Below are 46198 nucleotides of genomic sequence, written 5' to 3' on the forward strand. Positions count from 1 at the left end.
CCGGCAAGCGCTCCCGGTCCGGGGATCCACCCGACCGGCACCCGACCGACACGACCCTGTGGTGCAACTGCCCAGGAGAGGGATGGAGTCGCAGAGCGCGGCGATGTCAGTGGGGCCTTCTACGCTCCGCGCATGACGTTCTCGCTTCCCCAAAGCCTGCCGTCCGGGCGCGGCGTGCCCGCCGACTCACCGGTCCTGTGGTACGCCGACGAGATACGGTACGCCCCTCTGCTGGACATGTGGACCCGCGCCCAGCGGCAGCAGGACATCACCGGCCTCAGGCCGATCCTCTGCTACACGGACGACGACCACCCCCGCTCACTCGACCTCGCCGAGGTAACCGCCGTCGACCTCGAAACCGAACTCGAACAGGGATGGCGCGAGTATCGCCGGCGCCAACTCGCCCGGCTCGCGGCGCCGCCCGAACCGATGGACTGCCCCGAGGACGTCGAGCCCTGGGAGGACGACCCCGGCGCACCGTACGACCGCTGGCCCGGACTGGCCCCCGCCACCCTCCCCGCCTCGGGCGCCGACCCGGACGAGGCGGCCCGCTCGGCCCTCGCCCACCTCCTCCGCCACGGCTGGTACGACACGGCAGGAGCCTCTCTCGGCCTCGTCGCCGCCGCACGGAGCGCCGACATCCCCGCCGTCATCGGCTGGCGCGCGGAGGCGCCGCTCCCCCTGTTCTGCGCGCTGCTGCGCAGCTGGGAGGACCGTTTCGGGGCCCGCGTCCTCGCCGCGATCGGAGCGACGCTGCACGTCTCCGTCGCCTGCCCGCCCCGGACCCAGGAACAGGCCGACCTCGTCGCCCTCGAACACCTCCTGACCACCGCTGACAACATCGTCAACGACCCCCCGACACCCTTCCCCCGGTACGCGGCCTCCCTCATCGACGCCCCGGTGTGGAGCTTCTGGTGGGACTGAGCGGCGGGCCCCGGCGGTACCCGGTCGCGTGGCGGTTACACCGACCGCTAGCGTGCGGTCCATGAACGTCACCGATGAGAACGGCGGCGAGGAGCAGTCCTCCGTCGTGCAAGACATCCACCCCCGTTTCGCCGAGGCCTTGCGGGAGCTGGGTCTCGGCGAGGTGATCGGACGGGTCCGGCGCTTCCCCGACACGGCCCGCACCACCGCCGAGGCCGCCGCGGCGATCGGCTGCGAACCGAGCCAGATCTGCAAGTCGCTGTTCTTCGCCGCGGACGGGGTCCCGGTGCTGGTGCTGCTGGACGGCTCGGCACACGTCGGCATGGAGCTCGTACGGCGGGAGCTGGGCGCCGAGAAGCTCACCCGGGCCGGGGCACACCTGGTACGGGAGTCGACCGGGTACGGGCCCGGCGCCGTCCCGCCTTTCGGACACCTTACGAAGACCCGTGTCCTGGTGGACCGTTCGCTGCTCGGCCACGACACGGTGTGGACCTCGGCGGGCACCTCGCACTCCGTCTTCCCCATGGACCCGAAGACCCTGATCGCCCACTCGGGCGGCACGCTGGTGGACGTGCGCGATCCCATCGCGTGACACCGCTCGCCACCGCGGCCGTACCGCACCCTCGACGGCCGCCTCCCGGAGGCCCGTCAGCAACCCCAACTACCCCCAGTTGCACCGCTCGTCCGAACAGCTCCCGCCTCGGCATCACCCTGACGCCAAAGATCAAAACAACGAGTCAATAGCCCGCAAGCCCCAACTCTCGCTCCAGGCAATCGGATTGATGCGACGGTGTGCCACGCCGGGCCCTCGCCCGCGGTGCGTCCATACCGTATGCCGAATGGCAAAGCCTCCTTCTGTAGCGCCAGTTGACGTCCACGCCGGGCCCGCCTCCTCCGTAGGACACGTACGACCTCCGCGCTCCGGCCACTCGGCGCTACTGCTAGTGTTCATCCAGTCACGCTAGGCAACTAGCCATCATGTGTAAGCAATGCAGAACCGAGGGTTCCATGCGCAAGTTTCAGCAGATCGTGATCGCAGCAGCAGTGGCGGCCGGCGGCCTGTCCGCCGTCGGTGCCGGAACGGCTGTCGCCGACACCCATGGCAACGGACCGCGGACGGTGGACCTTTACCGCCCCTACCAGGAGTGCAGCCCGCAGACGGTGTCGGAGAACGACATCCCGATCGGAGTACTCGGCCTCGGCCAGACCCTGGACACCACCTGCGGCCAGCACAACCGCGCCTTCACCGGCTGAGGTCAGCGACGTCAACATCGCAACAGTCGGTACGGGATCCCTTCGGGTTAACCCGAAGGGATCGAATGCCGGCAGCCGACCGCCTCGATCTCGGCGCGAGCCGGCCAGCTGAAGGGCGAGGACCGCTCGGGCGAGGCCGGTGACCCCGGTCGTCGAGCAGCGGAGCTCGCGAAGAAGCGAGCCAGGACCCGCGGGCGGCGATGGCTCGTTCGACCAGCGCCCGGACCTCGCACGGGACCGGTCGACGACCTGCCGACCCGGCCGAGAGGGCGTCCCGTCGACCACGGCAAGGGGAGATGGACCGAGCCGCCCGCACCGTGGCAGCCCGTGTCCGACCGGCAGGTGATGCCGGCTTCGGCGAGAGCGTCGATGACGCCGTGCCCGCGTGCCGCCCCAGCGCCATGACGGCGTCGGCCAGGGCGGTGAAGCCCGGAGGAGACGGCCTTTCGGGTCGGCCACGCCCCGCACGTTCACCGTTACCAGCAGCTTCGTCCGCCTGTCAGGCCGACTGTCCAGCCGACGCGGAAAGTTGGAAAAGGCCCTGTATCGCAGACCACGCCCGCGGCGCGGCCGATCCCGAGGGAGCGGCGCCCGGGGCGCCCGTACTAAGGACACGCATCACATGTTCAACAGCAAAAGGATCGCGGCCCTCTCGGGGCTCATCGGCGGGCTCGCCGTGGCATCCATGGGCATCACGCACGCGCACGCCGCGGGAGACCCGGCACCTTGCACTCGGAGCCCCCAGGGGGACGTCATCTGCGTGCAGCACATCGAAGGCGGGAGCGCCGAGCACGGCGCCATTCCCCATCAGGAGACCTGCATGCCGGTGCAGGCCGTAACGGTGCCCACCGCCACGGGCAACGGCACGACACGACTCGGCCCTCAGGTGACCTGTTCACCTGCCACGTCCGGAGCGCCTCGACCGATCGACGGGGAGCGGGAACTGCCCGGCCTCGCCCCCTGAGAAGCACGACCGCCGAACCCCGCCCTACGGCCCAATTGGCGCTATACCCCATATGGGGCTCCTGCGCGACATAGGGTATAAATCCCCGATTGATTACACCCAGCGTGCTTACGTTTACGGCAAGTGGTCATTTCAGGCGGTATGCCTGATCAGGAAAGGGTCATCCATGCGTAAGTTTCAGCGCGCTGTGGTCGTAGCGGCAGCCATTGCGGGACTGTCCGCCCTCGGCGCCGGCATCAGCTTCGCCGACGGTAACGACGGCGTGCCCGTGCCGGTCGCCGCCGTCGCCACCTCGTCCGCCAGCGCCGTGGCCGTCGGGGGTGGCTACTACTCCCAGCCGCAGGACCAGGGCCAGGCGCTGGAGCAGAAGCAGGCACAGGAGCAGGCTCAGCCGCAGGAGCAGGTCCAGCCCCAGATCCAGCCGCAGGAGCAGGCTCAGCCGCAGGCGCAAGACCAGGCGCAGCCGCAGACGCAGGCTCAGCCGCAGGAGCAGGTCCAGCCCCAGGAGCAGGTCCAGCCGCAGGCTCAGCCGCAGGAGCAGGGTCAGCCGCAGGCCCAGCCTCAGGAGCAGGGTCAGCCGCAGGAGCAGGCTCAGCCGCAGGAGCAGGGTCAGCCGCAGGAGCAGGTCCAGCCGCAGGAGCAGGTCCAGCCGCAGGCCCAGCCCCAGGAGCAGGGTCAGCCGCAGGAGCAGGTCCAGCCGCAGGAGCAGGCTCAGCCGCAGACGCAGGCCCAGCCGCAGGCCCAGGTCCAGCCGCAAGCGCAGGACCAGGCCCAGCCGCAGGTTCAGCCGCAGACGCAGGACCAGGTCCAGCCGCAGGAGCAGGGTGGCGACGCCTAAGAGCCGGAGCTCCGAGTCAAGGCCCGCCACGGCCTCACTCAGCGTCGGGGATACGGACCGAGCGGTGCGCTGAGTGATATCCCGTGGCGCAGGTAGCCCGGACGCCGAGTTCGCGTCCGGGCTACAACCATCCCGCCCGCGGACAAAGATTCAATCCCTTGACTTTATCGGCGCGGGCAATTCCGGCCGATAAAGGATTGTCCGATTCTTCACCACAAAGGAATTCAACGCATGCTCTTTTCGCAGAGGACTGCGGCCGTCGCTGCATTCGCCGGAAGCCTCGCCGCCATCTGCCTCGGCGCTACACAGGCACAAGCTGTGGGAAACCCAGGCGCCTGCCCCGCCACCGAGCAGAAGGACGTCGTGTGCGTTCAGAAGAATGCGACGTACACCGACAAGGACGGCACGCACGTTGTCAAGCAGGACCAGCAGTGCTTGACGACAGACCGGCCGCACGTGGTCACGCAGCAGGACCAACTCCTGGGAAGCGCACCTGCGAAAGTGGGGCCGGTCGTGGAGTGCTCCAACACGGCCAAGCTGCCTGAGGGGTTCAAGAAGCCGCACTTCGGCATCTGAGCGCTCACGCGAAATGCTGGTCCGGGGAAGGGTTCCCGGACCAGCATTTCGTTTTCGAAGAGGCAGGTCTCCCACCCGAGGCAGACCGGAGTTCCCCGCCCCCGGCCGGCCCTGATGCCTCGTCGCCGCCGTGGAGCCGGGCAGGCGCGGGTGTGGTGCGACGGCCTCATGGCTACGGCCTTCGCGTTGATCCCGTGCTTCCGTGACGGAGCACAGGATCGGGCGAAGGCCGTAGCCATGTTCGGAACTCAGGCAAACCGCTGTGAGCTCTCAGCCGCCGAAGTGGTTGCTGCAGCCCGCGGTTGAGCCCAGCGACGTCTTCTGGGCCCCCGGGTTGCCCTCGCCGCCCAGCAGGTTGCCGCCCAGCCCGTTGCCGATGCCGACCTGACCGAGAATGTCGAGGTTCAGGTCGTGCGATTCACAGGTGCTGCTCTGCGAGACGCTGAAGCTGTCGCCCCCGCCCATGCCCTGATCTGCGTGGGCGACGCTGACGCCCAGAAGTCCGACGTTTCCGAGTACTGCCATCAGGACAGCGGCCGTGCGGAGCTTGCGCATGCCATCTCCAGAAGAAGTGGGTGAATGCGATCCGCGAGGGATCGCCTCTACGTGACGCGAAGGATTCAACGGCGCCAGAACGGAGTGCCCGGAGGGGTCCAGCACTACGCTGTGCCGCCTCGGCAGTGGTTCGGCGCACGCGAAAGGTCCCGGCACTTTGCCTGAGGCCCAGCGCCGGGACCGTTCATGGTTCGGCGTCTCTACGCCTGAGGGGACTTCAGAAGGCGCTGTTGTTACAGCCCATGGTGGAGCCGAGCGAGGTGGACTGGGCGCCCGGGTTGCCTTCGCCGTTGAGGGCGTTGCCCAGCAGGCCGTTCAGCACGCCGACCTGGCCAAGGACGTCGAGGTTCAGGTCGTGCGACTTGCAGTTGGAGCTCTGCGTGACGCTGAACTGGTCGCCGCCGCCCTCGCCGTGACCGCCGGCGTAGGCCGTACCGCCTACGAGCCCGATGCTGCCGATGGCAGCGACCAGGACCGCAACGTTGCGAAGCTTGCGCATTTCATCTCCGTGTGGGGGTGAGTTTTTGCGATCTGTGGGTAGATCGCGGTTACGGACAGAACAATAGCGACAAAAGCCTTGAATTGGACAACGACACGCTGGCTTTATGTCACCGAGGAAGCACCGGAAGGTGTTTCGCGGGGCGAGCCGAGTCCGGTTCGTCCGCCGCCCGTGCCCGGCATCGACGTGATCGTCCGTCAGTGCTGCTGCACGTTGGCGAAAGAATTCGTCTGGCTGTTGGCCTGGGTGCACTCGACGCCCCGGGTCTGGGATTCGGCGAGCAGGGCAACCGGGACGTTCGCATCGAGCAGGGTCTGCGGGCTGCACTCCTGGTACGGACGGAACAGGTTGGCCTGCCCCGCCGAAGCGCCCTGCTGCCGCTGCGGCGCTTCAGGAGAGATCCGCGGGCTGAGCTGCGGATTCAGCTGCGGGTTGACCTGCGGGGAAACCTGAGTGCCACGTGCCGGTGCCAGCTGTTGCGGAGCCGGCGAGCCATAGGTCCGCGCGGTCGCCTGAGCGGAAGACGCGGAGGCCGCCTGGGCGTCGGGCTGCGAAACCGGGTGCGGTGCGACGCCGTTGGGGGCGGAGGGGGTGGCGGCGGAGCTTGGACCGGCGCCGACGCCGGCCAGGCCGCCGGCTGTTGCGGCGACGAGCGCGATCTTGTGAAGCATACGCATGAGTTTCCTCGGCTCTTCAATTGACCTGTGCACGGAAGCTGATGTGCCGATGCGGCAGCGCGGTCTTCGCTGCTCCGTTCGGCCGCGATGGGCCATCCCTATCGCCCCGTGGGGAACGAAAAAAACACGGACCCGAAACGGGTGCGGGGGTGTGCTCACCCATTCGGTGCGGCGCGCGAGCCGTGACGCCCGGGTCGGCAGACTGCAAATGGGTGACGGCCAGGCGAGTGCCGTGACCACGGCGCCGAAACCTCGTTCCTCGGAGGAGAGGGCAGCGACCGTAAACCATTGACAGGTAGAGGACCCGCTGCCAGCTCCGATACGAAGTCCGCGTGCTCCTCGAGATAACCGTAGCCTCCGGCGCGATGCGAGTGACGCACCAACTGCACGCGTGACCGCATTGAATGCAATGGACTCACATCTCAGGTAACGAAGGGCCGAGGGTTTCATGCGGAAGCTTCACAAGGCCGCGCTCGTCGTCGCAGCGGCCAGCGGTTTGGCCGGCATCGGCGCCAGCGGCAGCTATGCCAACTCACCGGAGGGGCGCCTCGGTTCCACCCCGGCATCGGTTCCGGATCAGCCGCCCGCTCCGGCCGCGGCTCCCCAACCGGCCCCACAGGCCGCCCCGTCAGGAGCACAGCAGACCGGATACGCCTCGGCCTCGGCCTCATCACAGGGAACAGCCCAGGCCTCCAGCTCGTCGAACCCGCAACAGGCCGCTCCCGCACAGTTCGCGCAGGCCGCACCCGCACAGCCGGCGCAGGCCGCCCCGTCGCAGGTCGTGCCACAGGTCATGCCTCAGGTCATGCCTCAGGTCGCCCCGCAGGTAGCGGTACCCCCGGTGCTCGACTCACAGGCCCCGATGATGGTCGCCCCCCAGGTGAACCCACAGCTGAACCCTCAGGTGAACCCGCTCGTCGACCCGACGGTCACGCCCACGAGCGCACCGGAACTGGCTCCGGTCGCCCTCGGGCAGATCGCGGCCCCTCCCGTCGGACAACTGGGACTTCCCCGACTCGGCTGACAGCCCGCCCCCGCACATCCGCAGTCCTGACTCAACGGGTCAGATCCCCGCACTTCCTCCAAGGAGCTTCAAATGCGCAAGCTGCACAAGGTAGTTCTTCTGAGCGCCCTCCTCGGCAGTGTCGGCGCCTTGGGTGCCAACACCGCTTCCGCATACGGCGACCCGGGCCACGACAACGACGGCATCGACATCACGCAGGGCGTCGAGTGCCGCTCGCACGACATGAACATCGAGGTGCTCGGCAGCGTCGGCGCCCTCACCGGCGTGGCCGGCAACCTGCTGAACGGAGAAGGAGCCGCGGGCGCGCAGAAGAGCCATCTCGGTTCCGACATGGGTTGCAACAGCCGGGCGCTCTGACCGACCTCCCACTCGCGCCCTCCGTTCCGTCGGCGCGGTGCCACTGCTTCCACGCGTGGCGCGAGGTCTTTTACCTGCATACCTTTTCGATCTGGCCTGCACCGTCTCCGCATCGGGTTGCACGAAGGCGGCGTGAACGCATGAAGCGTTCACGCCGCCTTCGTTTTGCTTCGGCCCGCCGCCGAGAGCCCGCCGTGAGCGAGGGGGAATTCCTACGGCTCGCGCGCCGGGGTTTCCTGCTTCATCGGCAACTGCCCAACCGGAGAGGTCCGTTGAGGTCTGAACGCAGGCCGCTGAGCGGGGCAAGGGCATACCCGCAGCCCGGACCGGAGGACGTGCGCTGCCCGGACCGGTCCTGGATCTCGATGCCAGGGCGCGGAGGGCGGACGGGCACCGGCGGCCCGCCTGGGCCCCACCAAACACGTTCGATGGGGCTGTACAGGCATCCGGGCCGGGTCAGCGACCTGGGCGGAAACGGCGGTACAGGACCGCACCCGCGAGGAGGGAGACGGCGGCGCCGGCGAGGGTCGGCACAGCCAGATCCGCTCCCGTGTGGGCCAGCGTCGCCGTGTCCGGGGTGTCCGGAACGGTCTCATGCCGGGGGGCCGGGACGCGCGACACCGGAGGCGTCGGGGCCGAGGGCTCGGGGGCCGGAGTTGTCCGGGAAACGTGAGGGTGAGAGTGTTCACCGCCGTTGACCGACTGGTTGCCGACAGCCGGGTTGCCCACGCCGACCGCGTCGACACTGTTCCCGGAAACGTTCACCGGCAGATCGACCGGGAGCTGCAGACCGTTGCCCGAGACCAGCCCGGGCGAGTCCGTGACGCGGCCGACAGCCGAGGCTCCGCCTGACGTGTCCGATCCGCCGTCGGTTTCCGCACCGTCGGCCTTGGCCGTGTCCCTGTTCTTGCACACGTTGCCCACGGCCGGGTTGAGCAGCCCCACGACGTCCACGGTGTTGCCGCAGAGGTTCACCGCCGCGGACAACGGAACCTGGATGCTGTTCCCGGAGAGCACCCCGGGCGAACCGGCCGCCGTAGCCCCGGCGTCAGCGCCGTCGGCCGCGAAGACGGCGGACCCCGGGAGAGCTACGGCCATCGCGCCGGATGCGGCGGCAACGGCGAGCACGCGGTTTCGAGTAGCCCGTCTCATAGATCTATACCTTCCTTACATCACCGCGGGTACTCACCCGCACATCTGCAAACGCCGGAAAAGCAACAGGGGTTATGGCGTGCAACCTTCCAAGTCGCTGTGCTGGGCCAAAAGGCCCCAACAGATGACGTCGATCATGTGACTGTCGGCCTGGTTGCTCGTTGCTCTTGTCATGACGATCGCCGTGAAGAGGCAACCGCGGCCGTGGAGACGTCTCGGACGAACCGTGATCGCTCGTCGAGCCGTTGCCGCGGCACCGCGTGGAACGAAGCCGGCCCCTACAGGCAGGCGCATGAAGGGCCGTTGAATGCGGGGCGACGGACGGGTCGCTTCACCGTTCGACGTACCACACCTTCTGCTGATTCGCAGGCGACACGGCATACGGCGCTCGCCCACGACTACACGTTGATCAAGCCTGTGTTTTCAACAAGGAGACGCCACTGTGCGAATTTCTGATCTTCAGCGCTGCGAGGTCCGGCCTGGACGGCTTGTGGAGTGGGGGTTCAGCCCCGCGACCGTCGCGGCCGCGGCGGCGCTGCCTACGGATCCGCGGCCTCCGGCGTACATCCAGGAGTCACACATCAGAACGGCGCGGTCGGTACGCGAGGGGGGCTTGTTCGTGCCGACCTGGATCGGTACGGCTTTCGACCTGCCCGGCCAAGTCGACCTCGACGTGCTGGAACAGGCCCTACACGGCTGGACACTGCGCCACGAGACGCTGCGCAGCGGGTTCAGATGGGTGGGCGACGAGATGCACCGGTTCACTCTCGACCGGGACGATGTCACGCTCTACCGCGAAGTGGTGGGCGACTTCGCCGACGCGAACCTGCTGGCCGAGCGTTTGCAGGCCCGTTTCGACGACGCGGCAGACGCTGTCGGCTGGCCCAACCTCCTCTACGCGGCGGTCGTCCGCGAGGACTCCACCAGCGTGTATCTGGCATTTGACCACACCAACGTCGACGCCTACTCGCTGCACCGCATCCCGTACGAGGTGCAGGAGCTGTACACGGCACAGGTCGCGGGGCAGCCCCTGACCGCCACACCGGTGGCGAGCTATGTGGACTTCTGCGAGCAGGAGCGGGCGAACGCGAACGCCATCGACGACACACACTCGATCGTCACGCGCTGGCGGGAGTTCATCGGCCGGTGCGACGGAAGGCTTCCGGAGTTCCCTGTCGATCTGGGCCTGCGGCCCGGCGACGTGCTGCCCGTCCAAAAGCTCATGCGCGAGCCGCTCGTCGACGCGGACGCGGCCGCGGCGTTCGAGACGTACTGCCGGCCCTACGGCGGCAGCCTGGTGGGCGTCCTGGCCGCCACCAGTCTGATCGTCCACGAACTCGGCGGGCAACCGGTCTACCGCACGGTCGTGCCGTTCCACACCCGTCTGAAGTCCGCGTGGACAGACTCCGTGGGCTGGTATGTCGGCGGCGCACCGATCGAAGTACCCGCGGCACGGGACTTCGACACCGCGCTCGCCTCGGTCCGGGCCCAACTGCAAGCCAATCGGTCGTTGGCACGCATTCCTCTGGCCCGAGTACTGCGCCTCCTGGGCGAGGACTTCCGCCCCGCATCACCCGACTTGTACTCGATCGTCTCGTATGTGGACGCCCGCCTCATTCCCGGTTCGACCTGCTGGAGCGAACAAAAGGCGTACGGGCTGCTCCGTGTGTCGTACGGCGATCAGGTGTGCGCCTGGGTCAACCGGCTGCACGAGGGACTGTGGATCGCATGCCGCCACCCGGACACGGACATCGCTTCCAAGAACGTACGCCTGTACATCGAGAAGCTTCGAGAGCTGATCGTCTCGGTTGGTCCCGCGACCTTTTCAACCGTCGCAGGACGCTGATCGCCGACGCGCATCGCCGGCTGCGACGACGCCGGCATCGACGGAGAACGGTGCCGCCCTCGTCGCGACGGACGAGGACGGCGAGCGGGTCCGCTGCGAGGTGCCGTCGACGGCAGAAGGCTTTCCACGGCCGGGCCGCTGCCCCGCCGGTCGGTCGGTCGACAGTGGGCGGCCGACCGACGGTGGGCGGCCGACCGACGGTGGGCGACCGACCGACGGTGGGCGACCGACCGACGGTGGGCGACCGCACGTGGTGGGCGACCGCACGTGGTGGGCGACCGGACGTGGTGGGCGGTTACGCGGTGACTGCCGTCCGTACCGCTCGTACCAGCGCCTGTGCTCGCGCGTCCGCCGTCACGCTCGTGCGGAAGGCGTTGGTGACGTACCCGAAGGCGATGCCCGACTCGGGGTCGGCGAAGCCGAGGGCGCCGCCGCGGCCGGGGTGGCCGAAGGAGCCCGGGGAGAGCAGTGGCGACGCTCCGCCGTGGAGCATGTACCCGAGGCCGAACCGGGTGTTGACGACCAGGATCCGGTCGGGTCCCGCGGACTGTTCCGTCCGCGCGGCCGACACCGTCTCCGGCGTGAACAGCCGTACGCCGTCCACCTCCCCGATCAGCGCGGCGTAGAAGCGGGCGAGGCCGTCGGCCGTGGCGATGCCGTTCGACGCGGGGAGGACGGCCGCGCGGTAGGCGGGATCGTTCTCGTCGGGCATCGGGGTGATCGCGGCGAAGGCGCGCCGGGTGAGGCTGTCCGGGTCGGCGTACGCCTCGGAGACCGCCCGCTTCGGACGGGTCTTGAGGCCGCCGGGCGTCGACGGCGCCTCGACCTGCGCGACCCGCCCCACCCGGCCGGCCACCGCCTCCGGAAGCCCGACCCACAGGTCCAGGTCCAGCGGCCGGGCGATCTCGTCCGCGATCCACCGGCCGATCGTGCGCCCGGTCACCCGCCGGACCAGCTCGCCGGTCAGCCAGCTGTACGTCTGCGCGTGGTACCCGTGCTCGGCGCCGGGCTGCCACACCGGCGTCTGCGCGGCCACCGCGGCGGCCGCGAGGTCGAGGTCCGCGGCCTCGGCGGGGCTGAGCGGACGGTCGAGGACGGGCACTCCGGCCCGGTGCGCGAGCAGGTGCCCCACCCGCGTGTGCTCCTTGCCGTGCGCCTTGTACTCGGGCCAGTAGGACCCGACCGGCGCGTCCAGGTCGAGCTGTCCTCGCTGGGCGAGCAGCAGGAGTACGGCGGCGGCGACGCCCTTGGTCGCGGAGCGCACGATCTGCGCCGTGCCGTGCTGCCAGGGCTCGGTGCCGTCGACGTCACGGGTGCCTCCCCACAGGTCGACGACCTTGTGCCCGTCGCGGTACACGGTGACGGCTGCGCCCCGGTCCCCGAGCGCCGCGAAGTTGCCCGCGAACGCCTCCCTGACCGGCTCGAAGCCCTCGGCCACTGTGCCGTTCACGTCCACGCCCGCGCTCCCTGTCGCCTCACCGCTGTCGAAGTTCCAGCAGTGAGTGGAACACGCGTCCGCGGCCTCCGATTCCTAGGACCCCTAGCCCAGCAGGATCGTGACCTCGATGTTGCCGCGGGTGGCGTTCGAGTACGGGCAGACCTCGTGCGCCGCGTCCACGAGCTTCGTCGCCACGTCCTCGTCGACGACGGGGAGCGAGACACTCAGGGCGACCGCCAGTCCGTAGCCGCGCTGCTTGTTCGGGCCGATCCCGACCTTCGCCGCGACCGTGGAACCGGTGAGGTCGAGGCCGGCGCGGCGGCCCACCAGCACGAGCGCGTTGTGGAAGCAGGCGCTGTATCCGGCCGCGAACAGCTGCTCCGGGTTCGTGCCGTTCCCGTCGCCGCCGAGCGCCGGCGGCATCGCGACCTTCAGTTGGAGCTGCCCGTCCTGGCTGGTCACATGTCCGTTCCGGCCGCCGTGAGCGGTGGCCTCGGCGACATACATGATCTTCGTCGGACGGGTGTCGACAACAGCGCCGTCGATCACGGCAGGACCTCCCCCAGGGCGGACAACACAGGAGTGCACAAGTACATCGTGCACAAGGTACCGGTTGGTATGGGGGTCCGGAATGCCCAGGGCCGGGAAGCCTGGGTTACCGGGGCGGGAACCTGGGCGACCGGGGCAGGAAACCCGGGCGAACAGGGTGGAAAGTCCGGGAGAACAGGGCCGTCCGCGGCTCGGCGAGGGGTGGCGGCCCCGCGACGGCGCCGCGATCTCCCGCGCGGGTCAGCGACCCCGCGCCGCCGCGGCCTCCGCGCGCTCCGTGAGCCGCCGCAGCTCCCCGCGAAGGCGCGTGACGTCGGCCTCGCTCATGCCGGTCGCCGTCAGCAGCGCCTGCGGCACCTCCTCCGCGCGCTCCCTCAGCACCTCGCCGCGCCCGGTGAGGGCGACGCGCACGGAGCGTTCGTCGTGCGCCGAGCGCTCACGGCGTACGAGCCCCGCCGACTCCAGCCGCTTGAGCAGCGGCGACATCGTGCCGTAGTCGAGGTGCAGGGCGGTGCCCAGTTCCTTGACCGTGGTCTCGCCGCGCTCCCAGAGAACGAGCAGGACGAGGTACTGCGGGTAGGTGAGACCGAGTTCCTCCAGCAGCGGGCGGTACGCGGCGGTCACGGCGCGCTGGGCGGCGTACAACGCGAAGCACAGCTGGTCGTCGAGCAGCAGCGACCCGGCCGGCGGCGGCCCGACGTCCTCTTGTTTCGTCACGCCCCCATTGTCACGGAGCGCGGGTCGAACCCGAAGGGCAGCTCCAGACGGTGGGTGCGCATGAGCTCGCCGTCGGAGAGGAGCTCGCCGGTCCGGCCGTCGGCGACGATCACACCGTCGCTCAGGACGAGGGAGCGGGGGCACAGTTCGAGGGCGTACGGCAGATCGTGCGTGACCATGAGGACGGTGACGTCCAACGAGCGCAGGATGTCGGCGAGTTCGCGCCGGGAGGCGGGGTCGAGGTTGGAGGAGGGCTCGTCGAGGACGAGGATCTCGGGCTCCATCGCCAGCACCGTCGCAACGGCGACCCGGCGCCGCTGCCCGAAGGACAGGTGGTGCGGCGGACGGTCGGCGAAGGCTGCCATGCCGACCCGCTCCAGCGCCGTGCGGACGCGTTCCTCCAGCTCGGCGCCCTTCATCCCCGCCGCGGCCGGACCGAAGGCGACGTCCTCGCGCACGGTCGGCATGAACAGCTGGTCGTCCGGGTCCTGGAAGACGATGCCGACCTTGCGCCGGATCTCCGCCATGTGCCGCTTGCCGACCGGGAGTCCGGCGACCGTCACCGTTCCGGCGCCGCCGGTCAGGATGCCATTGAGGTGCAGGACGAGAGTGGTCTTGCCCGCGCCGTTCGGGCCCAGCAGCGCGACGCGCTCGCCGCGCCCGATGCCGAAGTCCACGCCGAACAGGGCCTGATGCCCGTCGGGGTAGGCGAACGCGAGTCCGGAGACCTCCAGCGAGTCCGGCACGGCGTCCGTCCCGCCGGCCGCCCCCGCAGTCCTCCCCGCCGTCGTCCCCGGCCTCTTCCCCGCAGTCGTCCCGGCAGACGCCTCCCCGGGATTCCCCGCGGACAGCTCTCCGGTCTTCTCCCCCGGCGTCTCCACAGACAGCTCCCCGGTCGTTCCAGCAGGCATCACAGCGTCCATCCCAACAGACATACGGCAAGGGCGGCGAACGGAAGGGCGAGGGCGTACGACCACTGCGCCCGGGACGCGGTCACCTCGTCGATGACAGGCATCGAACCGGCGTATCCACGGCTCACCATGGCGAGGTGCACGCGTTCCCCGCGCTCGTAGGAGCGGATGAACAGCGCGCCCGCCGACTTCGCGAGCACCCCCCAGTGCCGCACTCCGCTCGCCTCGAAGCCGCGCGACTCCCGCGCGATCCGCATGCGCCGCATCTCGTCCGTGATGACGTCGCCGTAGCGGATCATGAACGAGGCGATCTGCACGAGGAGCGGCGGGAGCTTCAGCCGTTGCAGGCCGAGGAGCAGTTCCCGCAGTTCGGTGGTGGCCGCGAGCAGGACGGAGGCGGCGACACCGAGCGTGCCCTTGGCGAGGACGTTCCAGGCGCCCCACAGCCCGTTGACGCTCAGGGACAGTCCCAGCACGTCCACCCGCTCGCCCTCCGCCACGAACGGCATCAGCACCGCGAACGCGACGAACGGGACCTCGATCAGGAGCCGCTTCAGCAGCACGCCCGCCGGTACGCGGGCCTGGCCGGCCACCACCGCGAGGAGTGCGGCGTACAGCGCGAACGCCCACATCGCCTCGCGCGGGGTGGAGACCACGACGACCACGAAGGCGAAGGCCGCGGCGAGCTTGGTGTGCGGCGGAAGGGCGTGCACGGGCGAGTGCCCGTGGCGGTACAGCCGGTGCGTGTGACCCGCCCCCACGTCAGACGCCTTCCGGTACGGAGGTGGGCGCGGTGTCGGACGTACGTCGTCTGCGGACCGTCCAGAAGACGCCGGTGCCCGCGACGACGGTGACGCCGACGCCGATCACCCCCGCGAGTCCGCCGGAGACCCGGGCGTCGGAGATGTCCTTGACCCCGTATCCGGCGAGCGGTGAGTCCCCGGTCGCGTGCTTCCCGGTCCGGGTGTCGATGCCCTTGTCCTTGGCGACCTTCTCCAGGCCGTCGGGGTTCGAGGAGGCGTAGAAGCTGACGAATCCGGCGAGGACGAGGGAGGTGACCAGGCCGGTGATCCACACCTTTCGGTGCGAGGAGCGGGCCGCGACGGGGGCGGCGACCGTGGGGGCATCGACCAGTTCCCCGCCGACCCGCAGCTTGAGCCGCTGCTGGAGACCGCGGGCGCCGTACACGAGATCGGGCCGTACGGCGATGACGGCGCCGACGGTGAGCGCGGTGATGACGGCCTCGCCGACGCCGATGAGGACGTGGACGCCGACCATGGCCGTGGCGACCTTGGAGATCGCGACGTCGGTGGTGCCGCCGACGGCGTAGATGAGGGTGAAGGCGACGGCGGCGGCCGGAACGGACAGCAGCGCGGCGACGAAGGACGCGACGGTGACCGAACGCCGCTTGCGGGGCAGCACCTTCACCAGGCCCCGGAAGAGGGCGTAGGAGACGACCGTGGTGACGATCGCCATGTCGGTGATGTTCACGCCGAGCGCGGTGAGGCCGCCGTCCGCGAAGAGGATGCCCTGCATGAGCAGGACGACGGAGACGCAGAGGACACCTGTGTAGGGGCCGACGAGGATGGCCGCCAGGGCGCCGCCGAGCAGATGTCCGCTGGTCCCGGCGGCGACCGGGAAGTTCAGCATCTGCACGGCGAAGATGAAGGCGGCGACCAGGCCGGCGAGCGGCGCGGTCCGCTCGTCGAGTTCACGGCGGGCACCCCGCAGGCTCACGGCGATGGCGCCGGCGGCGACCACCCCTGTGGCGGCGGAGACCGGGGCATTGATGAATCCGTCAGGCACATGCACCGTTCGATGATAATGCCTTGTTGCGAATGACTTGCAAGAGCGAGAAGCCCATGAATAGCTACCGACAGGCGTGAGCGGGCGAGCAGTTCAGGGGAACCGAGCCGGCGGACGCGCCGGAGTGAACCGTTCGCGGCGGGCACGAACGGTGGGCGAACGATCGACGAGCCGGGGCACGCCGACGGGTGCGACGGCGTCGAGCGCTCGCGCCGGGTGCGACCGTCGCCGCACACATGCGGCGGCCGTGACCGGGCAGGCGACCCCTGAAGCGGGGCGCGGGCGACCGGAGAGCGGTTTCCGCGAGATGTGCGACATTGGAATGGTGACGGAATTCACAGCTTCCGCATAGGTAACGCAGCGTAAGGAGTCGGTTCATGCACGCCGTCGAGCAATACGCACGCGCTCATATCGTGACCGACACCGCCGACTCCGCCGACGACGAACACCGGGCCGTCCCGGTGGCCCTCCGGTACGACCCGGAGACCGACCCCCGCCAGGTGCACATCACGCTGCCCGGCCCCCACGAGTGGGTCTTCGAACGCGAACTCCTCGAACAGGGCCTGCGCGTCCCCGTGAGCGACGGCGACATACGCATCTGGCCGTGCGGCCGCGTCCAGGCCGTCCTGGAATTCCACTCCGCGCAAGGGGTGGCGGTCGTGCAGCTCGACACGAAGGCGCTCATGCGCTTTCTCCGTCGTACGTACACGGCCGCCACCCCGGTGGCTCACTGATACTCAGACGCCGGCGAGTTCCCGGTCGTGTTTCCCTTCGCGGGGCTTCTCGTCGAGCGCGCGCAGGCCCTCACCCTCGACGTCCACGTTCGGCAGCACCCGGTCCAGCCACTTCGGCAGCCACCAGGCCCGCTTGCCCAGCAGTGCGAGCACCGCCGGGACGAGCGCCATCCGCACGACGAACGCGTCGAAGAAGACGGCGATCGCGAGGCCGAAGCCGATCATCTTGATCATTGACTCGCTCGACCCGATGAATCCGGAGAACACGGCGATCATGATGACCGCGGCCGCCGTGACGACCCGTGCGCCGTGTTTGAACCCGGTCACGATCGCCTGGCCCGGCTTCTCACCGTGGACGTAGGCCTCCCGCATGCGCGTCACGAGGAACACCTCGTAGTCCATGGCCAGACCGAAAACAACACCCACCATGAAGATCGGCATCATCGACATGATCGGGCCGGTCTCCTCGACGCCCATCAGGCTGGACAGCCAGCCCCACTGGAAGACCGCGACGACCGCGCCGAGGGCCGCCATCACGCTGAGCAGGAAGCCGAGGGCCGCCTTCAGCGGGACGAGGATCGAGCGGAAGACCACGATCAGCAGCAGGAAGGCGAGACCGACCACGAGCGCGAGATACGGGATCAGCGCGTCGTTGAGCTTCTGCGAGAAGTCGATGTTCATGGCCGTGGAGCCGGTGACCAGCACCGTCGCGCCCGTCTCGGCCTTGATGCCGGCGCCGCCGCCGCGGATGGTGTGGACCAGGTCCTCGGTCGTGACGGAGGACGGCTTCGAGTCGGCGATCACCGTGATCATCGCGGTGTCACCGGCCTTGTTGGGCGCCGCCGGGCTCACGCTCACGACACCCTTGAGGTCCTTGATCTCGTCATGCACCTTGCTGAACGCCGCCTTGGGCGCGTCGCTCGCCTTGGCGTCGACGACGACCATCAGCGGGCCGTTGAAGCCGGGCCCGAAGCCCTCCGAGAGCAGGTCGTAGGCGCGGCGCTGGGTGGTGGACGTCGGCTGCGAACCGTCGTCGGGCAGGCCCAGTTGGAGCGAGGCCGCCGGGACCGCGGCCGCGCCGAGGCCGACCACGCCGAGCAGCAGCACCGCGAGCGGGCGGCGGACGACGAAGCTCGCCCAGCGGGTGCCCATGTTGGGCTTGCCCGCCTTCTTGGCGGCGCGGCCGCCGCCGAGGAACCTGCTCTTCTGACCGGCCGGCTGGACCCGGCGGCCCGCGTATCCGAGCAGCGCGGGGATCATGGTCAGCGCGATGAGTACGGCGACGGCGACCGTGCCCGCCGCCGCGACGCCCATCTTCGTCAGCATCGGGATGTTGACGACCGACAGTCCGACCAGCGCGATCACGACGGTCAGCCCGGCGAAGACCACCGCCGAGCCCGCCGTGCCGACGGCCCGTCCGGCCGCTTCCTCGCGTTCGCGGCCCTCGGCCAGCTCGGCCCGGTAGCGGGAGACGATGAAGAGGGCGTAGTCGATGCCGACCGCGAGGCCGATCATCATCGCGAGGGTGGAGGTGGTGGAGCCGAGGTCGAGCACGCTGGCGAGCGCGGTGATCGTCGAGACGCCGATGCCGACGCCGACCAGCGCGGTCAGCAGCGGCAGCCCGGCCGCGATCAGGGAACCGAAGGTGATGACGAGGACGACCGCGGCTATCGCGATGCCGATGATCTCGCTGGAACCGGTCTCGGGCGTCGCCTGGAGCGCGTCACCACCCACCTCGACGGTCAGTCCGGAGTGCCGCGCGTCCTGCGCGGCCGCCTTCAGGGCGTCCTTCGACGCGTCCTTCAGCTCCATTCCGGAGACCTTGTACTTCACCGAGGCGTAGGCGATCGACCCGTCCTTGCTCACGGCGTGGGCCTTGAAGGGGTCGGTGACCGAGGTGACCTCGGAACCGGTGCCGAGCACCTCGACGGCCTTCTCGACCGTCGCCTTGTTGTCCTTGTCCGCCATCTTCTCGCCGGCGGGCGCCTTGAAGACGACCCGCGCGGTCGCTCCGTCCGCGCTCATACCGGGGAAGCGGCTCTCCAGCAGGTCGAAGGCCTTCTGCGCCTCGGTGCCGGGGATCGAGAAGGAGGACGATCCCGCGACGGGCGCGGAGGCGGCGCCGACGCCCGCGAGCGTCAGCAGTGCCACCCATATCAGGGCGGCGAAGTGCCGTCGCCGGAAGGCGAGTCGGCCGAGTTTGTAGAGGAATGTGGCCACGAGGGCGTACTCCCGGTCAGGTCGTGGAAGGGCAGGGGCTGGTGTGATCACCCGAGTGGGGGCAGGGGGGATCAGCCCGACGACGTGAGCGGCGCGTCAGGTGCGACTACAGAGATCTGTTTGTCTCTGCATGCCGGTGAAAGCGGGGAACGAGAAGAAAAGGGTGAAGGAGGTGAAGGGGTGGGAAGTCAGGCGCCGAGAGCGGGGAGGACCACGGCGTCGACGTACGAATGCAGGAAGGCCTGCGTCGGCGGGAGTTCGTCGATCATGGTGCGGGCCGCGAAGGCGCCGATGAGCATGTGCATCACGTACTGCGTCGCCGGGTTGTCGGCACGGATCTCACCTCGGTCGACACCGCGCTGAAGCACCCGGCGCAGCTCTTCCAGCTCCGGCTCGATCAGCCACTCCCGGAACGCCTTGAGCAGATCCGGATTTCCGTGCGCCGCCATGGCCAGGCCCCGCATCAGCGCGGAGTCCTGTTCCATCTGGCAGTCGTCCTGCCTGAGGGCGAGTGCGTGGAAGTCGCCCCGCAGGCTCCCGGTGTCCATGTCGGAGAACTTCAGCGGCTTCTGGTGCCGCAGCGCTTTCACGACGAGCTCGGCCTTGCCGCCCCACTGGCGGTAGAGGGTGGCCTTGCTGGAACGGGTACGGGCCGCGACGGCGTCCATCGTGAGGGCGTCGTAGCCGACTTCCCGAAGCAGGTCGAGCACGGCCGTGTACAGCTCGGCCTCACGCTCGGGTGTGATCCGACTGCGACGCACCGTTGCGGCTTCAGCCATCCCACTCACCTCTCCCGCTTCGAACGACACGGATTCGTATGCCTCTGAAGATACCTCCTGACACCAGCGAAACGAAACCGTTTCGTACGTGTGCTGGGTCACGCCGGTGGGCGAGACCCGTGACGGGGGGCCGGAACGGGCGGGGCGCACGCGTCGCCTGACCTGAACGCGCCCCCTACGCACCTCCCGTATCCCCGCCCGCGCCCACGTCCCACAACGCGCCCCCGGTTCCACGAGTTGCCGGGGCCCGCCCAGCGGAAAAGCATGGGGAGGTGAGCGACGAGTACGAGAACGCGACCACGGACGAGAACTCCCCCGGCTATCTTCGCTTTCCGCACCTGAACGGCGACCGGCTGTGCTTCGTCACCGAGGACGATCTGTGGCTGGCCCCGCTCGACGGCCGGGGGCGCGCCTGGCGGCTCACCGTCGACCGCACCAAGGTCGGCCACCCGCGCTTCTCCCCCGACGGCCGGCACATCGCGTACACGAGCTGGCGCAGCTTCGTCCCGGAGATCCACCTGGCACCGGTGGACGGCGGACCGGGCCGCCGGCTCACCTACTGGGGCAGCGCCGACACCCAGGTGTGCGGCTGGTCGCCCGACGGCGACATCCTCGCCGTCGCCTCGCACGGCCAGCCCTTCTCTTACTTCACCTGGGCCTACGACGTCGCCACCGACGGCGACCCCGGCCGCAAGCTGCCCTGGGGCCCGGTCTCGGACATCGGCGTCGCCGACGTCGAGGGCGAGCGCAAGACCCTGCTGCTGACCGGCACCCCACCGCACGAACCGGCCGCCTGGAAGCGCTACCGAGGTGGGGCCATGGGCCGCATCTGGCTGCACGGCCGGCAACTGGTCGCCGAGCTCGGCGGCCATCTCGCCTGCCCGATGTTCGTCGACGGACGGATCGCCTTCCTCTCCGACCACGAGGGCATCGGGAACCTCTACTCGTGCTCGTACGAGGGCTCCGACCTGCGCCGGCACACCGACCACGACGCCTTCTACGCCCGGCACGCCTCCTCGGACGGCACCCGGGTCGTCTACCAGTGCGCCGGCGATCTGTGGATCGTCGACAACCTGTCCCCCGAGTCGGTTCCGCGCCGCCTCGACGTCCTGCTGGGCGGTCCGCGCGCCGGACGGCGTACGTACCCGGTGCCGGCCGCCCAGCACGTGGACAGCATCTCCGTGGACGAGACGGGGCGGGCCAGCGCCGTCGTCGTACGCGGCAGCCTGTACTGGCTCACCCACCGCGACGGACCCGCGCGCACCATCGCGGACACCCCGGGCGTACGGGTCCGGCTCCCCGAGATGCTCGGCTCGGGCGGACAGGTCGCCTATGTCACCGACGCGGAGGGCGAGGACGCCGTCGAGATCGCCTACCTGCCGCGCGCGACCGGCGCCCGCGAGCCGCGTCGCCTCGCCTCCGGCCGGCTGGGCCGCGTACAGGAACTGGTGTCGGACCCGCAGGGCGAACGTCTCGCCATCGCCTCGAACGACGGACGGCTGCTTCTGCTCGACGCGACGGAGGAGTCCGACGGCGTCCCCGGCACGGAGTCCGATGACGCCTCGGGCACGGAGTCCGGCGACACCTCCGAATCGGAACTCGTAGACGCCTCCCTCACGGACTCCAAAAACCCCTCCGGCACGGAGTCCGGAGACCCCTCCGGCGCGGAATCCGGAGACCCCTCCGGCGCGGAATCCGAAGATCCCTCCGGCGCGATGTCCGGAGAAGCCGAGGTCACCGAGCTCATCCGTTCCATCAACGGCCCGGTGACGGACCTCGCCTTCTCTCCGGACGGCGCGTGGCTCACGTGGTCGCACCCCGGCATCGGACGCTCCCTGCGGCAGATCAAGATGGCACGCATAAAGGACCGTCTGATCGTCGACGTCACCAACGGCCGCTTCGAGGACGAGAATCCGGTGTTCACGCGGGACGGCCGCTATCTGGCCTTCCTGTCCTGGCGCGGCTTCGACCCCGTGTACGACGTGCACACGGGGGACCTGTCCTTCCCCCTCGGCTGCCGTCCCTACCTGGTCCCGTTGTCCTCCGCCACCCCTTCCCCGTTCGCGTTGAACCCGGACGGGCGGCCGGTCGCGGGCGGCCTCGACCCGGTCGAGGAGGGGCCCGGCGACGGCAGCGCGACGACCGTGGAACTCGAAGGTCTGGAGAGCCGGGTGACGCCCTTCCCGGTCACCGCCTCCAAGTACTCGGCGCTGCGCCCGGTCTCGGGCGGCGGCCTGGTCTGGCTGCGCTGGCCGATCTCCGGCGCGCTGGGCGAGACATTCGCCAACCCGGACGACACGACCGGCCGTCCGACCCTGGAGTTCTTCAACATCACCAAGGCGAAAAAGTCCGAACTGGTTGACCACCTGGACTGGTTCGCGGTGAGCGGCGACGGTTCCCGGCTCGTCGTCGTCGACGAGGGCGATCTGCGCGCCGTGCCCTCCACCGAGTCCGGCGACAGCGACTCGACCGTCTGGATCGACCTGCGCCGCATCCTCCACGAGGTGGATCCGCCCGCCGAGTGGCGCCAGGCGTACGAGGAGGCCGGCCGCATCATCCGCGCCTACTACTGGGACCCGAACATGTGCGGCCTCGACTGGGGCGCGATCCTGGAGCAGTACCGCCCACTGGTCGAACGGGTCGCCTCCCCCGACGAGTTCGCCGACCTGCTGCGCGAGGTCCTCGGCGAACTGGGCACCTCGCACGCGTACGTCACCGCCGCGCGCCGCAACGAAGGTCCGCCCCACTACCAGCGCTGGCAGGGCCTGCTGGGCGCCAACTTCGTCTGCCGTGACGGCAGTTGGATGCTCAAGCGAATTCTGCCCGGCGACTCGTCCGACTCCAAGGCGCGCTCACCGCTGGCGGGCGCCGGCATCCGCGAGGGTGCGGTCCTGACCCATGTCGACGGGCGCCCGGTGGACCCGGCCACCGGACCGTATCCACTGCTCGCGGGCGCGGGCGGTACGACGGTGGAGCTGACCTTCACCCCGGCGGAGGGCAAGGGCCGCTCGCGCCGGGTGGCCGTGGTCCCGCTGATCGACGAACGCCCCCTGCGCTACCAGGACTGGGTGGCCAAACGCCGCCAGGTCGTACGGGAGTTGAGCGGCGGACACTGCGGCTATCTGCACATCCCCGACATGGGCGGCTCCGGGTGGGCCCAGTTCAACCGTGACCTGCGGATGGAGGTCTCGCGCCCGGCCCTCATCGTCGACGTGCGGGGCAACGCGGGCGGCCACATCAGCGAACTGGTCGTCGAGAAGCTGACGCGCACGATTCTCGGCTGGGACCTCACCCGCGACGCCCAGCCGGTGTCGTACGCCTCCAACGCCCCGCGCGGCCCGGTCGTGGCCTTGGCCGACGAGGCGACGTCGTCCGACGGCGACATGATCACCGCAGCCTTCAAACTGCTCAAACTGGGCCCGGTGGTGGGGCAGCGCACCTGGGGCGGCGTGGTCGGCATGACCGGCCGCCATCGCCTCGGGGACGGCACGGTCATCACGGTGCCCATGAACGCCGCTTGGTTCGACGCGTACGGCTGGTCCGTCGAAAACCACGGCGTCGCGCCCGACTTGGAGATCCTGCGCACCCCGCTCGACTGGGCGGAGGGCCGCCACGCCCAGCTGGACGACGCCATCCAGCTCTCCCTCGACCTGCTCCGCACCCATCCCGCGGCCTCGCCGCCTGACCACTCGAACGTGCCCGACAGAACACGACCGAAGCTCCCCCCGCGAACGTGCTGAGCGAGAACGGCCCGACCGCCCGGAGGACACCCCAGGAACGGCCGACAGAGGGGCCGGGCGAACCGCGCCCGCACCCCCCACCCCGGCATCCCCGCCCCCCCGGCACCCCCGGGCGGCTGGCGGCTGGCGGCTGGCGGCTGGCGGCTGGCGGCTGGCGGCTGGCGGCTGGCGGCTGGCGGCTGGCGGCTGGCGGCAAATACAAGAGTGGGGTGCCCTCTTGGGAGAGGGCACCCCACTCAGGCCGAGCCGGCGAACCGATCAGGCGTCGTAGTCCTGGTCGAAGCGGTCCTGGGCCTCCCGCTGAGCGCGCTCCGCGTCGGGCATCGTGCGGTCACGCCCCATCGGGGAACGCTCGCTCGCCTTGTCCCGCGGTTCGCCCATCTTCTTCTGCTTCTTGGCCTGCTGCTTAAGCTGCTCGGCCTTGTCCTTGAACTGGTCCTGCATGCTCATGCGATTCACTCCCGTAGTGGGTGAGGGATTCGGGCCTCGACCCCCTTGTCGGGTGAGGGGGGTTCGGGCCTCGACCAGACTTACACGCAGGGACAGAGCACGCATTTCGATCAGTCACTCACCGTGAGACACCCCCGGTGGGACACCCCGGGTGACTCACGGAGCCGTGGATCTCCGCTCCTGCTCGTCGGCCGCCCCGCCGGCCCCGACCAGCCCTGTCCGCACACCACCGAGGCGCGGTTCGAACCGCCGCATCTCGCGCTGCCCGACCGCCCCGATGACGCTGGGCAGATACCCCCGGATCCCCTGCATCCCGCGCAGCCACCACTGCGCGTACACATGGCTGGAGCGGCGCTCGATCCCGGCCACGATCCGGTCGACGGCCGGCCCCAGCGGATACGTCTTGTTGGACGGCCACGGCAGCCGCTGCCGCAACTCCCGCATCACCTCGTCCTGGTCGGCGCCTCGCACCATGTCCGTGTCGGTCCACGAGAGATACCCGACGCCGACACGTACGCCCCTGTGGCCGACCTCGGCGCGCAGACTGTGCGCGTACGCCTCCACCCCGGACTTGGAGGCGCAGTAGGCCGACATCATGGGAGCGGGGGTCATCGCTGCCAGCGACGCGATCTGGAGCAGATAGCCCCGGCTCTTCATCAGCGCCGGCAGGAACGCCCGCGCGGTGACCGCCGATCCGATCAGGTTCACCTCGATCACCCGCCGCCAGGCGAGGGGATCGGAGTCCACGAAGGGGCCGCCGCTCGCGACACCGGCGTTCGCGACGACGATGTCCACCTTCCCGAACCGCTGCTCGACCTCCTGGGCGACCCGCGCCATCGCCTCGTGGTCGGTGACATCGGCGTACCAGTGGTCGCTCTCGCCGCGCAGCCGCTCCGAGACCCGCTTCAGCTCCTCCGCCTCCAGCCCGACCAGCGCGACCTTCGCCCCGCGCGCGGAGAGCTTGCGCGCGAGGAGCTCGCCGACACCGCGCGCGGCCCCCGTGACGACGGCGACCTGCCCTTCCAGGCTCACCTTGCTCATGCGCCCTCCTTGATCTCTGCGGTCTCCGCGGTCTCCGCGGTCTCTGCGATCTCTGCGATCTCTGCGGCGATCGCCGCCCGTCCTACGACGGTCTCCGCGCTCTCCACGGCCTTGCTCTCCACGCTCCCCACCGCCTTTTGCGCCTCGGCGGTCCGTGTGTACGCGTACGTGGAGACGAGTTCCCGAATCCGGGCGGTCACCAGCTCCGGCGCCTCCACCGGAGTCATGTGACCGAGCCCCGGCAGCTCGGTGCTCCCGACACAGTTCGGAAGCGCCGCCACCAGAGCACGCGCGTGCACGACCGGTGTCAACCGGTCCACCATGCCCGCGATCACGGCCGTCGGCACCAGCAACTCCCTTACGCCCTCTTCGAGATCGAGGGTGGCGAGCACGGCCGACCAGGCGTGGCGCACGGCGCGCGGGCAAGCGTGCACGATCCGCGCGCACGCCTCCACCATGACGGGCGACGAACCGGGGCCCATGGTGGCGTATTTGAGGATCCACCTGGCGACCGGCGTGACGGGCCCGAGCGGCGCGCGCGAGCCGAGTACGGCACCGGTCACCCGCGTCCGGATCCGTCCGGCGGGCAACGGCAGCACGCGCGACTCCTCGACCAGCCGCGTGCTCCCCGTGCTGCACAGCAGCGCCGCCGCCGCGTGCTCCCTGAACCGCGGCCGCGCCGAGGCCGCCATCAGCGTCATGCCGCCCATCGAGTGCCCCGCGAGCACGGCCTTCTCGCCCGGCGCGAGGGTGGCCGCGAGCACCGCCTCCAGGTCGTCGGCGAGCGCCTTCGTGCTGCACGCGTCACTCGCCGGACTGCGCCCGTGCCCGCGCTGGTCGTACGCGATGACCCGGTGGTCGGCGGCGAGGTCCCGGATCTGGGCCGCCCAGAAGGCGGTCGAGCAGGTCCAGCCGTGCGCGAGGACGACGGCGGGCGAGTGCTCGGCGCCGTGCACCTCGACGTGCAACCGCGCGCCGTCGGCGGAGTGCGCGATCAGCTCCCGCGTCGGCACGGGAGGCGCGTACGCCCCGTTCGTCTCGTGTGTCGGTCGGCTCACGCTCCTGCCTCCACCTTCTTCTTGCGGGTGCTCTTCGTACGCGGCTCGGGTTCGCCGCCGGGCTCGGCCCCGGGTGCGGTCTTCGGCGCGCGCAGCACGTCGTACTCCCCCAGGTCGACGCGGCGCGTGGCGCCCCTGAACTCGGTCGTCGTACCGGGCCACACGGTGGTGTTGACGCCGTTGGCGTCCAGGTACCAGCTGGTGCAGCCGCCGGTGTTCCACACCGTGCGCTTCATGCGCTCCTGGACCCGGTCGTTCCAGGCGTCCACGGCGGCGGGTCGCGCGTCGAGCGCCGCACGTCCCCCGAGGACGTCCAGCTGCCGTACGAAGTCGGCCATGTAGTTCAGCTGGGACTCGATCATCAGGATCATCGAGGAGTTCCCGAGCCCGGTGTTCGGTCCGATGATCGTCATCCAGTTGGGGAAGCCGGCCGCGGTGGCGCCTCGGAGCGACTTCATGCCGTTCTCCCACGCCTGCGCGAGCGTCCTGCCCTCCGCCCCGACGACCCGATCGGCGATCGGCATGTCGGTGACGTGGAAGCCGGTCCCGAACACGATCGCGTCGACCTCCGCCCTGGTGCCGTCGGCGGCGATCAGCGTGGAGCCGTCGATCTCGGCGAGTCCGGAGGCCACGACGTCCACGTTCGGCCGGGTGAGCGCCGGATAGTAGGCGTTCGACAGCAGGATCCGCTTGCAGCCGATCCGGTAGTCGGGTGTCAGTTTCTTCCGGAGCGCCGGGTCCTTCACGGCACGCTCGATGTTCCGCTTGGCCAGCCGCTCGACCAGGCCCAGTTCGTTGGGCCGCTTGGTGAACGCCTGCACCTGGAGTTCCCGGATGCCCCACAGGAGCCCGCGCCTGGCCTGCGTCGTGAACGGCAGCCGCCGGTGCAGCCACCGCTCCGCGCCACTGATGGCCCGGTCGACCCGCGGCATCACCCACGGCGGGGTGCGCTGGAAGAGGGTCAGCCGGGCGGCGTCCGGCTGGATCTCCGGGACGATCTGGATGGCCGAGGCCCCGGTGCCGACCATGGCCACCCGCTTGCCGCGCAGGTCGTAGTCGTGGTCCCAGCGGGCGGAGTGGAACACCTTGCCGGTGAACGTGTCGATCCCCGGGATCCGCGGGATCTTGGGGTCGGAGAGCGGCCCGGTCGCGGACACCACGACATCCGCCGTCAGGAACCCGCGGCTCGTCTCGATCCGCCAGTGCAGCTTCTCCGCGTCCCAGGTCATCATCTTGACCTCGGTGTCGAACCGCAGATGCGGCCGCAGCCCGAAGACGTCCGCCACATGCTCCAGGTACGCGCGGATGTGCTCCTGCCCGGAGAAGGTGCGCGGCCATTCGGGGTTGGGCGCGAACGAGAACGAGTACAGGTGCGACGGGACGTCACAGGCGCACCCGGGATAGCTGTTGTCGCGCCAGGTGCCGCCCACACCGCCGGCCCGTTCCAGGACCGCGAAGTCGGTGATCCCTTCGCGGCGGAGCCGTACAGCGGCTCCCAGCCCGCCGAACCCGGACCCGATCACCGCCACCCGTACATGCTCGTGCTCGGTCATCCCGACGCCTCCCTAGCCCGCACGACCCTGCCAGTGAACACTGGCACAATCGGGAGGGTAGAGCAGCTTCGTACTCATGGGTAGGGGTCGCGACCGGGAAAGTTACCGGGGGTACGACGTAGGGTGCGGACGTGGCCGAGGGATCAGGAACGCGAGGCGCGGGAGCGCGAGCACGGGGCGCCGAGTCGCGGACGAGCGGCACGCGAGAGCCGGATGCGCGCCCGCGCGGGGCCCGGGAGCCCGGCTCCGGCCCGCTCACGAGCGCCGACCGGTCCACGCCGGAGCCCGGCCGACGCGAGTACCGCATGGAGGAACTGGCCGAGGAGGCCGGCATCACCGTGCGCACCCTCCGCTTCTACCGGGAGCGCAAGCTCATACCGCCGCCCCGGCGCGAGGGCCGCATCGCCTGGTACGACGACACCCACCTGGCCCGCCTGCGCACCATCTCGGCGCTGCTGGAACGCGGCCACACCCTGAACGGCATCGCCGAACTCGCCGAGGCCTTCGACCACGGCCGTGACGTGGGCGAACTGCTGGGACTCGGCGAACCCACCGAGGAGACCCCGGTCCGCCTCTCCCCCGAGGAACTGGCCGACGTGTTCGCCGGCCAGGCGACCCCGGAGAACCTCGCCGCGGCGCTCGACCTCGGCTATCTCGGCACGGACGGCGGCGAGATCGTGCACATCAGCCGCCGCCTGCTCGACGTCTCGGCCGCCCTGGTCCGCGAGGGCATACCGCTCGCGGACGTCCTGACGGCGGCCCGCCGCGTACGCGACCACACCGAGGCACTCGCCGAACTCTTCACCACCCTCGTCCTCACCGGGAACCGCACCCCCGAAGACCTCCAACGCCTGCGCCCCCTCGCGAAGAGCGTGGTGGAGGCAGAACTGTCGATGGCCCTGGACCGACGGCTCCGGGACCCCCGGGGTCAGCAGGACCCCCGGGCGTAGGGAGCCCCGTCCCGTCACCGCGAGAGCGTCGCACGCAGGCGGCGAACGACGAGCGGCTCAGAGCTCGTAGACCACCGTGACCGGTGCGTGGTCGGACCAGCGCTCGTCGTGCGTCGCCGCGCGCTCCACGAACCCCTTGACCGCCTTGCCCGCGAGCCCGGGGGTGGTGACCTGAAGGTCGATCCTCCATCCCGAATCGCTGTCGAAGGCGCGCCCCCGGTACGACCACCACGTGTACGGCCCCTCGGTGTCCGGGTGCAGGGCGCGTACGACGTCGACGTACCCGCCGTCGTCCGTGTCCAGGACCCGCCCCAGCCACTCCCGCTCCTCCGGCAGGAAGCCGGAGTTCTTCTTGTTGGCGCGCCAGTTCTTGAGGTCGGCCTCCTGGTGGGCGATGTTCCAGTCGCCACAGACGACCACCTCTCGCCCGTCCGCGGCGGCCCGCTCCCTGAGCCCCTTCAGGTGGGCGAGGAACTCCCCCATGAAGCGGACCTTCTCGTCCTGGCGCTCGGTCCCGACCTCGCCCGAGGGCAGATAGAGGCTCGCGACGGTGACACCGGGCAGGTCCGCCTCGACGTAGCGCCCGGCGGAGTCGAACTCCTCGGAGCCGAAGCCGATCCGGACGCGGTCGGGCTCGCGGCGAGTGTAAAGGGACACACCCGCGCGGCCCTTGGCGGCGGCGGGGGCGTGCACGACGTGCCAGCCCTCGGGCGCGCGCACCTCCGCGGGGAGCTGGCCCGGCTCGGCCCGTACCTCCTGGAGACACAGCACGTCCGCGGAGGTCTCCGCGAGCCACTCCACGAAACCCTTCTTCGCGGCGGCCCGGAGCCCGTTCACATTCACAGAGGTCACAGTCAGCACCCGGGCACAATACTTAACCGGTGCCTCCGGCCCGAACTCGATCATTCACCGCATAGATGTACGGTAAATCGCATGAATTTCCGCCCAGTCCCGTTCGACCACCCCGACGCCATCAAGCTCAACGACCAGGTCCAGGCCGAATACGCCGTGCGCTACGGCGACGACGGCGACGCCACGCATCTGGACGCACGGATGTTCGCTCCGCCGCTCGGCCTCTATCTGATGGCGTACGACGAGCGGGACCGCCCGGTGGCCACGGGCGGCTGGCGCACGCAGGACGAGAACGCCGAGGGCTACTCGGACGGAGACGCCGAGCTCAAGCGCATGTACGTGATCCCCGAGGCCCGCGGTCTGGGCCTGGCCCGGCGCATTCTGGCCACCCTGGAGGACGACGCCCGCGCGGCCGGCCGCGTCCGCATGGTTCTGGAGACCGGCGCCAAGCAACCCGAGGCGGTCGCCCTCTACGAGTCGAGCGGCTACGAGCCGTGCGTCAAATTCGGCTACTACCGCTTCCACGAACTGAGCCTCTGCTACGCCAAGGCCCTCTAGCCGCCGGGGCGGTGTTCATCGGGCAGCGCGCCGACGACCGAGCGCGCCCGGAGACCGACCCGATGCCCACGACCGGCCCTCGCGGAGCGGCCGGCCGGGGGAGCGCGGCGGCTGGAGGACCGGCCGCCGCGTCGGCCCCGGCCGGCCGCACCGGCGGCCGGGGTGGCTTCGCGCGACCCGGTGGGCCCTCGCCGTCGGGCACCGGCCGCGGGACCGGCGACTCCCGGGGCCGCCGACGGGAGTTGCCGCCGCCGGCTTCAGAGCACGGCAAGAGGCCCGCTCCCACGGGTGGGAACGGGCCTCTTGGCTGCGGTGGGGTGTTCACGAGTGAGGGTGGCCTGCGGCGATACCCTCCGCTCGCCAGACCTTTCCCACAAACAGGAAGATCATTTCCCGGATCGTCATGCTCGCGACAAAACCCGCGTAACCCGATAGCCGGGCAACCCGCACATCCCGGGGCTGTCGTTGAACCTGGGTGACGGCAGCCGCTCACAACACGGTGAGGAACTGGCCGGGGCCCACAATGGGACGCTGACGGCGGCATAGGTCAGGGTGCTCACCCGCCGGGCAAGCCATACCGGCACGGTGGCGGCCTCCGTCACCTCCGGGACGCCGCGTGCCTGACCGGGCTGGATCACGGGTGGGCCTGAGGGCCGCTCGGCGGCGAGCCTCTGCGGATCGCGCTGATGTGCTGGGCGATGGTCACCGCTTGCTGTGAACGAGCCCGCCACGAAACGCTGTTAGCGGCGGCGTTGACCGCGCCCGGCCGCGTGGTAGCGGTACGGGAGCACACCCTGACGGACGACGACGGCACTACGTCGACCGCGCACATCCCGGTGGTTGTGTTCACCACGCACGACGACCGAACAGCGACCGGCCGGTGCCGTACCGACTCCCGTGACTCGCGGCATTCGCTGGGTGTCACGTGCCTGATCCACTACGCGCCAGCCGACCCGGCGGTGTTCACCGCGAACCCGGTCACGGACCAGCGGGCGCACGGCTGCGACCTCTTCGTCACCGGGCCCATGGTGCTGGCCGGGCTGGCGGTAACACTAGTGGGCGTGATCAACCTGCCGTACTGGGCCGCCGCGCGGCAGGAGCGGACGGCGCACGTCCCCCGATCCGCGGCCTCAGTCCATCAGGTCCAGCGGAAGCGTCTTGAACTCGGATATCTCCTGCGGGACTTGGAGCTGCTGCACCTTCGCTGACGCCACCAGCGAGTTCAGCAGGCTGGCCAGCGCCGCGGACAGCGCCTCGCCGGTGCTCACCATGTCTCCCTCGGCCAAGTACGCGGCGGCGGTGGCGAGTTTGCTGAGCACGAGCTCGCTGGCCCCGCCGAACCCGTAGGTGACGATGTGCGGGTGGCGCTTCCAGCTCGCGTCCTGCAGCAGGTCCGCGCCGTTCTGCCAGGCGTCGACCGGCCGGTCGGTGGGCGCCCCATCAGTGAGCAGGAATACCACCGGCCGCAGCACGGCGATGGACGCCGACGACAGCATCTCGATGTCGTGATCGATCTGTTCTCGGACGAGCCGACACATCGGGAGGAAGTTGGTTGCCCCGGAACAGGTGACGGTCGGCAAGTTCTGCAGTTGCTCGATGTCGGTCATCGGGGTGACTACGTGGGCGTCGGTGTTGAACGAGATCACCGACAGGTGGATGAACTCCGAGACCTGCGGGTGGGTGAAGAGGGTGTCGTAGACGTGCAGCAGCGTGTCGTTGAGCAGGGTCTCGAACCGCTGCATGGAGCTGGAGGTATCCAGGACCAGGTAGGCCGGCAGGCCCTTGGGCTTGTACGGGGTGCCGAATTCGGGCTGTGCGCTCATGATTTCTCCGCAACGTGTTTCTAGAGGAGCCAGTCGAAGAGCAGGGTGACGCCGAGGACCGCCGCGAGGACGAGCACCACGACTGCCAAAGCGTGGAAGGCGAGGTTCAGCAGGCGCGCCTTGCCCGGAGGCGACGGCTCCGGGGGGTACCAAGGGGACGGTGTGGATGGGGTGGGCCGGGTGGACTGGACCGACCCGCCGGTCGGGAAGGCCTGGCTGCCCGGCGCCGGGACGCTGGGCGGATACACGGTGGCGGGCGGTGGGGACGGCAATCCGAGGCTGGTCGGAGGAGGAGGCGTCCCCCCGGTGGGCCCCAGCGTCGGCTTCGCAGCTGGTAGTTTCGGGCGCCCCGACGGCGTCGTCGGCTGTGTGCCGCCCATCCGGTACCGGCCGCGCAAGTCCACAGACCCCGTCACATTCGATGCTGACTTAGATGCCACCGCCGGAGGCTCCGCCGCACGCGACGCCCCGGAAGCCCTCGCCGGGGTGCCGGTCAGCGACCCCACCCGGATCGACCCCGTCACGTTCGACGAGTCGGTCCGGGTGCCGGACGCGGTACGGCTCGGCGCGCCCGGACGCCCGGTGGATGCCCGGCCGTCGAGCGCGGCCAACAGCTCCTCGGGCGTGCAGCGTTCCTCGGCGACACGAGCGTTGAGGCTGAGGAACAGGGAGGCTGACAATGGTGTCGAGCCGGTCCTCTTCTCCAGCACACCGTGGGCCACCATCGGGTCTCCGCGCTCCCTGGTCAGACAGCGCACGGTGAGCACCGCCAGCTTGTAGCGGTCGCTGAGCACGGTCAGCGGGGGCTTCCGCGCCTCAGAGAACAGCGGGTCCTCCCAGCCGTTCGACTGGATCCACTTGCGGGTGCCGATGCCGCAGGTGTCCATGTCGATGACGAAGACGGCGCCGGTGCCCTGTTCCCAGAAGACATTGCTGTAGGACCAGTCCCCGTACACGATCTCGTGCCGGGCGAAGAGGTCACCGATGGCCAGCAGCGACCGTACGGCCTGTTCCCGGACCGCGCAGTCAGCCGGCCGGATGCCGCGCTTGGCGCACTTGGCGTCAGTGGCCACCAGCCAGTCGAGGGGCAGTGGCACGGGGTCCTGCAACTCGCCCTTGATGTTCCGCAGCCGGGCGGAGAACCGGTCCGGCGCCTTGGCCATGACGATGCCCTGTACATTACCGCCGTCGACGATCCGGGCGACGGGCCAGGAGACGGCGGCGATCAGCGTCCGGTCCGCCGGAGACATCGAGGCGGGCAGCTGGATCAGGTTCCCCAACGCGCTCGGCGCCGTCCCTGGCACGGGTGTTCTGTAGAGCTTGGCGAGCCAGCCTGGGTGCCCGGCGATCTCGTACACCTGCCTCGACTCGCCGTCGTCCGTGGACAGTACCCGCCCTGCTGGCACGTCCGACAGGGCCACCTGCGGCCGGAACGGGCTGGCCGCCGACGTCATCACCGCTGCCTTCCCTTGGCTGCGGTGCCCGGGGTGTCCGCGCACCAGACGACGACGGCGGTACGGTCGTCCTGCAATTGCGCCTGCTCGAAGCCCACATCGAGCAGGAAGGCACCCACCGGTGGCGGCTGCCGCCAGCGTTCGGCGAACCACTGCTCGGCGTCCAGCCCGAGTGCGAACGCGTCCGCGACACCGTCCGTGGTAAGGCCCATCACCTCGCCAGGCCTCATCTCCACCACCCCGTACGGGAGATGGTCCACATCATGCGGCAGGAAGTGCGCGACGGCGCTAGGGTCCAAGCCACCCTTCTCGTCACCGATCAGCCGCTCCCAGCGCCTGTGAACCAGCCGCCAGGCGCTGACGTCGCCGATAGCTCCGAGCCAGCAGCGGCGGACGCCGTCAGCGTCCGGCTGGGCCGGGATCACCGCCGCCAGCGCGACCGCCCGTACATCGTCGGCGGTCCAGCCGCGCTGATCAGCGACTCCGTACATCTGGCGGGCGGCCGCCAGGAAGACCCCCCGGACATCGATCTCTTGCAACGGGACTCCCCGGTCGAGCAGTTCGCGGAGCGTGTTGACCAAGGCGATGACGGCAGCGCCGGCCCCGAGGTCAGAGTGCTTGCTGTCGGACATGCCGTCGGCGACCGCGACGACCAGGTGGCGCCCCGCGCTGTCCTGCCCGATCCGGTACGCGTCCTGCCGGGGGATCCCCCGGCTGCGGTGGGACGGGCCGCTCACCGAGGCGGCCCGCAGCTGCAACCCGCCGAGGACAGCCTCGTCAGCGGTGATCGCGGCGGCGGACGGCGCGGACGGCAGCAGCCACGGGGCTGTCGCGGCAGCCGAGGGCTTCCGCAGGACAGGGAACCGGCCGGGCTCGTCCGGACATCCCACGGCAGGTGGTTTCTGGCGTTCCTGCGGGTCGTACCGTTCGGTCTGCACGCCGGTGTTCAGCGGGCGGCGGTCCGACGGCTGCCGGACAGTCACCGGGGCGGTGGGCACGCCGTACGGCGTCGGTGCCTGAGCATGCGTCGATGCCTGAGGTCCGACTCCCCTGGGTGGCTGTTCCCCGGCGGTCGGCTCGATCTCGGCGGAGGAGGTCTCCACGGGCTGCACCTGGACCTTCGGATTGGCTACGCCCTCGGCCTCGGGGCAGGAAGGGTCGCTGCGGTTCCGGCGCTTCAGGCGACCCGCGGTGGGCAAGGGCTCGGTGGGACGGCCCTCGGACTCAAGCCCGGGGAGGTTGGCCACGGCGAGGAACCCCGCCAGCAGGACGGCCACAAAGGCCATCGTGGTGAACAGGAATCTCACCAGCAGCCCGGCGACCGTGCAGATCAACACGAGGAGCGTGCCAATCAGCACCGTCAGCCCGAGGATGACCAACCGCCGGCGTCGCAGGACGGCGGGCGGGGACTTCCGGTGTGAGGAGGGCGCCGGTCCGGCCGCGTCGCCCTCTCGCCGCGCCTGTGGCGGCTCGGCGTCGGCCGTCCGGCGGAGGCGCTTCATGTCCGTTTTCCGTCCTTACGGGGTCGCCGGTTGGAGCCCACCGGAGTGGTGCCGACGACGTTCGACGATCCACCGCCGGTATCCGCTTGCTGGGTGAGTGGCGCGGCGGGACCGGGCGCCGAGGCCGGAGTGTCGGGAGGCGGGGTCTGGGCGGCGGGGCCTTGAGCCGCCGGGCCCCGAATGGCTGGGGTCTGGGCGGCTGGTCCGTGCGGTGCGTCTGCAGCAGGTGCCACTGGCGTTTCCCTCGGCGCCGGCGCGGGAGCGGCGGGGGTCCCTGGCGGCGGCTGCTCGAAGCTGCGGACCCGGGGTCTGGGCGGCACGGGGTTCAGCGTGGGGCCCAGCACCACGCCCGCCACCACCTGCGCCTGCGGAACGGATGGTGACGGCACGGCCGGGTAATTCGTGGCGGAGGAAGTGGGAGAGTAGGGCAACGAGGGAGCGGCGGAAGGCATGGGGGACGGCGAGAACGCCCCCGGCATCAACTGTGCGGGCGGCGCCGTCTGCTGCAGCGCCGCACTCGGCTCCGGGCCGAGCAACGGGGCCGGGCTGTGCATGTCCTGCCACATCTGTTGCGCCTCGGCCGGCTGGATCAGCTTCGCCTCGATCAGGTCCCGCAGCGTCTTGATCTTACGTTCCGCGGCCACGTCCTGCCGCTGGCCGAGATCCAGCATGATCTCCCGCAGTTTGCCCGGGTCCTGGGCAATGAGGTGGATCAGGATGCCGCCGTCGCCCTGGGCGGCCTGCCGGATCGCGTTCTCCCGGTCGGCCTGCAGAACCTGCTCCAGTTGCTGCCTCGTGCGATCGGTCTGGTGCTCGACCTGGAGCAGCCTCTGCCTCTCCGCCGCCTGTCGCAGCGCCCGCAGGTGGTCAGTGGCCTCCTGATCCAGGGAGAGTCCCACGGTCAGCGCGGAGACCGTCAGTCCCTCCGGCAGAGAGTGGCAGCCGGCGCAGAAACTGGACCGGACGAACGCGTCGAAGTCGGCCAGCCGGTCGATGGGGTAGAGGCCGGCATGCGGCCACAGCAGGTTGCGTATCGCGAGGGCAACGGTCGCATCGCCGTCGGCGACCGTGCTGATGTTGCGCCGCACCACCTCGCTGGGCGCGGTGACCGTCCAGGTGGTGTCCAGGGACGCTTGGAAGCAGTAGCCGCCGGTACCGCTCGGCAGCACCTCCATCCACGATGACCGGTGATCGCTGGTGTCGACCTCGTACCGGTAGCGGTACTTGAAGGAGCCCATCGCCGAGGGCAGCCGGGGGAGTTCGACCACCGTCCCGTCATCGGTGGTGAATACCAGGGCCTGGCTGGGCAGGGGCGGCGTGCCACGGTTGCCCATGGTCACGGCGAAGGGGCCGCCGACGAGCAGCGACGGGTCGACGCCCTGCGAGTACGGAGCCCGTTGAGGCCAGCCGGACTGCTGATCGTTCATCGGAGATTCCCTCCGAGGTGGTTCAGCACTTCCTGTCCGGCCAGCGGGGCACCGCGGCCCTCGCCCGCCGCGACCCACGTGTCGGCCTGCTTGCGGATGATCCGCTGAGTCCGTAGGTCGGCGGCCGCCACGGCGAGCAACCGGCCGAGCGCGGCGCGCGCCGCCGGGTCGGGCTCGGCGAGCCGCGCCCACTCGGCCAGCACTTCGTGGGCGGCCTCGTACACCTGGTTCGAGTTGACCGTCCGCATCCACAGCAGGGCCACCTCCTGGCGGCGGATGTCGTCGCGGTCGGCGGCGGCCAGCAGCATCGGCCACACCCGGGGACTGCGACCGTCGGGCACGGGGTGGCCGCCGGGCCGGTGCGGGCCGCCGGGCCGGTGCGGGCCGACCGGCCGGCCCCGGGCCGCCGACTTACCGGCCCCGCCGAGAGGTCCGCCCCGGCCCCCCGCCATACCGGCCGCGTCGGCCCGACCCCCCCGACGTTCCACCAGGTCGGCCGCCGCGTAGAGGAACGCGATCTCGCCGACCGTCGATCGACGCGGGCCGTAGCTGCCGGAGCAGCACCACTGGTCGATGAGGTCGAGCGCGTCGCGGTAGTAACGGCCCTGCTCCAGGGCCATGTACTCGGTCAGACTGCGGCACACCGCGTCGACGATGTCGTCCCGGTCGGTGTCCGCGAGGTCGTGCAACAGGGACCAGGCTGCTTCGGTCCCATCAAGTTCGAAGATCACCCGCCACGCCCGTGCGGCGGTAGCACGCAGCCGGGTGTTGGTCTCGAAGCTCCAGCTGCGTACCAGGGCGTGGGCGGCCAGCGCGTGCCCGGACTCCATCGCGGCCACCCGAACCGCGACCGCGGCGGCGTCCCGCAGTTCGGGCCGGTCGCTGGCCGCCCACGGACGCAAGATGCGCGCTCTGATGGTCTCGAAGGACTGCTTGGCGAGCGTCCCCGCCGCGACCGCCGCCCGCACCCGGAGCGTCTGCGAATCGTTCACCGCGCAGTCTCTCAGCCAGTCGGGGAGGACCAGTCTGATCCGGTCGTACTCGGTCCACACATGTTCCAGTACGTGGACGGATACGCCCTGGTCCCGGTAGCGGACCACCTGGCCACGGGCGCCTCCGTAACGGGTGGCGACCTCCGAGGTAACCAGTGTCGCCTGGATGGCGGCCAGCCTGCCGCTTGTGCTGCCGGTCAGCGACGCGCCGCGGGCCCGGTCGGGGTGTTCTGCGGTCTCCTTGACCTGAAGCCGCTCCTCCAGATCGTGGGATCGCGCCGCGACGGACGCGTAGGCCTCGCCGCCGAAGATCGCCACGCCAACCGCCAGGCACTGCCGGGCCAGGTCGCCGAGGTTCTCGAACCACACGGCGAGCGACTCCCCGTCACGCAGGGCGAGTCGGGCCCTCACCTTCGCTGTGACCTCGTCGTCGGACCCGGTCTCGGCCTCCTCGGCCAGCAGCCGCCCCAGCTCCGCGGCCCGCGCGGCGGGTGCTCCCGCCAGCAACTCCTGCAGCAGGGATCCCACATCGGCGCGGGCCATCAGCTGTTTGATCCGCTGGCCAGCCCCAATGCCGAGCCGCCACTTCACCTGCGCGGTGACGATCTCCGGGCCGGCCGGCCGCCGGGCAGTCTCGAGCAGGTGGCTCTGCGCCCCGGGGTCCACGCGTGTCGCGGACTGCTCGATAGTCACGATCAACCGGCAGTCCTGTGAGCGCAGTTCGTGCTCCAGCCGACTCAGCTCGAAGCTGGTGAGCGCGCCGCCGTTCGGGAGGTCAGCAAGTACGTAGCCAGCACCCCGCTGGAGATCGGCCCGGCCGAGCCGGCTCACGTCGGTATCGGGGTCCAACAGATAGAGGGTCTGGTGCCCGGCGTTGAGCAACAGGTCCCTGGCGAGTGCGTATTTGCCGCAGCCGAGCGGGCCGCGCAGCAGTACGACCGACCGCTGGGCGGCGCTCCGGTTCAGCGTGGCCCAGTCCGGCGGACGGACAAACGCCTCCCGGGTCTCGTGGAGTTCCTCGATGGAAAGCCGGTACATACGGATCGCGGCAGGTCCGGCGACCATGTTGTAGATGTTGCCGCCGACCACCTGCCCGACTTGGAGGCCGTTGATGGCGTCGCGCTCAGCGCCCAGCCGCTCGTCGGCGGCACCCGAGTGGCCAGCCAGCCCGGCCAGCGTGGAGAGCAACCCGGGGGCCTCGGCAGGCGGGAAGTTGGGATCAGACGATGCTTGCGCGGGCGCCGGTGTCGCGTTGGCGGCGGGGTCGACCATCACTGACCTCCTCCGCCGCGGCCGGGCATCCGAATGGTGAGGCCGCCCTTGACGTACTGGTCGCCGTGGACGAACTGGCCGACGTCGCCGACCGTGAGACCGCCAGAGGTGCCCGTTTTGCCGCCGGGGACGCCCGCCGCACCGCCGGAAGGGGCCGGGCTCGCCAGTGCGGGCTCGGGCGGATCGGGCGGCTCCGCCCGCCGCATTGGCGGGATGCCCGGCGGCACGTCGTAGCCGGGCACCCTGATCCACGCGCTCGCGCCCCTGATCTCCTTGGCGTCGAACGGGACTTCGCGGAACGCCTCACGCTCGGCCTCCGCCGTCCCGTGGCAGACCACACGCCGGTACCAGTCCTCGGTGACGGCCAGCGCCAGCCCGGCACGGCGAGCCTGCGCCAGTGTGGTGCGTAGCGGTTCGATGTCGAGCAGCCGACAGGCCGTGTTGAGCTCCTCCCCGACCCAACCGCGCCCGTCCCAGCCGACATCGCCGGAGTGCAGGACGACCCTGATCCGCAGCGCGCCCAGGGCGTTGCTCGTGGCGGCGTGATCGCGCAGCGCGTTGTTCAGCAGGGCGACGAAGGGCCCGGTGAGATCGAGCTTGTCGACATCACCGGGCAGTAGTTGGAAGAAGCCGTCGCCGCGGTCCGCCGGGTCAGGCACCGTGGACCTGTCGATCCCGGCGTCGTCGAGTGCCGTCTCCACCAGCGAGTACAGGTGCTTGCGCAGCAGGAAAGCGGCGGAATTGTCGCGTGTGCCGAACTTCTCCACGTCGACGGCGACGATTGCGTAGTGCTGTGCCTTGACCCTCATCGAGCTTGTCCCTCCACGGAGCGGGAGGCCCCCTTGGCCGGTTTTGGACCCGCTTCATACAAGACCCGACAGCAGTCGGCGCACAGCGTCATTTGGCGCACAAAGGACGGAAAAGTGATCCGCGCACTCCGGCGAGGGGGCGGCTGGCTCCCTCAGTGGGCGGTGTATGGGCGCACGGTGACGGTGAGTGACTGGCGAATGCGGGCGCGCGGGTGGTGGGTTTCCGGCTTCTCGGCGGGTACGCGCGAGCGCACGGAGCGCCTTCGGGCTTGCGCGGTGCGTTCACGTTGGAGTGGTTGGCGCCGTCGGTGAGCCGGGTGTCGTCGGCACGTCAAGCGTCAAGTCTCGGCGAGTTCACGCAGCCGCGCGAGGTCGAGGACGACGGTCCGGCCCCTGTACGTCTCCACCAGACCCTCGTCCTGCATCGTCCGCAAGCACCGCACCACCGACTCCCGCGAAGTAGCCGAAGCACCCGCCAGCTCCTGCTGATTCATGCGCACCGAGATGGCGCCGGGCGGGGTCTGCTCGGCGACCCCGTAGCGCCTAGCGAGCTCGACGAGCACCCGGGCCACCCGCACCCGGGCGGTATGCGCGCCGTGCCCGGCCCGCAGGATGTCGGAGTCGCGCAGCCGCGCCACCACGCTGCACAGCACAGAGGCCGACAGCTTGTCGTGCTCGCCCAGTAACCGGCGGAAGGTCTCCGCGGCCACCACGACGCCGTCGACCCGGACCATCGCAGTCACCGTGGCCGACCTCGGCGCCCCGTCGAGGCAGGAGAGCTCACCAACCAGTTCACCCGGGCCGCGTAGCGCCAGCAGGCTGGTGTAGCCATTGTCGGAGTCGGAGGTGACCTTGGTCAGGCCGTCGGTTATCAGAATGACGGAATCAGGATGGCCGCCCTGGCGGATCAGCACCTCGCCCCGCTCCCAGGCCCGCACCCGGCCTGCCGCGCGCAGCACGACCAACTCCTCGGGCCCGAAGGGCCCGGGTGGCCCGGATAATCCCGGCGGTAAACGGTCTTCGGCTGTCACGCGACCTCACCCTCCCCCGACGCTGTTCGAGCACATCGTAGAAATAAAACGGGCGCTGTGGGTCAATTGACGCAGAAGTCCCTCAATCCCTTCTGGCACCGTGCTAAGGGAGAGGTCGGGATGCTCGGGGACGGGCAGAGTAAGTGGTGTCGGGGGACTTGATGAGCAACGAAGCGGCCCTGAACGCGGACTGCGAGGCGGAGGTGCCTGACGGGGCCGGAGAGGGTACTGACGGGGCTGGGGAAGGGCCTGAGAGGGTGGGACGTGCCCAGGCTGTCGACACCGCGTGGCGGATCCACGCGTCCCTCGCCGACTGGACCAGCAAGGTGGACGGCAAGGCCGTCTTCGCGCTGAGCATCGAGTCGACGATGCTGGCTGCGACCGCGGCCCTCTCCAGCAATTCCCGCTCCCCTCTCGACGTCAGCACCACGCCAGGTATCTGGCTGCTCCGGACCGCGATGGTCATGCTGGCCGCCGCGGCCCTGTTGTGCATCGGGGTGGTCACCCCCCGGCTGCGGGGCGGTGGAATACGCCAGGACTGGCCCGACAACTTCACGTACTTCGGTCACCTGCGCCTGTGGGAACCGGACGCTCTCGCCGCCCGCCTCCGCGACGCCGACCCCCTCACCTCGCTGAGCCGCCAGATCGTCGCTATGTCCCAGATCGCCTGGCGCAAGTACGTCCTGGTCCGCCTCTCACTGCTGATCGCCGCCATCGGCGCGGCCTGCACGGTGCTCGCGGGACTGCTCGGGTAGCGCGGCGACCAGAAGAGCTCGGGTCTACTGAAGGTTTGGGTGACAGGTTCGATACCAAGCCTCAAACCCAAGAAATCCCGCCCAACTCTGTGAGCTGGACGGGATCTCATGATCCGTTGACGAGCGAACTCGTGAACGGCTTGCGGTGGACCTGTGGGGATTTGAACCCCAGACCCCCTCGATGCGAACGAGGTGCGCTACCAGACTGCGCCACAGGCCCTTGCAACGAGTGAAACTCTAGCATCCCGATCGAGGTGCTCGGAAATCCGTTCCGGGCTGGTCAGCCAGGTCCTCGCGAGCACCCGTCGACACGCCCGTCACTCGTTGGCCGCGCGCGGCCGTTCCCCGTCCTCGTACTGGTCGAACAGCGGCGTACGACCACGCTCACGGGCGCGCCGCGCGGACGCCGCGCGCCGGGCGTCACTGCGAGGATCGTCCGTGGCCTCGGCACTGTCGGCGTTGTCGGAGGGGTGCTCGTCCACCGGCTCCGCCTCGGGCGCGCTCGGCTCGGCCGCGCTGGACCGCGCGGAGCTCCACGCGTCCGGCGCCCCCAGATCGACGCTGGACGTCGCCCGGGGCGCGACCGGTGCGGTCACGTAGGTCGGCAGGGGAACCGGCACCGGGTCCCAGCTGTCGCCCTGGGCGGGACCGCACTGCCGCTCGCGCTGCTGGTCGACCCACTCGGCGTGGTCGGTCTGCTCGACGAGGGCGCGACGGTCGGCGGCGAGTGCCGAGAGGCCGGGATCGGTGTCGGACCCGGGCCTCTCCTCCGGTTCGTCCGCCCCGGGGTCGGCGGAGGGGCGTCGGCGAGGCTGCCGCTCCCGGAGCCGCTGCGCCGCGGCCTCGGCCCGGCGGCGGTCCATGGTGTAGGTGAAGCGGCGTCGCTCCTGGGCGCGCAGGTACACGATGTACGAGCTCAGCATCACGGCCGGTACGCCGGGCGCCCACAGGAAGGCGAGCCCTCCGACGGCCGCCACGACCGCGCCGAGTGTGAAGGCGAGGAAGATCAGAACCGTCGTACGCCGACGGCGCGCGAGGACCTTCGTACGCCGGGCCCGCGCCGCAGCTTCCGCCGAGACTGCCCGGCGCGCGCCCGGCGTGCGGTCCGCCGTGGACGGCGCGGCCTGCTGGGGCGCGGCCTTGGCGGAGGGCCTCGGCGCGGACACGGAAGCGCCCGACTGGTGCGGTACGAACCGGGCGGCGCCCGAGGTCTCGTGCGTGCCGCTCTCCCTGCCGGCCGCGCGGGCGGCCGGCTTCTGTTCCGCCTGGACCGGCTCCGGCACCTGAACCCGTTCCTGTACGTGCGGACGGTGCTGGACCGCCGGCTGGGGCCGGGCCGGAGGCACGGCGAAGGCCCGGACGTCCACCGAATCGGTGACGTCGTCCGGGTCGGCGCTGGGCTCCTCCTCCTCGGCGGAGCGCGCGCGCAGGTCCTTGGCGTATCGACGCTCCATCCCCGCCCGTCCGGACAGCAGCCGGATGGCGGTGCTGAAGCGTTCCGTCGGACGCGCTTCGTTCAGCTCGTCCTGCCTACGGAGCCACATCGGCACCAAGTAGGCGGCCCAGGCCCCGACGATGACTGCGTAGATCAGGCCGCTGCTGCTCACGCCTCACACGGTAGAGGGGTTTGTGTGAGGCCATCTGCCAATTGAGCCGGTGTGTCGCACGATCCGGCTGATATTTCGAGCTTTTTTTGTGACCGATGCGATCAGCGGGCTGCCGCGGGCGTGAATTTAATGCCCTGAGGCGATCGTCCGCCGATCATTTTCGAACACCTATTTCATTTCCCGGTGTTGCCGGGCTTGCCCGAGTTCTGCGAACCGGCCTGCTCCGATCCCACCTGGCCCGAACGGTTCGGCGCCGCACGCGTCCGGCGCCAGCGCGCGAGCAGCCCCTCGGGCACTTCCTCCGCGGTGAGCGCGAAGACGAGATGGTCCCGCCACGCACCGTCGATGTGGAGATAGCGCGGGCGCAGCCCTTCCTCGCGGAATCCGAGTTTTTCCACGACCCTGCGGCTGGGCCCGTTCTCGGGGCGAATACAGACCTCGATGCGGTGCAGTCCGACGGTACGGAAGCAGTGGTCGCTCGCCAGCGCCACGGCCGTCGGCATCACTCCGCGCCCCGCCACCGACTGGTCCACCCAGTAGCCGACGTGCCCGGAGCACATCGAGCCCCAGGTGATCCCGGCCACGGTCAGCTGACCGACCAGCCGCCCCTGGTACTCGATCACGAAGGGCAGCATCCGGCCCGCGTTGGCCTCGGCGCGCAGGTGGCGGACCATCTGCCGGTACGTCGGCCGGTGCGCGATCGGACCACTCGGGGTGGGCGGCGGAATGGTCGCCTCCCAGGGGCGCAGCCAGTCACGGTTGCGCCGGTTCACCTCACGCCAGGCCCGCTGGTCGCGCAGCCTTATCGGCCGGAGGACGACATCGCCGTCCACCAGCTCGACCGGCCAGGATGGGCTGTTCAGCTCGCACCCCCACTGACGCCGGGTCTTGGGTGGTCGCCGCCGCGGATCTGGTCGACGGCGTGGATCAGGAGGGGTTCCAGAACCGCCAGTCCGTCCTTCACCCCGCCGGTGGAGCCGGGCAGGTTGACGATCAGCGTCCCCGCGGCGACTCCGGCGAGCCCCCTGGAGAGCGCCGCCGTCGGCACCTTGTCCCTTCCGAACGCCCTGATGGCCTCCGGAATGCCCGGGATCTCGTGGTCGAGCACCCGCAGGGTCGCCTCGGGGGTTCGGTCCGTGGGCGAGATCCCCGTACCGCCGGTGGTCACGATGACGTCGTAGCCCGCCTCGACTCCGGCGCGCAGCGCCGCCTCCACGGGGTCCCCGTCGGGGACGACCCACGGCCCGTCGACCGCGAAGCCGAACTCCGCGAGGCCCTCGGCGATCAGAGGTCCGCCCTTGTCCTCGTAGACGCCGGCGGCGGCGCGGTTGGAGGCCGTGACCACCAGGGCGCTGTAGAGCGCCGGGAGAGCCCCGCCGATGACGGTGTCGGCGCTCATGCCCGGCTCCAGTGGCCCGACTTCCCGCCTGTCTTCTCTTCCACCCGTACGTCCGTGATGACCGCCCCCTTGTCGACAGCCTTGACCATGTCGATCACGGTGAGGGCCGCCACGCTGACCGCGGTGAGGGCCTCCATCTCGACGCCCGTGCGGTCGGTCGTCTTCACGGTGGCGAGGATCTCGACGGCGTCGTCCGCGACCGACAGATCAATCTTGACACCGGACACCGACAACGGGTGGCACAGCGGGATCAGGTCCGGGGTGCGCTTGGCTCCCATGATCCCCGCGATGCGCGCGGTGGCGAGGGCGTCGCCCTTGGGGACTCCCTCGCCGCGCAGCAGCTCCACGACGCGCGGCGAGACCAGGACACGGCCGCTCGCTCGCGCGGTGCGGGCGGTCACGTCCTTCCCGGACACGTCGACCATGCGGGCGGCGCCGACCTCGTCGATGTGCGTCAGTCGGTCCTGCACAGGGGGTCCGGAGGTCTCCCCCCGGGACGGAACAGTCATGTGCGTGGGCGCTCCCGGTCAGGGCCCTTCGCGGTGCGGCGCGTGGGCCTGGTGTGCGCGACACGTTACCGCCCGTCCGTCCGCCGCTACGCCTCCGCGAGGAGCTGTGCGCCCCTTGCGCGATCCGGGCGCCCGGTGGTGGGCGTCCTCCCCGCCCGGCCGCTCAGCCGAGCAGGACGACCTCGACCTCGGCGCCGGGCTCGACCGAGGTGTCCTCCTCGGGGACGACGATCAGCGCGTCGGCGTGCGCGAGGGCCGCGACCAGATGGGATCCGGCGCCGCCGACGGGCGTCACGGCGCCGTCCGCGTACGTTCCGCGCAGGAACTGCCGACGGCCCCTCGGAGAGGTCAGCGCCTTGTCCGCGGAAAGCGTCGCCCTGGTAGTGGGCCGGTGGACGTCCCGCAGTCCCATGAGGGTGCGGATCGCGGGGCGCACGAAGAGCTCGAAGGAGACGTACGACGACACGGGGTTGCCCGGGAGCGCGAGCAGCGGTGTGTGGTCGGGGCCGATGGAGCCGAAGCCCTGGGGCTTGCCGGGCTGCATGGCGAGGGTGCGGAAGTCGATGCCGCTGCCCGCCTCGTCCTCGTCGCCGACCGACGACAGCGCCTCCTTGACGACGTCGTAGGCGCCGACGCTCACTCCGCCGGTCGTGACCAGCAGGTCCGCGCGGACGAGCTGGTCCTCGATGGTCGAGCGCAGTGTCTCGGCGTCGTCCGCGACCGCGCCGACCCGGTAGGCGATGGCTCCCGCGTCGCGGGCGGCGGCGCACAGGGCGAAGCTGTTGGAGTCGTAGATCTGGCCGGTGCTCAACTCCTCGTCGGGCTGGACGAGTTCGCTGCCGGTGGAGAGGACGACCACGCGCGGGCGGGGGCGCACCCGTACGGTGCCGCGGCCGATCGCGGCGAGCAGGCCGATCTGCGGCGGGCCGAGGACGGTGCCCGCTTCGAGGGCACGGTCGCCCGCCTTCACATCGCTGCCCTTCGCGCGGACGTGCGCGCGTGCTTCCGCCTGACGGTGGACGTGCACCTGTCCGTAGGAGCCCTCGGGGGACGCGCTGTGCGCGCGCATCCTGGAGACCGGGCCCTCGCCCAGGCCTCCGTCCGTCCACTCGACGGGGACGACGGCTTCGGCGCCGGGCGGCAGCGGGGCGCCGGTCATGATGCGGGCGGCCTGGCCGGGGCCCACGTAGGGCTGCTCGGCCTGGCCGGCCGCGACATCGCCGACGACCGTCAGGACCGCCGGGAATTCCTCGCTCGCGCCCGCCACATCCGCGACCCGGACCGCGTACCCGTCCATCGAGCTGTTGTCGAACGGCGGCAGGGAGACCGGCACCGTGACGTCCTCGACCAGGACGCAGCCCTGGGCGTCGAGGAGTTGCAGCTCGATGGGTTCGAGGGGGCGGACGGTCGTGAGGATGTCCTCCAGGTGGTCGGCCACCGACCAGAGGTGATCCTGGCCGGTGGTGCGGGTCGCGGCGCTGCTCAAAGTCCCTACATCTCCTCGGCTACGTAACTGCGGAGCCAGGTCCGGAAGTCCGGGCCCAGGTCTTCACGTTCGCATGCGAGTCTGACAATGGCACGCAGGTAGTCGCCGCG

44 protein-coding genes, 1 tRNA gene and 1 pseudogene are annotated in these 46198 nt (G+C 70.3%); 14 read left to right on the forward strand and 32 right to left on the reverse strand.

Annotated features, from left to right (window positions below):
- Positions 1-132 precede the first annotated feature (132 nt).
- The 4 genes from ACFYW8_RS32440 (at position 133) to ACFYW8_RS32455 (ending at position 3142) form a co-directional block, all read left to right on the forward strand.
- A complete protein-coding gene (locus tag ACFYW8_RS32440; protein ID WP_389085512.1) occupies positions 133-924 on the forward strand; it encodes a DUF4253 domain-containing protein in 792 nt (263 codons plus the stop codon).
- Between the two features lie 61 nt (positions 925-985).
- Entirely contained in the window at positions 986-1516 is a 531-nt protein-coding gene (locus ACFYW8_RS32445) for a YbaK/EbsC family protein (RefSeq protein ID WP_389085517.1), read from the forward strand.
- A 416-nt stretch (positions 1517-1932) separates the two neighbouring features.
- The gene (locus ACFYW8_RS32450) at positions 1933-2178 is read left to right on the forward strand and encodes a hypothetical protein (RefSeq protein ID WP_365876615.1); all 246 of its coding nucleotides are present in this window, start codon (positions 1933-1935) and stop codon (positions 2176-2178) included.
- Positions 2179-2800: 622 nt separating this feature from the next.
- Positions 2801-3142 (forward strand): hypothetical protein, encoded by a 342-nt coding sequence (locus ACFYW8_RS32455; protein WP_389085523.1) that lies wholly within the window; start codon positions 2801-2803, stop codon positions 3140-3142.
- A 160-nt stretch (positions 3143-3302) separates the two neighbouring features.
- Here ACFYW8_RS32455 and ACFYW8_RS32460 read toward each other — a convergent pair whose 3' ends face one another.
- Entirely contained in the window at positions 3303-4010 is a 708-nt protein-coding gene (locus ACFYW8_RS32460) for a hypothetical protein (RefSeq protein WP_389085529.1), read from the reverse strand.
- 201 nt (positions 4011-4211) lie between these two features.
- Here ACFYW8_RS32460 and ACFYW8_RS32465 point away from each other — a divergent pair, with 201 nt between their 5' ends.
- A complete protein-coding gene (locus tag ACFYW8_RS32465) occupies positions 4212-4556 on the forward strand; it encodes a hypothetical protein (RefSeq protein ID WP_389085533.1) in 345 nt (114 codons plus the stop codon).
- Positions 4557-4826: 270 nt separating this feature from the next.
- Here the strand turns inward: ACFYW8_RS32465 and ACFYW8_RS32470 are convergent, their stop codons facing one another.
- From ACFYW8_RS32470 to ACFYW8_RS32480, 3 genes are all read right to left on the reverse strand, one after another.
- On the reverse strand, positions 4827-5111 hold the full coding sequence (locus ACFYW8_RS32470; RefSeq protein ID WP_389085538.1) for a hypothetical protein: 285 nt from the start codon (positions 5109-5111) through the stop codon (positions 4827-4829).
- A 217-nt stretch (positions 5112-5328) separates the two neighbouring features.
- On the reverse strand, positions 5329-5610 hold the full coding sequence (locus ACFYW8_RS32475; protein WP_326787257.1) for a hypothetical protein: 282 nt from the start codon (positions 5608-5610) through the stop codon (positions 5329-5331).
- Positions 5611-5807: 197 nt separating this feature from the next.
- Positions 5808-6287: a hypothetical protein gene (locus ACFYW8_RS32480; protein WP_389085545.1), complete on the reverse strand. Its 480-nt coding sequence runs from the start codon at positions 6285-6287 to the stop codon at positions 5808-5810.
- 448 nt (positions 6288-6735) lie between these two features.
- On the opposite strand from ACFYW8_RS32480, the gene ACFYW8_RS32485 reads away from it, so the two are divergent.
- Both ACFYW8_RS32485 and ACFYW8_RS32490 read left to right on the forward strand, forming a co-directional pair.
- Positions 6736-7311, forward strand: a complete 576-nt coding sequence (locus tag ACFYW8_RS32485; protein WP_365876627.1) for a hypothetical protein — start codon at positions 6736-6738, stop codon at positions 7309-7311.
- Between the two features lie 72 nt (positions 7312-7383).
- A complete protein-coding gene (locus tag ACFYW8_RS32490) occupies positions 7384-7668 on the forward strand; it encodes a hypothetical protein (protein ID WP_365876629.1) in 285 nt (94 codons plus the stop codon).
- 456 nt (positions 7669-8124) lie between these two features.
- Here ACFYW8_RS32490 and ACFYW8_RS32495 read toward each other — a convergent pair whose 3' ends face one another.
- Positions 8125-8796: a chaplin family protein gene (locus tag ACFYW8_RS32495; RefSeq protein ID WP_389085555.1), complete on the reverse strand. Its 672-nt coding sequence runs from the start codon at positions 8794-8796 to the stop codon at positions 8125-8127.
- Positions 8797-9262: 466 nt separating this feature from the next.
- On the opposite strand from ACFYW8_RS32495, the gene ACFYW8_RS32500 reads away from it, so the two are divergent.
- The gene (locus tag ACFYW8_RS32500; protein WP_389085560.1) at positions 9263-10666 is read left to right on the forward strand and encodes a condensation domain-containing protein; all 1404 of its coding nucleotides are present in this window, start codon (positions 9263-9265) and stop codon (positions 10664-10666) included.
- A 295-nt stretch (positions 10667-10961) separates the two neighbouring features.
- Here ACFYW8_RS32500 and ACFYW8_RS32505 read toward each other — a convergent pair whose 3' ends face one another.
- From ACFYW8_RS32505 to ACFYW8_RS32530, 6 genes are all read right to left on the reverse strand, one after another.
- Entirely contained in the window at positions 10962-12122 is a 1161-nt protein-coding gene (locus ACFYW8_RS32505; protein WP_365876635.1) for a serine hydrolase domain-containing protein, read from the reverse strand.
- Positions 12123-12206: 84 nt separating this feature from the next.
- On the reverse strand, positions 12207-12611 hold the full coding sequence (locus ACFYW8_RS32510) for an organic hydroperoxide resistance protein (protein ID WP_365876692.1): 405 nt from the start codon (positions 12609-12611) through the stop codon (positions 12207-12209).
- Positions 12612-12893: 282 nt separating this feature from the next.
- Entirely contained in the window at positions 12894-13370 is a 477-nt protein-coding gene (locus ACFYW8_RS32515) for a MarR family transcriptional regulator (RefSeq protein WP_365876637.1), read from the reverse strand.
- On the reverse strand, positions 13367-14116 hold the full coding sequence (locus ACFYW8_RS32520) for an energy-coupling factor ABC transporter ATP-binding protein (RefSeq protein ID WP_389085569.1): 750 nt from the start codon (positions 14114-14116) through the stop codon (positions 13367-13369). Before ACFYW8_RS32520 ends, ACFYW8_RS32515 begins: the two co-directional genes overlap by 4 nt.
- Before the next feature lie 164 nt (positions 14117-14280).
- Entirely contained in the window at positions 14281-15042 is a 762-nt protein-coding gene (gene cbiQ / locus ACFYW8_RS32525; protein ID WP_365876641.1) for a cobalt ECF transporter T component CbiQ, read from the reverse strand.
- Position 15043: 1 nt separating this feature from the next.
- Positions 15044-16093, reverse strand: coding sequence for an energy-coupling factor ABC transporter permease (locus ACFYW8_RS32530; protein ID WP_365876643.1), 1050 nt, complete (start codon positions 16091-16093; stop codon positions 15044-15046).
- A gap of 371 nt (positions 16094-16464) precedes the next feature.
- On the opposite strand from ACFYW8_RS32530, the gene ACFYW8_RS32535 reads away from it, so the two are divergent.
- A complete protein-coding gene (locus tag ACFYW8_RS32535) occupies positions 16465-16821 on the forward strand; it encodes an SsgA family sporulation/cell division regulator (RefSeq protein ID WP_365876645.1) in 357 nt (118 codons plus the stop codon).
- A 3-nt stretch (positions 16822-16824) separates the two neighbouring features.
- Here the strand turns inward: ACFYW8_RS32535 and ACFYW8_RS32540 are convergent, their stop codons facing one another.
- Positions 16825-19041, reverse strand: coding sequence for an MMPL family transporter (locus tag ACFYW8_RS32540; protein ID WP_389085583.1), 2217 nt, complete (start codon positions 19039-19041; stop codon positions 16825-16827).
- 188 nt (positions 19042-19229) lie between these two features.
- Positions 19230-19820: a TetR/AcrR family transcriptional regulator gene (locus tag ACFYW8_RS32545; protein WP_365876649.1), complete on the reverse strand. Its 591-nt coding sequence runs from the start codon at positions 19818-19820 to the stop codon at positions 19230-19232.
- Positions 19821-20092: 272 nt separating this feature from the next.
- On the opposite strand from ACFYW8_RS32545, the gene ACFYW8_RS32550 reads away from it, so the two are divergent.
- On the forward strand, positions 20093-23560 hold the full coding sequence (locus tag ACFYW8_RS32550) for a S41 family peptidase (protein WP_389085590.1): 3468 nt from the start codon (positions 20093-20095) through the stop codon (positions 23558-23560).
- 258 nt (positions 23561-23818) lie between these two features.
- Here the strand turns inward: ACFYW8_RS32550 and ACFYW8_RS32555 are convergent, their stop codons facing one another.
- From ACFYW8_RS32555 to ACFYW8_RS32570, 4 genes are all read right to left on the reverse strand, one after another.
- A complete protein-coding gene (locus ACFYW8_RS32555) occupies positions 23819-24010 on the reverse strand; it encodes a hypothetical protein (protein ID WP_365876653.1) in 192 nt (63 codons plus the stop codon).
- Between the two features lie 156 nt (positions 24011-24166).
- Positions 24167-25051, reverse strand: a complete 885-nt coding sequence (locus tag ACFYW8_RS32560) for an SDR family oxidoreductase (protein WP_389085597.1) — start codon at positions 25049-25051, stop codon at positions 24167-24169.
- Entirely contained in the window at positions 25048-26109 is a 1062-nt protein-coding gene (locus ACFYW8_RS32565; protein WP_389085602.1) for an alpha/beta fold hydrolase, read from the reverse strand. Before ACFYW8_RS32565 ends, ACFYW8_RS32560 begins: the two co-directional genes overlap by 4 nt.
- On the reverse strand, positions 26106-27662 hold the full coding sequence (locus tag ACFYW8_RS32570) for a flavin-containing monooxygenase (protein ID WP_389085607.1): 1557 nt from the start codon (positions 27660-27662) through the stop codon (positions 26106-26108). Before ACFYW8_RS32570 ends, ACFYW8_RS32565 begins: the two co-directional genes overlap by 4 nt.
- 305 nt (positions 27663-27967) lie before the next feature.
- On the opposite strand from ACFYW8_RS32570, the gene ACFYW8_RS32575 reads away from it, so the two are divergent.
- On the forward strand, positions 27968-28612 hold the full coding sequence (locus ACFYW8_RS32575) for a MerR family transcriptional regulator (protein ID WP_389085711.1): 645 nt from the start codon (positions 27968-27970) through the stop codon (positions 28610-28612).
- A gap of 57 nt (positions 28613-28669) precedes the next feature.
- On the opposite strand, the gene ACFYW8_RS32580 is transcribed toward ACFYW8_RS32575, so the two are convergent.
- The gene (locus tag ACFYW8_RS32580) at positions 28670-29473 is read right to left on the reverse strand and encodes an exodeoxyribonuclease III (RefSeq protein WP_389085612.1); all 804 of its coding nucleotides are present in this window, start codon (positions 29471-29473) and stop codon (positions 28670-28672) included.
- Between the two features lie 72 nt (positions 29474-29545).
- On the opposite strand from ACFYW8_RS32580, the gene ACFYW8_RS32585 reads away from it, so the two are divergent.
- Together ACFYW8_RS32585 and ACFYW8_RS32590 are read left to right on the forward strand one after the other, a co-directional pair.
- A complete protein-coding gene (locus tag ACFYW8_RS32585; RefSeq protein ID WP_389085617.1) occupies positions 29546-30022 on the forward strand; it encodes a GNAT family N-acetyltransferase in 477 nt (158 codons plus the stop codon).
- Positions 30023-30708: 686 nt separating this feature from the next.
- Positions 30709-31230 carry a DUF3592 domain-containing protein gene (locus tag ACFYW8_RS32590; protein WP_389085622.1) on the forward strand — a complete coding sequence of 174 codons (522 nt, stop codon included), beginning with the start codon at positions 30709-30711 and terminating at the stop codon, positions 31228-31230.
- Here ACFYW8_RS32590 and ACFYW8_RS32595 read toward each other — a convergent pair.
- From ACFYW8_RS32595 to ACFYW8_RS32625, 7 genes are all read right to left on the reverse strand, one after another.
- A complete protein-coding gene (locus ACFYW8_RS32595; protein WP_389085625.1) occupies positions 31153-31845 on the reverse strand; it encodes a VWA domain-containing protein in 693 nt (230 codons plus the stop codon). The genes ACFYW8_RS32590 and ACFYW8_RS32595 overlap by 78 nt on opposite strands.
- Positions 31846-31865: 20 nt before the next feature.
- Complete coding sequence (locus ACFYW8_RS32600; RefSeq protein ID WP_389085630.1) at positions 31866-33299, reverse strand: hypothetical protein; 1434 nt, start codon at positions 33297-33299, stop codon at positions 31866-31868.
- Complete coding sequence (locus ACFYW8_RS32605; RefSeq protein ID WP_389085635.1) at positions 33299-34801, reverse strand: protein phosphatase 2C domain-containing protein; 1503 nt, start codon at positions 34799-34801, stop codon at positions 33299-33301. The genes ACFYW8_RS32600 and ACFYW8_RS32605 overlap by 1 nt, the downstream gene beginning before the upstream one ends.
- Positions 34798-36228, reverse strand: coding sequence for a hypothetical protein (locus tag ACFYW8_RS32610; RefSeq protein ID WP_389085639.1), 1431 nt, complete (start codon positions 36226-36228; stop codon positions 34798-34800). The genes ACFYW8_RS32605 and ACFYW8_RS32610 overlap by 4 nt, the downstream gene beginning before the upstream one ends.
- Entirely contained in the window at positions 36225-38492 is a 2268-nt protein-coding gene (locus tag ACFYW8_RS32615; protein WP_389085643.1) for a hypothetical protein, read from the reverse strand. Before ACFYW8_RS32615 ends, ACFYW8_RS32610 begins: the two co-directional genes overlap by 4 nt.
- Positions 38492-39301, reverse strand: a complete 810-nt coding sequence (locus ACFYW8_RS32620) for a hypothetical protein (protein WP_389085647.1) — start codon at positions 39299-39301, stop codon at positions 38492-38494. Before ACFYW8_RS32620 ends, ACFYW8_RS32615 begins: the two co-directional genes overlap by 1 nt.
- Before the next feature lie 338 nt (positions 39302-39639).
- Positions 39640-40260, reverse strand: a complete 621-nt coding sequence (locus ACFYW8_RS32625; protein WP_389085652.1) for a Crp/Fnr family transcriptional regulator — start codon at positions 40258-40260, stop codon at positions 39640-39642.
- 329 nt (positions 40261-40589) lie between these two features.
- On the opposite strand from ACFYW8_RS32625, the gene ACFYW8_RS32630 reads away from it, so the two are divergent.
- Positions 40590-41087, forward strand: a complete 498-nt coding sequence (locus ACFYW8_RS32630; protein WP_389085657.1) for a Pycsar system effector family protein — start codon at positions 40590-40592, stop codon at positions 41085-41087.
- Between the two features lie 146 nt (positions 41088-41233).
- Here the strand turns inward: ACFYW8_RS32630 and ACFYW8_RS32635 are convergent.
- The 7 genes and pseudogenes from ACFYW8_RS32635 to ACFYW8_RS32665 all read right to left on the reverse strand — a co-directional run.
- Positions 41234-41307 (reverse strand) — tRNA-Ala (locus ACFYW8_RS32635).
- Between the two features lie 97 nt (positions 41308-41404).
- A complete protein-coding gene (gene glpR, locus ACFYW8_RS32640; protein WP_389085661.1) occupies positions 41405-42694 on the reverse strand; it encodes a gephyrin-like molybdotransferase receptor GlpR in 1290 nt (429 codons plus the stop codon).
- Positions 42695-42867: 173 nt separating this feature from the next.
- Positions 42868-43530 carry a GNAT family protein gene (locus ACFYW8_RS32645; protein WP_365876694.1) on the reverse strand — a complete coding sequence of 221 codons (663 nt, stop codon included), beginning with the start codon at positions 43528-43530 and terminating at the stop codon, positions 42868-42870.
- A 23-nt stretch (positions 43531-43553) separates the two neighbouring features.
- Positions 43554-44093 carry a molybdenum cofactor biosynthesis protein B gene (locus tag ACFYW8_RS32650; protein WP_389085665.1) on the reverse strand — a complete coding sequence of 180 codons (540 nt, stop codon included), beginning with the start codon at positions 44091-44093 and terminating at the stop codon, positions 43554-43556.
- Positions 44090-44602 (reverse strand): cyclic pyranopterin monophosphate synthase MoaC, encoded by a 513-nt coding sequence (gene moaC, locus ACFYW8_RS32655; protein WP_355857614.1) that lies wholly within the window; start codon positions 44600-44602, stop codon positions 44090-44092. Before moaC ends, ACFYW8_RS32650 begins: the two co-directional genes overlap by 4 nt.
- Positions 44603-44765: 163 nt before the next feature.
- A complete protein-coding gene (glp, locus tag ACFYW8_RS32660) occupies positions 44766-46088 on the reverse strand; it encodes a gephyrin-like molybdotransferase Glp (RefSeq protein WP_389085671.1) in 1323 nt (440 codons plus the stop codon).
- 5 nt (positions 46089-46093) lie between these two features.
- Positions 46094-46198: pseudogene (locus ACFYW8_RS32665) on the reverse strand (UTP--glucose-1-phosphate uridylyltransferase); the annotation flags it as partial.

The organism is Streptomyces sp. NPDC002742 (assembly GCF_042888885.1).
In the GTDB taxonomy this organism is placed as follows: Bacteria; Actinomycetota; Actinomycetes; order Streptomycetales; family Streptomycetaceae; genus Streptomyces.

What these genes read in the sequence shown, in the direction of transcription:
- ACFYW8_RS32440 (WP_389085512.1), top strand. Translation starts at nt 133, where the DNA reads ATGACGTTCTCGCTTCCCCAAAGCCTGCCGTCCGGGCGCGGCGTGCCC.
- ACFYW8_RS32445 (WP_389085517.1), top strand. Translation starts at nt 986, where the DNA reads ATGAACGTCACCGATGAGAACGGCGGCGAGGAGCAGTCCTCCGTCGTG.
- ACFYW8_RS32450 (WP_365876615.1), top strand. Translation starts at nt 1,933, where the DNA reads ATGCGCAAGTTTCAGCAGATCGTGATCGCAGCAGCAGTGGCGGCCGGC.
- ACFYW8_RS32455 (WP_389085523.1), top strand. Translation starts at nt 2,801, where the DNA reads ATGTTCAACAGCAAAAGGATCGCGGCCCTCTCGGGGCTCATCGGCGGG.
- ACFYW8_RS32465 (WP_389085533.1), top strand. Translation starts at nt 4,212, where the DNA reads ATGCTCTTTTCGCAGAGGACTGCGGCCGTCGCTGCATTCGCCGGAAGC.
- ACFYW8_RS32470 (WP_389085538.1), bottom strand. Translation starts at nt 5,111, where the DNA reads ATGCGCAAGCTCCGCACGGCCGCTGTCCTGATGGCAGTACTCGGAAAC.
- ACFYW8_RS32475 (WP_326787257.1), bottom strand. Translation starts at nt 5,610, where the DNA reads ATGCGCAAGCTTCGCAACGTTGCGGTCCTGGTCGCTGCCATCGGCAGC.
- ACFYW8_RS32480 (WP_389085545.1), bottom strand. Translation starts at nt 6,287, where the DNA reads ATGCGTATGCTTCACAAGATCGCGCTCGTCGCCGCAACAGCCGGCGGC.
- ACFYW8_RS32485 (WP_365876627.1), top strand. Translation starts at nt 6,736, where the DNA reads ATGCGGAAGCTTCACAAGGCCGCGCTCGTCGTCGCAGCGGCCAGCGGT.
- ACFYW8_RS32490 (WP_365876629.1), top strand. Translation starts at nt 7,384, where the DNA reads ATGCGCAAGCTGCACAAGGTAGTTCTTCTGAGCGCCCTCCTCGGCAGT.
- ACFYW8_RS32510 (WP_365876692.1), bottom strand. Translation starts at nt 12,611, where the DNA reads ATGTATGTCGCCGAGGCCACCGCTCACGGCGGCCGGAACGGACATGTG.
- ACFYW8_RS32535 (WP_365876645.1), top strand. Translation starts at nt 16,465, where the DNA reads ATGCACGCCGTCGAGCAATACGCACGCGCTCATATCGTGACCGACACC.
- ACFYW8_RS32545 (WP_365876649.1), bottom strand. Translation starts at nt 19,820, where the DNA reads ATGGCTGAAGCCGCAACGGTGCGTCGCAGTCGGATCACACCCGAGCGT.
- ACFYW8_RS32555 (WP_365876653.1), bottom strand. Translation starts at nt 24,010, where the DNA reads ATGAGCATGCAGGACCAGTTCAAGGACAAGGCCGAGCAGCTTAAGCAG.
- ACFYW8_RS32560 (WP_389085597.1), bottom strand. Translation starts at nt 25,051, where the DNA reads ATGAGCAAGGTGAGCCTGGAAGGGCAGGTCGCCGTCGTCACGGGGGCC.
- ACFYW8_RS32570 (WP_389085607.1), bottom strand. Translation starts at nt 27,662, where the DNA reads ATGACCGAGCACGAGCATGTACGGGTGGCGGTGATCGGGTCCGGGTTC.
- ACFYW8_RS32575 (WP_389085711.1), top strand. Translation starts at nt 27,968, where the DNA reads ATGGAGGAACTGGCCGAGGAGGCCGGCATCACCGTGCGCACCCTCCGC.
- ACFYW8_RS32585 (WP_389085617.1), top strand. Translation starts at nt 29,546, where the DNA reads ATGAATTTCCGCCCAGTCCCGTTCGACCACCCCGACGCCATCAAGCTC.
- ACFYW8_RS32590 (WP_389085622.1), top strand. Translation starts at nt 30,709, where the DNA reads ATGTGCTGGGCGATGGTCACCGCTTGCTGTGAACGAGCCCGCCACGAA.
- ACFYW8_RS32595 (WP_389085625.1), bottom strand. Translation starts at nt 31,845, where the DNA reads ATGAGCGCACAGCCCGAATTCGGCACCCCGTACAAGCCCAAGGGCCTG.
- ACFYW8_RS32600 (WP_389085630.1), bottom strand. Translation starts at nt 33,299, where the DNA reads ATGACGTCGGCGGCCAGCCCGTTCCGGCCGCAGGTGGCCCTGTCGGAC.
- ACFYW8_RS32605 (WP_389085635.1), bottom strand. Translation starts at nt 34,801, where the DNA reads ATGAAGCGCCTCCGCCGGACGGCCGACGCCGAGCCGCCACAGGCGCGG.
- ACFYW8_RS32610 (WP_389085639.1), bottom strand. Translation starts at nt 36,228, where the DNA reads ATGAACGATCAGCAGTCCGGCTGGCCTCAACGGGCTCCGTACTCGCAG.
- ACFYW8_RS32615 (WP_389085643.1), bottom strand. Translation starts at nt 38,492, where the DNA reads ATGGTCGACCCCGCCGCCAACGCGACACCGGCGCCCGCGCAAGCATCG.
- ACFYW8_RS32620 (WP_389085647.1), bottom strand. Translation starts at nt 39,301, where the DNA reads ATGAGGGTCAAGGCACAGCACTACGCAATCGTCGCCGTCGACGTGGAG.
- ACFYW8_RS32650 (WP_389085665.1), bottom strand. Translation starts at nt 44,093, where the DNA reads ATGAGCGCCGACACCGTCATCGGCGGGGCTCTCCCGGCGCTCTACAGC.
- moaC (WP_355857614.1), bottom strand. Translation starts at nt 44,602, where the DNA reads ATGACTGTTCCGTCCCGGGGGGAGACCTCCGGACCCCCTGTGCAGGAC.